The sequence below is a fragment of the Streptomyces sp. NPDC016845 genome (assembly GCF_044332585.1).
Taxonomy (GTDB): domain Bacteria; phylum Actinomycetota; class Actinomycetes; order Streptomycetales; family Streptomycetaceae; genus Streptomyces.
In genome coordinates, this window is sequence record NZ_JBIRPI010000001.1 from 1,125,289 (window position 1) to 1,181,972 (window position 56,684).

Here is a 56,684-nt window from a genome sequence, read left to right on the forward strand (position 1 = left end):
TCGAGGGCGAAGTGGTTGCGGGTGCCCGCCGGGATCACCAGGAACGGCAGGTCGAGGTCGGCCGCGACCTCCGCGACCAGCGCCTGGGTGCCGTCACCGCCCGCGACCCCGAGCAGATCGGCGCCTTCCCGCGCGCACGCGCGCGCCAAAACCGACACGTCCGTCTCGCCCGGCCCCTCCAGGAGCACCACCCGGGCGCCGAGCGCCTCCGCCCGCTCCGGCAGCGCGAACCGGCGGACCTTTCCGCCGCCGGAGCGCGGGTTCATGATCAGCACGGCGCGGCGGAACGCCGGTGCCGGACGCTCCGCAACCGCCACCGGGACGACGCGCCCGGCGAGCGCCGCGCGCCCCGCCCCCGCGGCCAGGAGCCAGAGCGCGCCGGAGACCAGGACGACCCAGGTGAGATGCGCCCTGGTGTACGTCACGAGGACCCAGACCGGCGCGGCGAGCGCGAGCAGCACGGCCAAATACCGGGTGACCCCGCGCCGGCTGACGACCCACCACACGGCGGCGACAGTGCCGAGGAGGCCCACGAGGCCCACGGTGAGCAGCGCGAAGGTCTTCAGGCCCGCGAACACGGCGAGCACCAGGACCGCGGCCGAGGCGGCGGCCAACGAGGCGCGCGCCAGCCATCGTTGCCCGCGCGACGCGTCGGCCGTCGTGCGCGTCTTCGGTTCCATGCCCGGGAGTCTGTGGCCGCCGCGCCGACCGGGCCTCACCCCTGGGAGGGGATCCGTGCGCGAGCTCACACCGGCGGGGTGACGCCGTCGCTCCGCGCCGGGCGCACAGTTCCCGCATGGAGAAGGAGCGCGCCATGACCGACACCACGTTTCCCGAAGGAACGCCGCCGCGCGAAGGCACCCCGCGCGAGCGGGCGGAGCGGGGCAGGGCGGCCCGAACCCGCGTACGCCGTTCGGCGCACGCCGAGTTCACGCCGTCGGCGAACCGCCCCGACCCGGTCGACGTGCTGGAGCGGCAGTCGGCGAGCAGGCTGTCCGAACTGATCCCGATCCGCTACGGCCGGATGCTGGAGTCCCCGTTCCGCTTCTATCGCGGGGCCGCGTCGGTCATGGCCGCCGATCTCGCGGCGGCCACCCCGGCGACCGGGCTGCGGGCCCAACTGTGCGGGGACGCCCACATGCTGAACTTCCGGCTGCTCGCCTCACCGGAGCGGCGCCTGATGTTCGACATCAACGACTTCGACGAGACCCTGCCCGGCCCGTGGGAGTGGGACGTCAAACGCCTCGCCACGTCCCTGGTGATCGCGGGGCGCGGCAACGGCTTCCGCGACGTGGAGCGCAGCCGCGTGGTGCGGGCGACCGTCGCCGCGTACCGCACGTCGATGCAGAGCTTCGCCGCGATGCGCACGCTCGACGTCTGGTACGCGCGGATCGAGGCCCAGGAGCTGCTCGCCACCCTGTCCGAACGGCTCGATCCGCGCACCCGCCGCAGGATGTCGCGCGCCCTCGACAAGGCCCGCACCCGCGACCACCTCCAGGCGCTGTCCAAGCTGGCGTACACGGTCGACGAGGAGCTGCGGCTGTCCCCCGACCCGCCGCTCATCACGCCCCTGGACGAGTTCCTCCCCGACGTCGAGCGCAAGCACCTGGAGGAACAACTGCGGGAACTCATCGCACGGTACGCGCGCACGCTGCCCGCCGACCGGCAGACGCTGCTCGCCCAGTACCGGGTGGTCGACATGGCCCGCAAGGTCGTCGGCGTGGGCAGTGTCGGCACCCGCTGCTGGATCGTCCTGCTGCTCGGCCGGGACAACGGCGACCCGCTGCTGCTCCAGGCGAAGGAGGCGCAGCGCTCGGTCCTGGAGCCCGCCGCGGGCCCGAGCCTCCACGACAACCAGGGCGAACGCGTCGTCGCCGGACAGCGCCTGATGCAGGCGGCCGGCGACATGTTCCTGGGCTGGGAGCGCGTCGAGGGCTTCGACGGCCGGCAACGCGACTTCTACGTACGGCAGTTGCGGGACTGGAAAGCCATTCCGCAGGCCGAACTGATGGCCCCCGACGTCATGGCGCTCTTCGGCCGCACCTGCGGCGCCACCCTCGCGCGCGCACACGCGCGCTCCGGCGACCGCATCGCGATCGCCGCCTATCTGGGCCGCTCCGACACCTTCGACAAGGCCGTCGCGCGCTTCGCGGAGTCCTACGCGGACCAGAACGAGCGGGACCACCGGACGCTGGCCGACGCGATCCGCGCCGGACGGGTGAGCGCCGCGTCAGCGTGAGGCCGCCGCCCCGGGGCCGTCCGCCTCGCCCAGCCTGCGCCGCAGGAACTCCTCCTGGGCCAGGGTGCGGCCCACGGCGATGCCGAACACCACGACGGTGAAGTACACGATGAGCCAGGACAGCAGGGTGAACACCGCGCCGAGCGTCCCGTAGCGCTCCATGCTCATGCGCAGCGCGCGCGGCAGCCAGAACTGCGAGAGCAGGGTGAAGGCGACCACGCCCACCCCCGCGAGGAGGGCGCCCGGCAGCAGCGGCGCCCAGGGCACCCGCCCGACGAGCAGCAGGTGCTGGGTCCACCAGCTCATCAGGGTCGCCGTCAGCCCTTGCAGCACGACGCCGAGGCCCGCGCCGAGGCCGAACGCCTGGTGCACCGCGCCCTGCACGAGGAGCAGCGTGATCCACGCGAGCAGCCAGACCGCCCACCGCCAGGCCGTGAGCCGCACACCCGCCCGCGGCAGGTGCCAGGCGCGCTCGCAGAGCCGTTGCAGGGCGCGCGCGAAGGACGTGGCGGACAGCAGGGCCACCAGGACGCCCAGGGCGCCCCAGCTGTGCAGGGTGCTGTCCCCGCCCTCGGTCACCCGGACGGCCTGCGCGATGACCGGCCCCTCCGCGCCCATCAGGCTACGCAGCGAATGCAGCAGCTCGCGCCGTACCGGACGCGGGCAGAACGAGGCCACGGCGATGAGCATCGGCAGCGCGGCGAGGAACGCCTGCGAGGCGAGGCGCGTCGCCATGTCGAGGATGTTGACGTGCACGAGCTGCTGGAGGACGCGCCCGACCAGCGGCGGGACGGCACGGACGAGCGCCATGACGCGGTCCTCTCGTGGCGGGACACACTCGTGCCACGTCACTTTGGCGGCCGCGGGCCCGCCGCACGTCACCCGGCGCGGGCGACGTGCGGCGGGACGGCGTCAGCGGCGCGCAAGCCGCCGCTCGCCGCGCGCGCCCGGCTCGAACGGCAGCTTGTAGTGGTCGAAGACGGCCCATTCCTGGTCGGCCATCAGCTCACCGTCGGTGTCGATCGACGGCGCGTCCTTGACCTGGTCCTTGCCGTAGTTCAGCTTGAGGTGCCCCGGTCCCACCGTCGCCCCCATGAGCGGCGCGAAGACGAGCCGCCGCCTGGTGGGCAGGCCGACGGTGACGGTGACGAAGAAGGGCGCGTCGGAGACGGTGTCGACGTAGACGGACTCGAGGGTGCCGATCTTGTGGCCCCCCTCGTCCACCACGTCGTGTCCGCGCCAGTCCCGGATGTTCTCTGCGGCGATCATGGGTGACCTTTCGGGGTGCGTGGGCCGTGTCCAACACGTCGGTCTGCGATTCTGCCTTCACCCGTACCCGCTCGCCCGGTGATCACGTGCGCCGGGCGCAGGTCGCGCGGTGCTGCGTAAGCTGGCGGGTATGCGCACCCGCCCCACGCTGACCTGGGAACCCGTCGAAGACCTGCCCCCGGCCTCGACCGATCTCGCACCGGTCGTCGACGCTCTGCGGGCGGGCGGCGTCCTCGTGCTGAGCGGCGCGGGGCTCTCCACCGAGTCGGGCATCCCGGACTACCGCGGGGAGCACGGCTCGCTGCGCCGCCACACCCCGATGACGTACCAGGAGTTCACGGCCGACGAGTGGGCGCGGCGCCGCTACTGGGCGCGCAGCCAGGTCGGGTACCGGGCCATGACGCGGGCGCGGCCGAACACCGGGCACCGGGCCGTCGCGACGCTCGCCGGGGCCGGGCTCGTGACCGGCGTGATCACGCAGAACGTGGACGGGCTCCAGCAGGCCGCGGGCCTCGCCGACGTGGTCGAGCTGCACGGCAGCCTGCGCCGGGTGATCTGCCTGGACTGCGGCGACCTCAGCGACCGCGACGCCCTCGACCGGCGGCTGCGCGCGGCCAACCCGGCGTTCGAGGAGGCGGCCGAGCGCCACGCGGCGGCGGCCCGGGTGAACCCGGACGGTGACGTGGAACTGCCCGACGAGGCGGTCCGGGAGTTCCGGCTCGTCCCCTGCCTGGTCTGCGGCGGCGTGCTCAAGCCGGACGTGGTCTTCTTCGGCGAGAACGTGCCGCAGGAGCGGGTCGCGGCCTGCCGCGCCCTCGTCTCCGGCGCCTCCTCCGTCCTGGTCCTCGGCTCCTCGCTCACGGTCATGTCGGGCCTGCGCTTCGTGCGCCAGGCGGCGCAGGCGAAGACCCCGGTCCTGATCCTCAACCAGGGCGCGGGCCGCGGCGACGCGCTCGCCTCGCACCGGGTCGCCCTGCCGCTGGGCGAGGCGCTGTCCGACGCGGTGGCACGGCTCGGTCTCTGACCTGTTCCCCTGGGGCGAAGAGGTGTGCGAAAACGCCTGCGGGAGCGCTCCCACCGCTGGGATCATGCCCGCATGACAGCCGAGCCCAGGGAACCGTTCATCCGCCCGTACCAGCCGTCCGACCGCGCCGCGCTGGCACACATCTGTGTCCGGACGGCGAACGCGGGCGCGGACGCGTCGTCCCTCCACCCGGACCCCGACCTGCTGCCGACGATCTTCGCCTACCCGTACGTGGAGTTCGCCCCGGAGTTCGCGTTCGTCCTGGACGACGGCGCCGGGCACGCGGTCGGTTACGTCCTGGGCGTGCCGGACACGGAGACGTTCGTCAAGCGGTTCCGCACCGAGTGGCTGCCGAAGACGGGCGCGCGCTACCCGGCCCCGCCCGGCGAGCCGGGGACGCCGACCGAGGAGATGGCGGTGCTTCTGCACACCCCGGAGCGCATGGTCCGCGAGGAGCTGCGGGACCATCCCGCCCATCTGCACATCGACCTGCTGCCCCCGTGGCAGGGCAGAGGACACGGCCGCGCCCTGATGCGCGCCCTCCTCGACGCCCTGCACCGGGCGGGCGTCCCCGGCGTGCACCTGTGCATGGTGCAGACGAACACCGCGGCCAGGGCCTTCTACGACCGCCTCGGCTTCGGGCTGCTGGACGTGGCGGACCGGGGCCCGGTCTGGTACTTGGGCCGCCCGACGGCGGCGCCGCTCTGAGCCGGCCGTGACCTGCACTCGTACGTACCGGTACGTACGAGTGCAGGTCAGGCGTGGGTGAACTCCCGGATCGCGCGAGCCAGTACGGCGGGCTGGTCCAACGGCACCAGCGTGTAGGAGTCCGGCACCTCCACGAGCCGCCCACTGGGCAGGGCCTCGGCCAGGCGCCGCCCGTGTTCCGGGGGCATGACGCGGTCGTCCTTCGCCCAGACGACCAGGGCGGGCCGGTCGAACGCGGGCAGCCGTGCGGCGGCCTCGGTCAGGGCCGTGCGGTGGGCGGAGATGCCGCGCAGCACCTTGACCGTGTCGCGGCGGACCGGCGGCAGCTTGAGGACGGGCCGCAGCCAGGCGGCGGTGACGGCGTCGCCGCGCTTGGTCAGCCGGCCGAAGGCGATCGGGAGGCGGCGGGCCGGCTTGAGCCGCAGCTGCTGCATGAACGCGCCGAACAGCGCGGGCGGCAGCTTGCCCATGAGGACCACGGTCCTGCCGGTCAGACCGGGCGGGAAGTTGTCGTAGGCGTCGCAGGAGACGAGGACGACCGCGCCGACCCGGTCGTCGAGCCCGCCGAGCATGAGCTGGACGAGGGCGCCGCCGGTGTCGTTGCCGACGAGCGTGACGTCTGCGAGGCCGAGGTGGTCGAGGAACTGGGCGACGAGCCGCGTGAGCCCCCGCGGCGAGAGGTCGGCGTCCTCGGGCATCGCCAGCGTGTGCGCGCCGAGCGGCAGGACGGGCACGACACAGCGGTGATCGGCGCTCAGCTCCTCGACGACGCCCGTCCACAGCGAGGCGTCCATGAGCAGCCCGTGCAGCAGGACGAGGACCGGCCCCTCACCTCCGGTGTCCTCGTACACGAGGGTCCCGGACGGCAGTTCGGCCGTGTGCGTCGCCATGTCGCTCCTCCTCGTCGGAGTTACCCTCTCGTCGCCGGGTCGGTGCGGCCGAGCGGGTCCCGCCCGCCCCATCGCCCCTCGGTCGCGTAGGGGCGCAGCCGCACGAACACGGTCTCGTAGTGGAACTCCTTCTCCTGGTGCCTCTTCATCGCGTCCGCGTGGCCGCCCGGACAGGAGCCGACGGTGTACTGGCGCATCTCGCGCGCGGTGCGCCACAGGGAGAGCGTGGCGACGCGGCCGGGCGGGCGCAACAGGGAGGTTCCGGCCAGGAACGCCGGATGGCGCCGCGCCTCACGCTCGGCGGGCCCGGCGGCCGCCGCGAACGGGCCCCAGCGGTGCAGGCGCACCCGCGCCATGGTGAGGACGGCGACCGGATCCTCGCCGGTCGGCTCCTCCCGGCGCGGCAGATCGGGCAGGCCGGGCCAGGCGCCCACGGTGCGCACGGGCTCGCAGCGGGCGTTCCACCCCTCCCGGTAGACCCGCGCGGTCGGATGGGACAGATACCGGTCCAGGGACCGGTCGTCGTCCCAGGCCGCGATCAGGGCCACGCCGGTGACGTTCGCCGAGGGCAGCGCGCCGGTGCGCAGCGGGCTCATCAGCCAGGTCTGGGCGAAGCGCAGCCCTTGGACCGCGGCCGGTACGGGCGCCGGGCGCACGGCCCTGAGCGCCCGTACGGTGCCGACCTCGGCGAGGTGCAGCGAGATCAGGGCGACCCGGTCGTACACGGGGAACTGGGGAACTGCGTCCATCGGTCGACGCCTTTCGTACAGTGCTCAGGCGCCGTCGCGCAGGACGACCTCGGCGGGCAGGGGAACGGGACGGCCGTTCTTGATCATCTCGGTGAGGAGGTAGCGCCGCGCCTTGACCGTCGCGGTGCGGCGCAGGTCCTGCGGCGACACCTCGAAGGGCGCGCCGAGCCCGGCCAGGCCGGCGGCCGCGCTCTTCCAGTCGACGGGGTCGAGCGCCTTGCCGTCGCGCATGCACACCACCGGCACCGGACGCCCCTCGCCGTCGGGCACGACGACGATCTCCTCGGCGTCGGGGATCCGCGTCATGAGCACGTCCTCCAGCCACAGGCAGCTGTCCACGCCCTCGATCCGGTCGGCGACCCGGTCCAGGATCTCCAACTGCCCCCAGCGGCCCCGGCGCCCCCAGTCCCCGGTGTCGAACCACCGGCCGTGGCGCCGCTCGGAGAACTTCTCCGGGGTGCCGACGAACGAAAGGGCCCGGGCGCGCGTACGGGCCTGGATCATCCCCGGCTGCGACTGCGAGCCGCGCCGCTCGCCGGTGGCCGGGTCGGCGATGCGGGCGCGCACGCCCGGGATCTCCCAGCCGACGCTGCGCGAGTCCCGCTCGCCGAGCCGGGCCGCCGAGCGCCGGGTGTACGGACGCACGGAGACCGCCTGCGTCTCGGTCATGCCGTAGCACTGCCACCACACCGGCATGGTGCGGGTGGAGGCGTTCAGGAAGCGGCGCACGGTACGCGGGTGGATGGCGTCGAAGGTGTTGATGAAGGTGCGGATCCCGGCGAACGGCTGCGCCGGGTCGTCGATGAGCCGCTCCCAGCCGACGTACGCGTTCGGGTGCGCCTCCAGGATCGTGGGCCGGTGCCCGCGCAGCAGCCGGAGCATCGTCTCGTCGTCGGGGCGGCCGATGCCGAGCAGCGGGGTGCCGCGCGAGAACGCGGCGAGCTGGGTGATGGCGCCGCGCACGTGCACATGCGAGATGGCGCTGGCGAACAGCTCGTTGCCGCCGTGCACGAACGGGAAGACGGACTCCAGGAACGCGGAGAACGACACCGCTCGCGCGGACGTCTCCGCCAGCTTCGACACACCCGTCGTGCTCGACGTGTGCGTGATCATCATGGGGTCCTCGTCCTTGAGCGGCGCGGGCGCGGGCACCGCCGCACCCCACAGGTCCCCGACCGGGACACCGCCGTCGATGTCGGCGATCGCCCGGATGCCGAGGGCGTCGAGGCGGGCCCGGTCCAGACGCGCGTACGCGGCCGTGGGCGCATCGGTGACCAGGTAGCGGGCGTCGAGGCGCTCCAGGAGGACGTTGAGGATGTCGGGGTCGAGCCCCGCGGAGAGCAGCGCGGGGATCGCGCCGATCCGGGCGGCGGCCCAGGCGAGCGCCTGCACGTCGTAGTTCGGGATCTTGAGGATGACGACGCGGTCCCAGCGCCGCACACCGGCCGCGGCGAGGACGGCGGAGAACTCCTCGACGAGCTGGGCGAATTCGACGTAGTCCGTCTCGGTGCGCTGCTGCGGGTCCCAGGCGAAGGGCTGGTCCAGATGGATCGGGACGGGCCCGTGCCGCTCGGCCGCCAGCTCGGCCATCAGGCCGACATTGACCGGCTTGTTCAGAGCTACCCGGCGCGGCTCGAACTGGCCGCGCAGCACCTTGCCGAAGGTGGTGCGCCGGACAGGGCGGCCCGGCTGCGCGCCGGGCCCCCCGGAATTCGGGGTCTGGGGCATGACTGTTCAGTCCTTCCTCACGTGTTCGGTGGTGCGTGCGGTGGTGCGTGCGGTGGCGCGTTCAGCGGTGCGCTCGGCGGTCATGAGCCGCTCGTACTCCTGCGGGTCCACCAGGAGGTGCCCGGAGGAGTCGTAGAAGCGTTTGTCCTGGCGGCGCCTGGCCTGCCGGACCCGGGCCCACATCCGCTCGCGCGGTGGCAGCCGGACGGCGCCGGTGAGCAGATCGCCGACCCATTCGGACTGGGCCTCGGCGAGCGGCATGAGCGCGGTCATCGAGTGCAGCAGGCCGATGAAGTACAGGCCCTCGGTCTGCGGGGGCACGACCTGGTGGTAGAGCGGGGGCGCGTCGTCGCCGTCGCCCACGTGCTCCCGGCCGAGGAACGGGACGGCGATCCGGTACCCGGTGCAGTGGATGATCGCGTCCGCCTCGGCGCTGCTCCCGTCGGCGAAGCGCAGGGTCCGGTCCCCGGCGGAGACGATCACCGGCCGCGGCGTGATCCGGCCGTGCACGATGGCCGGGAGGAGTTCGCTGCTGGCCACGAACGGGCCCTGGCCGACCTTGTACGGGGGAGCGGGCAGCCCGTAGTCCAACATGTTCCCGTGGACGAGCTTGAGCATCAGCTTCGCCAGCGGGCGGCGCTGTTCGACGGACAGCCTCCTCATCAGCGGCGAGAGCCGGTCGATGGGCCGCCCTTCGAGGATCTTGGGGACGACGTAGTGCCCCGTGCGCACGGACAGGTACGTGGTCTCGGCGACCCGCGAGATCTCGGTGGCGATGTCGGCGGCGGTCGCGCCGAGGCCGAGGACGACGACCCGTTTCCCGGCGAAGCCGCCGGGCCCCCGGTACTCCGTGGAGTGCAGCTGCTCGCCGGTGAACTTGCCCTCGAAACGGCCGTGCACGGGCTCGCCGTGGCGGCCTCCGGAGGCGACGAGGACGGCGCGGTAGTGGTGCGTGGAGCCGTCGGCGAGGGTCACGTCCCAGCCGCTGTCCGGGGCGGGCGCGGCGCGGGTCACCTCGGTGTCGAACCGGATGTGCTGGCGCAGGCCGTGATGGTCGGCGTACGCGTCCAGATAGCGGACCACCTCGGTGTGGTGCGGATAGTCGGGGCACTCGTCCGGCATCGGGAAGCTCGGATACTGCATGACCGTCTTCGAGGTGTTCGCGTGCAAGGAGGCGTAGGCGCGACTGCGGTCGTGGGCGGACGGGTCCGGAGGGTAGCGCCACAGGCCGCCGACGGCCGGGCCGCGCTCGTAGCAGTCGAAGGGGATGCCGCGCACGACCAGGGCGCGGGCCATGGCGATGCCCGCGGCGCCCGCCCCGATGACGCAGACCCGCTCGCTCACCGTTCGGCCTCCCCGCGTGCGGACCGCGCACCGGCCACGCCGATCGCGGTGGCGGCCAGCGCGGCGAGGGTGTGGACCGCGGGCCCCGACGCCTTCTTGGCGGTGCGCAGTGCGTCGAGCCCCGCGGCCGTGTCCAGCGCGTCGCAGACGGCGCCCGCCTGGAACCACAGGCGCCGCGCCCGGCCCTTGCTGAGCAGCAGGCCGCCGGCCACGGCGAGGTTGCGGGCCGCGAACAGCCGTACCAGGTAGACGCCTTCGGTGTCGTCCTTGATGCCGAAGTTCTTCGTGCCGAGCGTCGGGGCGAGGAATGCGGCGCCGCCGACGGTGCGCAGGGCGACGAGCAGGAGGGCGGCGGTCCGGCCGTCGCCCGGCTTTTTCTCCATGATGTGCGGTTCCTCTCGTGGGTGGGGTCAGGGTGCTCGGGTGAAGCCGGCCGTACGGACCTGGACGAGGGACTGGCGCAACAGGTCGAAGTCGGCCTTGGGGTGCGCGGACTGTTCCGGGAAGGAGACGCCGGGCGGCAGCCCCGCGCCGAGGACCTGTTCGGCGGCCCAGGCCGCGCCCACGGCGCTGAGATGGGCCTGGCCGCGCGGGTCGAGCAGGTCGACGCGGACGGTGCGGCCGGAGCCGCGCGCGGTGACTGTCAGCCCCGCGAAGTCCCCGGCGCCCGGCCGCTCCAGAAGGGCGGAGCGGACGGGGCGCAGGGCGGGCCGGGTGAGGGCGCGCAGCGCCCCGGACCGCTTCAGGGCGACCATGGCGCGCAGCGACGCGGGGCTCTGCAACGCCATCCGCGTCTCGACCGTGGGCACGCCGAGGGTGACGGGCAGCGTGGTCTGCTCCAGGGTGCCGACGAGCGCGGCGGGCCGTTCGGCGCCGTCCGCGCAACGCGCCCGGCGCGCCTCCGTCATGGGCTGCGCGAGAGCCCGACGGCCTTCGCGCATCGGGTGGTACGGCCAGGCGAGGCGATCGGCGAACCCCCAGGAGTCCGGGCCGACCCGGTCGTCGGAGGAGACCAGGACGACGACGTCCACCCGGTCCGCGGCGCCGAGCTCACGCACCGCCGCGGCGGCCATGAGCGCGGCGAGCCCGGCGAACCAGCTGCCCGCCAGCAGAACGGGGCTGGTGGGCCGTTCCCGGGCCGCCGCCACACTGACATCGAGGACGTCGGCGTCGGCGGCCCGGTGGATGTCCGCGACCGGGATGCCGAGCCGCATGGCGTCGGCGACGAGATGCCCCCACCGGTCGCTGACGGCCCCGAGGACGGCGGCGGGCCGCTCGTCCAGCGCGCCGAGCGGCGCGGGCCGCCCGACGTCGACGGCGAGGGCCCGCGCCCCGATCGACTCGGCGAACTTCGCCGCCCGCTCGGGGTTGCGGCCACCGATGAGCAGCCGCAACCCGGGATCGCGCTGCCGCAGCAGGCGCGCCGCCTGGGCGCCGACGACCCCGTAGCCGCCGACGACGAGAAGGGCGCCTGAGTGGTGGGTGGCGGGGTGGTCAGCCACGGCCCACCATCCCCAGGATCGCCACGCGCGGGTCCCGGTCGCCCACCGCGCGGGCGAAGACCTCGCGGGCCGCGCGGACGCCCGAGTCGACCGCGCCGCCCATCGAGCCCATCTGGTGGACGCCCGTCTCGGTGCCCGCCCAGTGGATGCGGCCGATGGGGGCGCGCAGGGCCGGGCCGTACGACGTGTAGACGCCGGGCGGGGCGAAGCCGTGGTAGCAGCCGCGGGTGAACTCCTCGTCGAGCCAGTTCTGTTCGACGAACTCGGCGGGGCGGGCGGCGCGCGGGCCGAGGGCGCGGGCGAGGGCGCCGAGGACGGCCGTGCGGCGCTCCGGTTCGGCCAGGCGCGTCAGCCTGCGCGCCGCCGAACCCGTGACGAACGCGGACAGCACGCCCGGCCTTCCGTCGGGCGGCGACGTGTCCAGGGCCACCCGGAACGGGCCGTCGCTCGTGGTCACCTGACCGCTGAACCCGTCGGCGCGCCAGAACGGCTCGTCGTAGACGGCCAGGCACTTGAGCGCGGCCCCGGCGGGCATGCGCTGGGTGAGCTGGTCGCGGTAGCCCGGCAAAGCGGGCGCGTACTCGATGCGCCCCGACAGGGTCAGCGGGACGGCGACGATCACCCAGCGGGCCCGGACCTCGAAGCCGGGGCCCGAGACCGTCACCGAGTCGGCGCGCTGCTCGATGCGGCGGACGACCGCGCCGAGCCGGATCTCGTCCGTCAGGCCCTGCGCGAGCTTCTCCGGGATGCTGTGCGCACCGCCCTCGAAGCGGTAGCGCTGGATGCCACGGCTGATCTCCAGGAGGTAGCGGAAACCGCCCGAGGCGTTGGCGTAGTACAGGACATGCAGCATCGACAGGTCGGCGGGGGAGGCGCAGTACGCCGCCTCCGTCACCATCGACAGGAACTCGCGGGCCGTCGGGGTGGCCACATTGCGGCGGCACCACGACCAGAACGTCTGGCTGTCCAGCGCCTTCGCGTCGGGCGCCAGCCACGGCGCCTCCGGCGGCACGGTGCGCGAGAGCCGTTCGATGCGCAGCACGGCCTGCCCGAAGTCGGCGAGCGTGGTCGGCGCGAGCTTCCACGGGAACAGCCCGGAGTACGCGTGGCGGCGCCCGCCCACGAAGCTGAGGCGGCGCCCCTCGTCGTACGTGCGAAAGCCGCGCACCCCCAGCGAGCGGCCGGTCTCCGCGATCAGTGTGCTCTTGTCGCCGAAGTACTCGCCGCCGAGGTCGGCCGTCTTCCCGTCGCCGAGGTCGAGGCCCTTGAGACGGCCGCCGACCCGGTCCCGGGCCTCCAGGACGCGTACGGTCCAACCCGCCGATGTCAGTTCGCGGGCGGCGGTCAGACCGGCCAGGCCCGCCCCGACCACGACGATGTCGGCCTCCGCCCGGGGCTCATCCGTTATGTGCCGCATCGGCGGCCTCCCTCCGGTTCTGCGGGGTGGTGCGTGGTGTCCGGGCGGCCGGCGGGGCCGTCAGATCGGACGTGGCGAGCGCCGGATGGCGGTTGATCCACCGGCGGCGCGGTTCGCGGGCGAGGAGCCCGACGGTCTCCTTGAGGAGCGGCCCCCGGGGCTGCGCGCCGGACAGCAGGCGGCGGGCGGTCGCTATGCCCATGTCGCGCAGCGGGAACACGTCGTAGTAGTTGGAGCGGTGGGCGTACAGGTCGAAGAAGCGGTCGAGCTGTCCGCGTTCGTCGAGCCGCCGCAGCGCCTCGGGGACGGCGCCGGGCAGCGGTCCCGCCTCGCCGAGGATGGTCGCGAGCCAGTAGTGGCCCTCGAAGTGGCGGTCGCGCCAGACGCCCCAGCGGCGCATCGCCTCGTCCGCGCCGCCCCGGGCCGTTCCGCCGAGGGCGTCGACGACAGCCGGGGCAAGCGCCTCCACCTGGAGGAACGCGTCGCCGATGCCGCGCCCGGCCGCCGGGTCCTTGAAGTGACCGGCGTCGCCGACGAGGACCCAGCCGGGCCCGGAAGCCTGGCGGAGGTAGCCGTCGAACTTGACGATGCCGGAGATCTTCTGCGCGATCCGGGCCTTGTCGAGCGCGGCCGCGGTGGGCTCGCAGGCCCGGAGGTGGGCCCAGATCCCGGCCTCGGTCTCGCGCCGGAAGTACTCCCGCTCGTGCCCCTCGGGCGAGACACCGCACAGGTACAGGCCGTTGTCGGCGGGGCCCGCCCACACCATGCGGTCGCCCCAGCGGTGGAAGACGAACAGGTCGTCGTAGGCGGGGTCGGCGTTCTCGAAGAAGGTGAAGTAGTAGGAGCGCTGGTTCGGGTTGACGTTGTACTTGTGGGAGCCGCACATGTAGGCGACGGTCGAGGCGCGGCCGTCCGCGCCGACGACCAGCGGCGCGTGCAGCCGCGTCGAGACGCCCTTGCGCTCGGCGCGCACCCCGCACACCCGCCCCCGGTGCCACAGGACCTCGACGACCCGGGTCCCCATCCGCAGCTCCGCGCCGGACGCGGCGGCCTCGTCGGCGAGGATCACGTCGAGCAGGTGGCGCTGGAGGAACGCGGCGCCGCCGAGGTCGTCGAAGGTCAGCGGGAAGCGGGTGCGGACCCGGAAGTCGCCGAGCCGGGTGTCGGTGTGCTTCATGAACCGCACCCCGGTCTCCTCGACCGGCCCGAGCACGCCGAGCCGGTCGAGGAACTTCAGCCCGTCCGCCTCCAGCAGGTGCGAGGAGAGCGTCGGCCTGGGGAAGGTCGCCTGCTCGAGCACGGCCACCTTCAGCCCGGCGCGCGCGAGCAGCGTGGCGAGCGGTGAGCCGGCGCAGCGGGCGCCCACGATGATGACGTCGAAATGCTCGACGGCCGTGGGGCCGCCCGGAATGCTCGAGCCGTTGACGGCCATGGATTCAGACCTGTGCCCTTTCTCCGGAGGCTTCTCCGGTGGCGAGGACCCGCGGGTCGAGCGGCCTCGGATCGCCGTCGCCCCACGAGATGCCTTGCAGATGGGAGGTGCGCAGACCGGCGTAGTTCAGCTCGCCGTAGGGGCCGCCGGTGCGGCCGGTGCCGCCGTGCGTGGACAGCACCGAGTTGAAGCCGATGTGCGAGTCGTTGATCTTCAGCGTGCCGCCGTTGGTGACGCTCTCGGCGAAGTGCCGGGCCAGCTCCGGATCACCGGTCCACATCGAGTTGCGCAGCCCGTACAGGTTGCTGTCGACGAAGTCGACGACGCGCTCGAAGAGCTGCTCGTCCGGCGCGGTCTCCGGCACGACCAGCGGGAGGAGCGGGAAGAACGTCTCCTCCCGGACGATCGAGAGGCCGCCCGCACGCTCCAGGCCGTCGACGCGGACCACGGTCGGCTCGCAGAACATGCCGCGCGTCGACGGTTCGCCGTCCACGTCCACCCGGTTGCCGCCGCACAGCACCGTGCCCCCGGCCTCACGGGCCTCGGCGATGAAGTCGAAGAACTTGTCGACCTTCAGTACGGGGCTGAGCAGCGTCTCCGGGTCCTCGGGATAGCCGGGCCGCAGCTTGCGCACACGGTCCAGGAAGATCGCGGTGAACTCGTCGGCGATCTCCGGGTGCAGGACCGCGTACTTGGGGACCATGCAGATCTGGCTGGAGCCGTAGAAGCACTCCTCGAGGGCGCGGGCGGCGGCGTCGAGATCGGCGTCGCGCCAGACGACGAAGCCGTCGTTGCCCGCGAGTTCCAGGATCGCCTTCTTGCCGTTGGCCAGGCACTCCTCGCCGAGCTTGAGCCCGGCCTCGCTGTCGCCGAAGAACAGGATGTCGTCGACGAGCGGGCTGGAGACCCAGGAGCGCAGGATGCCGCCCGCGTTGCCGCACACCACGTTGAGCGTGCCGGGCGGGGCGCCGTGCCGCTCCAGGATCGGGGCGAGCACGTCACGGAAGACGAACATCACGCCGAGCGGCGAGGAACGGGGCGCCTTGACGACGACCGCGTTCCCCACGAGCAGCGCGAACACGGCCATCGTCGAGTTGGAACCGGCCGCGTTCTGCGGCGGGTTGACGCACACGACACCGTCCGGCTTGCGGACGAGTTCGAGCTGCTTGCCCTCCACCTGGAAGGACTGCCGCAGCTGGCTCTCGTACCAGCGGATCGTCGCCTCGTCGGTGCCCCGCAGCATCCCGCTGACCTCCCACTGGGCGAGGCGGCGCGGATGCCCCTCGGTGATCAGCAGGTCGATCAGCTCGTCGGCGCGGGCGGTCAGCGCCTCGTTGAACTCCAGCATGATCCGGCTGCGGGTCTCCTGCGGCAGCAGCCGGTAGGCGCGGCTCGCCCGGCGGGCCGCTTCGAGGGCGCGGTCGCTGTCGGCGACGGTGCCGACGGCGCAGCGGGCCACGACGTCGTCCGTGACTTCCGTGGTACGGCCCAGTTCCAGGCCCCGCTTGAGGTTGAAGGCGCTGTCGACGTCGCGCAGCAGCGCGGAGGCGCGCAGGACATACGTCCAGCGCTGCCCCTCGACGTCCTTGCCGTCGATGTACTGGGTGTAGGAAATCATGACGCCTGTCCCTCCAGGCTCTGGGCCATGCTCGGGGCGGAGAAGTCCTCCTCCTCGACGTCGCGCAGCAGGCCCGCGTTGTGGCGCCCGTACGCCTCCAGGTCGAGCAGCCCGTGCCCGCTGTAGTTGAAGACGATGGTGGCCTCGCGGCCCGTGCGCCTGCAGTCCAGCGCCTTGTCGATGACGGCGCGGATCGCGTGCGCGCTCTCGGGTGCGGGCAGGTAGCCCTGGAGCCGGGCGAAGGTCCTCGCGGCGTCGAACACCTGCGTCTGCGGATAGGCGGCGGCCTCGAGGAGGCCCTCGTGGCGGATGAGTCCGACCAGCGGGGCGCAGCCGTGGTAGCGCAGGCCGCCCGCGTGGATGGGCGGCGGCACGAAGTCGTGGCCGAGGGTGTACGTGTGGACGCCCGGCCCGCGTCCGCCGGCGTCGGCCCAGTCGAGGCGGTACTCGCCGTACGTGAGCGGGGCGCATGCCTCGGGCTCGGCGGCGAGGATCTCGATGTCCGCGCCGTTGAGCTTGTCCTCCAGGAACGGCAGCGCGAAGCCGCCCAGGTTGGAGCCGCAGCCGACGGAGGCGATGAGGTAGTCGGGGCTGCGGCCGATCAGGGCGAGCTGTTCGCGCAGCTCCTGACCGATCACGGTGTGGTGCAGCAGGCAGTGGTTGGAGAAGGCGCCGACGGCGAGCCGGGTGCCCGGGTCCGCGTCGACGAGCTCCAGCGCCTCGCTGACGGCGGTGGCCTCGCTGCCCGGGTGGTTGGGGTTGTCGGCGAGCAGCTTGCGGCCGAAGGCGGTGCTGTCGCCGGGGCTCGGCAGGACGGTGGCGCCGTAGGTCTCCATCAGGTGGCGGCGGTAGGGCTTCTGGTGGAAGCTGGCCCGCACCATGAAGACGGTCAGGTCGATGCCCATCAGCTGGCAGGCGAGCGCGAGGGCGCTGCCCCACTGCCCGGCGCCGGTGTCGGTGACCAGGCGGGTGTGGCCGTCGCGCTTGGCGTAATAGGCCTGGGCGATGGCCGAGTTGAGCTTGTGGCTGCCGGTCGGCGAGGTCGCCTCGTACTTGAACCAGATCTGCGCCGGGGTGTCCAGCTCCCGCTCAAGGGCGACGGCGCGTACCAGCGGGGTGGGCCGCCACAGCTTGTACGCGTCGCGCACCGGCTCGGGGATCTTGATCCAGCGTTCGAGGGAGCTCTCCTGCGCGGCGAGGGCCTTGACGAAGAGCCGCTCCAGATACTCCTGCGTGACCGGCTTCCCGGTGGCGTTGTCGATGTAGCGCTCGGGAATCCGGGGCAGATCCGGAATCACGTTGTACCAGCGGGTCGGGATGCGCTCGATCGGAAGGTCGACGCGCTCGGATATGCCCTGGTGCTTCATGCGGTGTTCCCCCAGAGAACGTGGTGCACGTGGATGGACGGACGATGGCTGTCGGTTCGTCAGGAAGGTCTGTGGGTGCCGGAGTCGCTGCGCTCCGCCGCTGCGTCGTCCTCGGCGGGCAGCTCCGGCGGGACGCCGGTGAGGGCGCTCTCGTGCAGGTCCTTGTTGCGCAGGAACGCGAACGCGATGACCGCGGCGGTGAACGCCATCGCCGCGCACAAGGTCATGGCTTGGTGGAACCCCTCGGTGAACGCGTGGCGCCCGTCCGCCAGGACCTGATCGCGCAGGGCCGGGCCCGCCGACCGGGCGGCGGGCTCGATGGCGCCCGCGCTGATCGCCGACGCGACCTCGTGGCTCTTGTCGCCGATGCTCGCGGCGGCGTCGGAACGGGCGAAGGAGTCGGCGACCCGGTTCTCGAAGAACGCCCCGGCGACCGCGATCCCGAGCGCGACGCCCACCTGCTGGAACGTCTCGTTGATCCCGGAGGCCACGCCCGCCTTGGCCGGTTCGGCGACGCCGATGGCGAGCGCCGCACGGGTCGGCTGGAACAGCCCGAAGGCCGCGCCCATCACGACCAGGCTGGGCAGCAGCGCCGTCCAGGCGTCGCCGGGACCGCCGCGGTGGGTGAGCAGCAGAGCGACGGCGAGGGCGAGCTGCGAGACGCCCATGATGATCCGGAAGGGCACCTTGTTCGTCATGGCGCCGGTCAGCGCGCCGAAGACGAACATGCCGAGCGACAGCGGCAGGAACCGCAGGCCCGCCTCCCAGGCCGAGTTGGAGAGGACGCTCTGCAGGTACGAGGTCTCGATGAAGATCGCCGGGAAACCGGCGGCGTTGGCGAGGAAGGTGACCGCGCACAGCGCGACGAAGGTCCGGTTGCGGAACATCCGCAGGTCCATCATCGCGTTCTCGCCCCGGGCCCGCGACAGGGCCAGGAAGACGACCAGGCCGACGCCCGCGACGGCGTAGAGCGCGATGTTGCTCCCCGAGAACCAGCCGTCGGTGTTGCCCCGCACGATCGCCAGGACGAGCGCGCCGAGCGCGACGGTGAAAGCCGCCATCCCGGCGAAGTCCGGGGCGGCGCTGTGCGCGAGCCGCGACTCGCGAAGGCGCCGCAGCGCGACCAGCAGCGTGGCGAGGCCGACCGGAACGTTCAGGAAGAAGATCCAGCGCCAGCCGGGGCCGCTGGTCAGAGCCCCGCCGATGAGCGGCCCGGTGGCGGCGGCGATACCGACGGCGGCGCCGAAGACGCTGAACGCGGCGGCGCGTTCCTTGCCGTGGAACTCGTGGCCGAGGAGCGCGGGACCGACCGCGAACATGATCGCCGCTCCGACACCCTGCACGCCCCGGCTGATGTTGAGCACCTCGATGGAGTCCGCGAGGCCGCAGGCCAGGGAGGCGACGGTGAAGACGACGAGCCCGACGACGAAGACCGCCCGGCGGCCCCGCCGGTCGGCGATCGAGCCGGAGATGACGAGGAAGGCGGCGAGGGTGAGCGCGTAGGCGTCGAACACCCACTGCATCTCGCTGAAGCTCGCGTGCAGGTCACCGCGGATGCCGGGGAGCGCCACGGCGACGACGCTCAGGTCGAGCATGAGCATGAACGTGCCGACGGACACGACTGCGAGGGTCCACCAGCGCAGTGCGCCCGGTGGGCGGAGCATGGTCATGCTTCCTCCAGAAAGAGGGTTCACGGATAGAGAGCGGGAAGGGGGCCGGCATACTCCTCGCGATCACGCCCCTTCTCGTTTTCCGGGCCGGACGCGTCCGGCCGAGCGGTGGCGGGCGAGAACCAGATCGACCAACTGACCGGCCGCGCCGGTGTAGTCGGCCGGATCGCACCAGGCCCGCAACTGCCGGGCGTCGTGGCGGCCGACGAGTTCGGGGGCCTCGGCGAGGACGTCCGCGAGGTGGCGCCCTTCCCCGGCCGCCCGCGCGGACGCCCGGGAGACCAGACCCTTCGCGGTGCTTCGCCCCAGCGCGGGCGACAGGAGCGCGGCGAGCCGCTCGGAGACCACGAGACCGCGGGTGAGGCCCAGGTTGGCGCGCATCCGCTCCGGGTGGACGAGAAGCCCTTCGGCGAGTTCGGCGGCCGTGTGCGAGGCGCCGCCCACGAGGCGCAGACACCCGCGCGCCGGCTCCCACTCGGCGTGCCAGGCGCCCGCGGGCCGCTCGTCGTCGACGACCGCCGCCTGGGCGAGCCCCGCGACGAGCCCCGGCACCTGATAGGCCGCGGAACGGATCAGGGCGGCGAGCGCCGGGTTCCGTTTGTGCGGCATGGCCGACGAGGCGCCCCGCCCCTCCGCGCCCGGCTCGGAGACCTCCGCGCACTCGGTACGGGACAGCAGGTGGACGTCGGCCGCGAAGGTGCCGAGCCCGGCGGCGGTGAGGGAGAGCGCGGCCGCGAGGTCGGCGAGAGGGGTGCGGACGGTGTGCCAGGGGGTGCCGGGGTCGCTGAGGCCCACCTCCTCGGCGAGGACGGCGGGAAGACCACGGGCGTAGTGGTCGTTGCCCCGGGTTCCGTACAGATCGGCGTAGGCGAGGTAGCCGGCCAGTGTGCCCGCCGCGCCGCCGGCCTGGACCGGCAGCCCGGTGGCGCGGACCCGGCCGAGCCGCTCCCGGGCGTCCAGGACGGCTTGCAGCCAGCCCGCCGCCTTGAGCCCGAAAGTGGTGGGCACCGCGTGCTGCCCGAGCGTCCGGGCGGCCATCGGGGTGTCGCGGTGCGCCCCGGCCAGCCGGGCGAGGGCGGCCGCCACCCGGTCCAGGTCGGCCAGGACCAGGTCGAGGGTCCGCGCGGCGACCAGCATCAGAGCGGTGTCGAGCACGTCCTGACTGGTCGAGCCCTGATGCACGTAATGCGCGGCGTCGGGGTCGCCGCGCCCGACGGCCTCGGTGACCATGCCCACCAGGGCGACGACGGGGTTGGCCGCGGCGCGGGCGCGCAGCGCCACCTCCCGGAGGTCGAAGCGCTCCGCCCGCGCGGTGGCGGTGATGAGGGCTGCCGCCGACGGCGGCACGGTGCCGAGCCGGGCCTGCGCCCGCGCCAGGCCCGCCTCCGCGTCGAGCATGGCCTGGAGGAAGGCGGCGTCGGAGGTCGCGGCCTCGGCAGGGGCACCGGCCCGGACGGGGGAGAGGAGACCCGCGTCCGTCAGGGAGGCGGCGCCGACGAGGTCAGCCCGCGGCTCGGGAACGGTCATGGGGACTTCCTCTCGGGAGCCGAGGCCGCGACGCGCGTCATGGGCGCGGTGGGGGCCCGGTCGGCGGCGTTCGAGGCCGCCAGAGCGAGGACGGCGAGCGCGATCGCGTCGGCGTCGCCGAGGGTCACCGAGTTCACGCCGGGCCGGATACCGGCGGCCGTCACCCAGTGGACCGACTCGGTGGGGACGCCGTAGGCGAAGCGGCGCGGGTGCGGTGCGCCGTCGGCCGTGATCACGCGGTAGGGGCGGCCGGTCACCGCGAGGCCGCCGGTCTCGTAGTCCCCGTGCTCGGCGTCGCGGATCACGTACGGCCTGCACTGACCGGTCGCGAGGAGGTGGCGAAGGAGCGGGTCGGCGGTGCGCCGCAGGTCGGGCTCGGGAAGGCGGGCCTCCACGAGGGCGGTCGCGGCGACCCGGTGCCCCGGCACGTCGGCGGACTCCGCGACGAAGACCCCGTCGCGCTCGTCGGTCCGCACCGTCATGCCCGGGCCCATGAGGTGCAGCACCCCCGCCTCGACGAGCGCGATCATCTCCTCGACGCGCTGCGGCGGCGGGCCGATGGACAGGAACGCGTTGAGAGGGGTGTACCAGCGCCTGAGGTCGTCGCGGTGAGAGCGCCCGGCGAGTCCGCCGTGGTCGACGACGAGCCGGATCTCGTTGCGCAGGTCGCGCAGCACGTCGAGGGCCGCCTTCAGCGGGCTGTCCACATTGCCCGCCGCGGCTTCGGCGAGGTCGCGGCGGAGCGTGCGAAGGAGCCAGGCCCGGTGGGCGACCGCGGTCGGGAAACCCCCCTCGCCGTACGGGCGTTGGACGCGCTGCCAGTCCCACCGCTCGCCCTGGGAGATGCCGAACTCGGCGAGCAGCGCCGCCTCTTGCGGTGAGCGCCAGGGCGCGGCGAGGGTGCGTGCGGTGAACCGGCGGGCGGCCCGCGCACGGCCCCCGCGCGTGAGCAGGGCCGCGTAGTAGACCGTCTCGACCTCCTTGGCGATCAACGGCCACAGGTCGCGCGCGAAGTCCAGGCCGCGCCGGTCCGCCGCGCGCCGCAGCTCGGCCAGTTTCCCGGGGGTCAGCAGGAGGGGGCGGTGACGGCCGTGCGCGCCCTTCTGGTTGTGGCCCCGTGCGTGGTACGGGACGCCGCGCCGGGAACCCGCGTACAGGACGGGTTCCCGGCCCGAGGGGCGGTAGCGGAGGCGGCCGGTGGCGGCGTCGCGCTCGAAGGCGCCGCCGCGGCCGACGGTGAACAGCGCGACGTGGTCGAAGAAGTTGAGGCCCAACCCCCGCAGCAGCACCGGGGATTGCGGGAGTACCGCCCGCAGGTCCAGGTCGGCCGGGTTGGCGGGCGGCAGGTGGACGAGGGAGTGCCGGGCGGCGAAGTCCGCGAGCCGCCTCTGCGCCGGGTCGGCGCGCAGCGGCAGATGCCCCTGGGCGAGGACGACCGCGTCGAGGCCGCCGATCCGGGTACCGTCGGCCAGGCTGACGCTCTGCAGCCCGCCGGGGCAGTCCTGGAGGCGGACGGCGCGCAGCCGATGGACGACGACCCGCACGCCGGGCGGCGCGCCCCGCACCACGCGCCGGAACACCCACTCCAGGTAATGGCCGTAGAAGGCGCGGGTCGGATAGGAGTCCGGGGTCAGCGCCCGCGCCTGCGCCCGTACGTCCTCGTCGACGGGGCCCGCGTACTCGCTGGACGCCATGTGGCGGGCCCACTCGTACAGGCTCGGTCCGGGCGCGATCTCCCCGGCCATCTCCACGGTCGGATCCGTGAAGAGCGTGACCTGCGAGGCGACCGTGTTCATCAGCAGATGGCGCGACTGGCCGGTGCGCCAGACGCGGCCGGGCCCCGGCCGGTCCGGGTCCACGACGTGCACCGTCACCGCGACCCCGGCGGCGTGCGTACGGGCGTCGGCGCACAGCCGCTCAAGGACGCTGAGACCGCGCGGCCCGGCCCCCACGAGGCAGAGCCGGAGCTGCCGTTCGCCCGCGCTCCGGCCCGGGGCGTCCTCGGACGGGACCGGCGGCGCCTGGGCCCTGTCGGTGCGCCCCGGCCTTGTGGACCGGGACGCACCGACCGGAGCGGCCGCGCGGGGTACGCCGAACGCTCCGTCCGGGGTGGGCGCGGCGGGCGGGCGCCCGGCGACGGTGGGGCGGAACTCGCCGACGCCCATCAGCTCGGCAGCGGCGCGCTGGTCGTCGCCGCGGCCGGTCCTGTCGAGCCGTCCTCGGCCTCGGTGACCGCTGCGGCCGTCTCGACGGCACGCAGGCCGAGATGCTGTGCGAGCCGGGCGCGGATCGCCTCGCCGAGAGCGGCGGCGGCATCCGCGTCGGGCTTCGTCTCCCAGATCACGACCATGCACTCCTTTCCGGAAAAGCCGATGGCCGACGGGGCCGGCACAAAGGCCGACACGGAACAAGAGTCGTGGGGTCGCGCGCACACTCCACCGGATCCGGCGGAACTTTCGGAATTCAGATCGGCACGGAGTGAATGCGCGTGAAGCATGGGGCGGCAGCGCTCGGATCAACCGGAAGTTTTTTGCTCGGGCTTGACCGCTCATAATGAGGGTGCGAATCTCTTGCACATGACACAGAGGGGGACGGAACCATGACGGGTGCCGCGCGTGACGGCTGGCCGACAGCCGATCTCGACCCGCTGCGAAGGCTGCGTGTCCTCGCCTCGGCCGCCGAGCACCCCACCTATGCCGAGCGCCACTTCGACGTCCCCTTCGACGCGCTGTGGTCGGTCGTCTCCGACCTGGAGCGCGAACTCCCGTACCTGATGCCGGAGTTGCGCTCCTTCGCGGTGACCACCCCGGCCGCTGATTCCGCAGGCGGGCGCCTGGAGGGGGAGGCGGTCGGCGTCTTCGGCCGCCGCGAGCGCTTCGAGGTGGTGCTGCGCCCCGGGTGGTGCCTGCTGCAGAGCGGGGCGCTGGTGAGCGGGATGGCCGCGGTTCCGAACGGGACCGGCTGCACGTTCGCCTTCTTCACCAGCTCTCGCGTCCTTGGTGCGGAGCCGGCCGGGCACTCGCGTGAACCCGGGCACTCGCGTGAGCCCGGGCACCTGCGTGAACCAGGGCACGAGCGCTGCGCGACCCGGCTCCTCGACCGGCTCGCGCGGCGCCTCGCGGCCAGGTCAGTCCCAGGCGGTCCGGAAGGACTGCCGTGCCCGGAACAGCCGTGACCGCACGGTCCCGACCGGTATCCCGAGCACCTCGGCGACCTCCTGCTCGCTGAGCCCCTCGACATGACGCAGCGTCAGCACGATCCGGTGCTCCGGCGCGAGCCGCCCCATGGCATCGGCGATGTCGGAGGCCAGCAGCTCGTCCTCGGGCAGCGCCCGGTCCTCCCACTCCACCGGCACGGCCGGCCGCCCCTGACGGCGCTTGGCGAACTTCACCGCCTCCCGCGCCGCGATCACCCGCACCCAGCCGAACAGCGCGGCCGGGGACTTGAGCTGCCGGATGCTGCAGAAGACGGCGATGAGCGCCTCCTGCGCCGCGTCGGGACCGTCCTGCAGCGCGACGGGCCCGCAGATGCGCCCCACGTACGGTTCGAGCACCCCGAGCAGCTCGTCCATCGCCAGGAGGTCCCCGCGCTGCGCGCCCTCCACCAGACCGGCCAGGACCTCCGGGTCCCGGTCCGTCGCGTACACCTTCTCCGCTTCCGTCACAGCGCCTCCGTGGCCCTCAGGTGGGGATGCACGAATGGGCTGCGCGCAACTAAAGATGGATCTGTTTCCGCGGAATCCGATTCCGCATGATCCGCTTGTGCAAGATCTGCGTTTGTGTCGAATTCGCAGGTCCTGTCATCGTGAGGAGACCTTCGCTCCACGATATCGACCCCCGTCGATGCCCCCCGTTGGCGACGAATACCTTTCGATACGCGTCGTTCCAAACCCTATCAGCGGGCGAAGATTCCTTGAGGATTTTCGGTCCTTTCACGGCAGCCGAGGAGTACGGCCCGACCGTCACCCCTCTATCCAGCTGAGACTCCGCCTCGGCCGGGACGCCGACGACACCTTCCGAAGGGCGTGAGCACGATGACCGACTGGCCCGTCACCGCACTCGACCCCGTACGCCGCCTGCGCGTCCTGGCCGTGGCGCTGAACGCCGCCCTGTACGCCGACGCCCACGTGGACCTGCCGTTCGCCGACGTGTGGGCTGCGGCGAGCGACCTGCTGCCCGGACCGTTCGGCCACCGCGAGGGGTTCGACATCGTGTTGCGCCCCGGCTGGTGCCTGCTGCAGAGCGGCCACGTCCTGGGCGGCATGGCCGCCGTCCCCGAGGGCACCGGCACCCGCTTCGCGGTCCTGGGCGGCCTGCGACGCCACTCGGCGGGGGTCCAGGTCCATGCCCCGGGAAACGCGTGATCTGAGTGAGCCAAGGAACAGTTCCCGGCGACGCGCCTCGTTGTAAGCTGTCGGGACCGCCCTTGACCTGCAAAAACGCAGGCAGGGAGCCGTCTTTGGGGAGTCCGACATGCTTCGAACCATGTTCAAGTCCAAGATTCACCGCGCCACCGTCACCCAGGCCGACCTCCACTACGTCGGCTCGGTCACCATCGACGCGGATCTGCTGGACGCCGCCGACCTGCTGCCCGGCGAGCTCGTGCACATCGTCGACATCGACAACGGCGCGCGGCTGGAGACCTATGTCATCGAGGGTGAGCGCGGCTCCGGTGTCATCGGGATCAACGGGGCCGCCGCCCACCTCGTGCACCCCGGCGACCTCGTGATCATCATCAGTTACGCTCAGGTCGACGACGCCGAGGCGCGGTCGCTGCGGCCCAGGGTCGTGCACGTGGACCGGGACAACAGGATCGTGGCGCTCGGCGCCGACCCGTCGGAACCGGCCCCGGGCGGCGACACCGAGCGGAGCCCGCACTCCGTACCCGCCTGATCAGCACACATCGGCCCAGCCAGGAGCGCCCCATGAGCGACATCGACATCCGCGACGAACGCGAACGGGGCCTCCTGTCGGCCCGGCAGGACGGCGAGACCGTCGGCCGTGTCCAGTACTTCGTGTTGGATCGGGAGTCACAGGGCGCCCTCGTCGCCGTGCACACCGTCGTCGAGCCCGCCCACGAGGGCAAGGGCATCGCCGGGTCCCTCGCCCGCGAGCTGTACGCGCTGGCCGCCCGCGAGGGCCTGGCCGTCGTGCCCCTGTGCTCGTTCGTCGCGCGGTGGGCCGAGCGGCACCCGGGCGAGGCCCCGCCCGCGCCGCGGGAGCTTGTGAACGCCGCGGAGGAGGCGCTCGCCGCCGACCCGGAGAAGTGGTGAGCCCCGGGCCGGCCCGTCGGTAGGGTGCCGGCATGATCCTCGCCCTCCTGCACACCTCACCCGCGCACATCCCCGTCTTCGACGCCCTGCGCGACGCAGCTCACCCCGGTCTCGTCCTGCGCCACGTCGTACGCGAGGACCTGCTGGTGCGGGCGGGGGAGAGCGGGCCCGAGTCCGTCGCCGACGACGTGCTCAGCCTGCTGCGGGGGGCGGCTCGGGACGGCGCGCACGCCGTGCTGTGCACCTGCTCCAGCATCGGCGCCGTCGCCGAGGAATCGGCGCCCGCGCTCGGCGGCGTACCGGTGCTGCGCGTGGACCGGCCGATGGCCGCGCGGGCCGTCGCGACGGGGGACCGGATCACCGTCGTCGCCACGGTGCGGAGCACCTTCGGGCCGACCGTCGCCCTCGTCGAGGAGGAGGCCGTGCGCGCCGGGCGCGCCGTCGACATGCGCACCCTGTACGTCGATGGGGCCTGGGAGCGGTTCCTCGCAGGGGACCGGGACGGCTATCTGGAGCGGGTCGCGGCCGCCATCGACACCGTCACGGACACGGACGTCGTGGTGCTCGCCCAGGCCTCCATGGCCGACGCCGCCGACCGCGCCCGCGTCACCGGCCTCCCCGTCCTCTCCAGCCCCCGTCTCGGGCTCGACGCCGCCGTCCTGGAACGCGTGGCCCCCGAAAGGGCTTAGCTTGAGCACCGTTGGCACGCAGCACCGAGTGCATCGAGCGAGAGGAGCCGGCATGACCGACCAGGACCACGAGGTCACCATCAGCCCCACCGGCTGGGTCGCGGACCAGGCCCGTACGTACGAGGAGTCCGGCGGTACGAAGGGCACCACCATCCAGGGCGTCCCCTGCCTGCTGCTCGACTACAAGGGGCGCAGGTCCGGGCAGTGGCGGCGCACCGTCCTCATCTACGGGCGCGACGGCGACGACTACCTGATCGTCGCCTCGTACGGCGGGTCCGACAAGCACCCGCAGTGGTACCTGAACCTCCAGGACGAGCCGGACGTCCGGCTGCGGGTGGGGACCGAGCGTTTCTCCGCGCGCGCGGAGACGCTGTCGCCCGAGGAGAAGGCGCGGGTCTGGGGCTCCCTCGTCGAGCTGTTCCCGAACTACGCGGACTACCAGAAGAAGACCGACCGGGACATCCCGGTCGTACGACTCACCCGCACGGACAGTTGACACAATCCCTGCGCGGACGGCTTGCGGGATTCCGCACGGACGGCCGCCATCCTGCGCGGGCCGCCGGCGGGATCCCGTGCGGGCGGGCGACGGGATCCGTGCGGGCGGTTGATTGGCTACCGTGCGGATGCCCGACGTGATCGGCGCGGCCGTCCGCCCATGATCCTGCGCGGACGGCCGAGGAGATCCCGTGCGGGCGGCCGCCCACGATCCCGCGCGGACGGCCGGCAAGTCCTCGTGGATGGTCGGCTGGATCTCGTGTGGGCGGCTGACAGGATCCAGGGCGGGCGGACGGCGGGATTCCGTGCGGGCGGCCGACACCGTGCCGCCGGACGCGTGAGCTCGGCGGGCGTGGGCAGTCGTGGCGGGAGACAGTGGACAACGACCCCCTCCGAACCGATGGAGGCAGTGCGATGACCCAGCCGTTCCCCGACCCCGTCCCGCCGGGCCCCAGCCCGGTCCCCGGCCCCGATCCGGTGCCGCCGAACCCGACGCCGGTGCCGGGTCCGGGGCCGGACGTACCGGATCCGACCCCGCCGGCCCCGTCCCCGTCGCCCGGCCCGTTCCCGACGCCGCAGCCCCCGCCGGCACCGCCGGCGCCGGGCCCGGGTCCTGAGCCCGACCCGACGCCGCCGGAGCCGGAACCGTCACCCGTGTGAGCCCCGGCCACCGCTGAGGATCAGGCGTCGACCTCGGAGCGGTCCCCGCCCCACAGCGTGTGGAACGAGCCCTCCCGGTCGGCCCTGCGGTACGTGTGCGCGCCGAAGTAGTCGCGCTGGCCCTGCGTGAGCGCGGCCGGCAGGCGCTCGGCGCGCAGAGCGTCGTAGTACGCGAGCGCGGCGGCGAAGCCGGGCGTGGGCACGCCCTGCGTGGTCGCGGCGACCAGGACGGCGCGCCAGTCGTCCTGGGCCGCCGCGATCTCGTCCGCGAAGCTCTTGTCGGAGAGCAGCGAGACGAGGCCGGGCTCGGCCTCGTAGGCGGCGGTGATCCGGTCGAGGAAGGCGGCGCGGATGATGCAGCCCCCGCGCCAGATGCGGGCCACCGCACCGGAGTCGATGTCCCAGTCGTACTGCTCGCTGCCCGCGGCGATCTCGTGGAAGCCCTGCGTGTACGAGACGATCTTCGAGGCGTACAGGGCTTGTTCCACCTTGTCCGCGAAGGCGCCTGCCTCCGACTCGCTCAGTGTCCGCGCCTTCGGGCCCGCCAGGCCCCGCGACGCGGCGCGCAACTCCGCGTGTCCGGACAACGAGCGGGCGAACACCGCCTCCGCGATACCGGACACCGGCACGCCCAGGTCGAGCGCGATCTGCACCGTCCAGCGGCCCGTGCCCTTCTGCTCGGCCTGGTCCTGGACGATGTCCACGAACGGCTTCCCCGTCGCGGCGTCCACATGGGACAGGACCTCGGCCGTGATCTCGATCAGGTAGGAGTCGAGGCGCCCCGTGTTCCACGTACGGAAGATGTCGGCGATCTGCGCGGGGGAGTACCCGGCGACGTCACGCAGCAACTGGTACGCCTCGCCGATGAGCTGCATGTCGGCGTACTCGATGCCGTTGTGCACCATCTTCACGAAGTGACCCGCGCCGTCCGGGCCGACGTGCGTCACGCACGGGGCGCCGTCCTTCGCCTTCGCGGAGATCTTCTCCAGCATCGGGCCGAGCGAGTCGTACGACTCGACGCTGCCGCCGGGCATGATGCTCGGCCCGTGCAGCGCGCCCTCCTCACCGCCGGAGACGCCGGTGCCGACGAAGTGGATGCCCTGTTCGCGCAGCTCCTTCTCGCGGCGCCGGGTGTCGGCGAAGTGCGCGTTGCCGCCGTCGACGATCATGTCACCGGGTTCGAGCAGCGGCGCGAACTCCTTGATCACCGCGTCCGTCGGCTCGCCCGCCTTCACCATGACGACGAGGCGCCGCGGGCGCTCCAGCGCGGCCACGAAGTCCTCCGCCGACTCGGTCGGCACGAAGATGCCCTCCTCGCCGAACTCCTCCACCAGCTGGTGCGTACGGGAGGCGGTGCGGTTGTGCAGCGCGACCGTGTATCCGTTCCGCGCGAAGTTGCGGGCGAGGTTGCGTCCCATGACAGCGAGCCCGGTGACACCGATCTGGGCTGTAGTGCTCATGCCTGTCGCTCCTGGAGTCGTAAATTGAAAGATTCTGTTCAGTTGTCGAACGCTACGGCGTAGCCTTGCCTTCCGCCTTGCCTTCCGCACTCTCTACGATGTTGGAGCCGCGCGTGCCTCATTTCGACCTGCCGCTCGACGAACTGCGTGCCTACAAGCCCGCGTTGACGGCCCTCGACGACTTCGACGCCTTCTGGGAGAAGACCCTGGCCGAGGCCGCGGAGCACGACCTCGACGCGCGGTTCGAGCCGGTCGACACCCCGCTCACGGCGGTCGACACCTTCGACGTTACGTACGCGGGCTTCGGCGGGCATCCCGTGAAGGGCTGGCTGATCCTGCCCGCCGACACCACGGAGCCGCTCCCGGTCGTCGTGGAGTACATCGGCTACGGCGGCGGCCGGGGCCTGCCCCACACCCACCTCAGGTGGGCCGCCGCCGGGTTCGCGCACTTCGTGATGGACACCCGCGGCCAGGGCAGCGGCCACAGCGTCGGCGACACCCCGGACCCGGTCGGCAGCGGCCCCGCCGCCTCCGGACACATGACGCGCGGAATCCAGGACCCGTACACGTACTACTACCGGCGGGTCTACACCGACGCCGTGCGCGCCGTCGAGGCGGCCCGCTCGCATCCGCTGGTCGACGCCTCCCGCACCGCCGTGACCGGCGGCAGCCAGGGCGGCGGCATTGCCATCGCGGTCGCGGGGCTCGTACCGGACCTGCGGGCGGCCGCGCCCGACGTGCCGTTCCTGTGCCACTTCGGGCGGGCGGCCACGCTCACGGAGCGTCACCCGTACCGCGAGATCGCCCTCTACCTCAAGGCGCACATCGGCGAGGACGAGCGCGTGTTCCGGACGCTCTCGTACTTCGACGGCATCAACTTCGCGGCGCGCGCCACCGCGCCCGGACTGTTCTCCGCGGCCCTGGAGGACCTGACCTGCCCGCCGTCGACGGTGTTCGCGGCGTACAACCACTGGGCAGGCACGGAGCGCTCCATGGAGGTGTACGCGTTCAACGACCACGAGGGCGGCGGACCCTTCCAGCAAGCCGTGCAACTGCAGTGGCTTCCCGGCCACTTGAAGGGCTGAAAGCAGCCACGGCCCTTCCTGGCGCTCTTGTCACCCCGGAGTGGGAGCGGCTAATTTGCGGCTCCTACCTATGCCTGTGCGGCAGGTGACAGAGGGGGCTTCCATGGCGTTACGCGGCCGGCACCGCCGGTACCAGCCGAGCCGGGTCAACCGGGCGTCGCTCACCGTCACCGTCGGCGGCGCCGGAATGGCGATCCCGCTCATCGGCGCCGGCACCGCGCAGGCCGCGGACGCGGACACCTGGAACAAGGTCGCCGCGTGCGAGTCCAGCGGCAACTGGAGCATCAACACCGGGAACGGCTACTACGGCGGCCTCCAGTTCACCGGCTCCACCTGGGCGGCGTACGGCGGCACGGCCTACGCGGCCCGCGCCGACCTCGCCACCAGGGACCAGCAGGTCGCGATCGCCGAGAAGGTGCTCAAGGGGCAGGGGCCCGGCGCCTGGCCGGCGTGCGGGCAGCGTGCGGGCCTGTCCCGTACGACGGTGACGGAGACGGAGACGGTACGGCCGCAGAGCGGGCCCCCCGCGCGCACGGTCAAGGACGTGAAGCCCGAGGTGACCCCGCAGTCCGCCGCGGGCCGCGCCGAGATGTACACCGTGATCAGCGGCGACACGCTCTCCGGGATCGCGGACACCCGCCGGGTCTCCGGTGGCTGGTCGCGGTTGTACTCGGCCAACCGCACGACGATCGGCGCCGACCCGGACCTCATCCTGCCCGGTCAGCGGCTCTCGGTGCCGGGTGCGTCCGCGAAGACGGCGCCGAGAACCGAGCGGCCCGAGGCCGGACCCGAGAAGGCCCCGCAACCAGGGAAGAAGGCCGAGCGGCAGCACCAGAAGACCACGCCGAAGCCGACTCAGCCGAAGCAGACGCAGCCGAAGCCGACGCAGTCGAGGAAGGCTCAGCCGCACAAGGCCGAACCCAAGCAGACCGCGCCGAAGAAGACCGAGGCCAAGAAGGCCGCGCCCAAGCAGGCCCAGCCGAAGAAGACCGAGGCCGCCAGGCCCGCCACGCACGGCGTCGTCGCCCCGGTCAGCGCGGGCATCGGCACCCCGTACCACGCGGCCGGTTCCTCCTGGTCGAAGGGCTATCACACGGGCGTGGACTTCGCCGTGCCCACCGGCACCTCCGTCAAGGCCGTCGCGGCGGGCCGCGTCGTCGCGGCGGGCTGGGGCGGCTCGTACGGCTACCAGGTGGTGATCCGGCACGCCGACGGCCGCTACAGCCAGTACGCGCACCTGTCGGCGCTCTCCGTGAAGGCCGGGCAGGGCGTGGTCGAGGGCCAGCGCATCGCCCGCTCCGGGTCCACCGGCAACAGCACGGGCCCGCATCTGCACTTCGAGGTGCGGACGGGGCCCGGCTTCGGCAGTGACATCGACCCGCTGGCGTACCTGCGGGCGCACGGGGTCAGGATCTGACGTTCCGGTTCGTCGAGCCGCCACCGGGCGGCTTCGGCCGCCCCGGCATGTTCTCGAGGCCCGCCGGACTGTCCGGCACCGAGGGCGCGGGTGTGTGCTGCGCGACGACGTGGGCCGTGCCGTTCTCCCGGCCGATCCGCTCGGTCGTCAGCAGGATCAGACCGCCTGCGGCGACGACACCGCAGCCCAGCGCGAGGATCGTGCCGGTCGTGCCGTGCCGGAACGTCTCTCCGAACAGGGTGAGGCCGACGGCCGCCGCCACCACCGGGTTCACGACCGTCGCGGTCGCCAGCGGTGCGGCCAGACCCGCGCCCCGGTAGGACGCCTGCGACAGCAGCATGCCGGCCGTGGCCAAGGCCGCGATCGCGAGGAGCGTGGTGAGCTGCGCGAACGGTTCGCCCGACCAGTCCAGCGCCACCGACTTCGTGAACACCGAGGCCATGCCGAACGCGCTGCCCGCCGCGACCGCGAGCAGCACCGCGCGCACCACAGGGTGCCGGTGCGCGGCCCGCGCCGACATCATCAGGACCAGGACGCCGCCGGCCGTCGCGAGGCCCACGAGCAGCCGCTCGGCCCCGTCGAGGGAGTCCTCGGAGGCCGAACCGGTCAGCGTGAGCAGGCCCGCGAGCCCGACCGTCGCCATGATCGCCCCGCGCCACGCGGTGGCCCCGGCCCGGCGTCGTACGAACCACGCGGCCATCGGCAGCGCGAGCACGATCGTCAGGGCGCCGAGGGGCTGCACCAGGCTCAGCGGGCCGTAGGCGAGGGCGATGACGTGCAGCAGCGCGCCCGTGCCGTTCAGGGCGCCCGCGCCCCACCAGGCGGGCCTGCGCAGCGGCGCGTACGCCGACTCGGGTGACGTCTGGGCGACCCGCTCCTGCACGATCGCGCCGCCCGCGTAGGCGACCGCGGAGACCAGGGAGAGCAGCACGGACAGCGCCAGGGCACTCATCTGGTGCCCCCTGCGGTGCGGTGCGGCGCACGGTCGGTTCTCATAACCTCCACGATCTCTCGCTCCCGTCTTTCTGTCGTCCGACCTGAGCACGCATTGAGTCCTACTGCCGATGGAGTACGCCGCCTCCTGAGTCATCCCCAGGACGGGTGCCACCGGGGCGGCGGAGGGCCCCGGCCCGTCCGCACTCTTCCGCGCGGGGCGTCCATGGGTGACCATGAGGTCGACAGCGAGCGAGACCGACCTGAGCCTGTGCAAGTGCCTGTGAAGGACGACCGGAGACGGGGGCCCGCGCGTGCGAGTGGGACTGCTCAGCAGGGAGTATCCGCCGGACGTCTATGGCGGCGCTGGAGTCCACGTCGAGTTCCTCGCGAGGGAACTGCGACCGCTCGTCGACCTCGACGTGCACACGTGGGGCGAGGGCTCGGGCGACGGTGTGCGCCGCCATCGTGCCTGGCCCGCGCTCGACGGCGCCAACGACGCGCTGCGCACCCTCTCCGTGGACCTCTCCATGGCCGCCGCCCTCGAAGGCCGCGAGCTGGTCCACTCGCACACCTGGTACACCAACCTCGCGGGCCATCTGGCCGCCCTGCACCTGGGCATTCCGCACGTGATGACCGCGCACTCCCTGGAGCCGCTGCGCCCCTGGAAGGCCGAGCAGCTCGGCGGCGGCTACGCGCTGTCGGCCTGGGCCGAACGCACTGCGATCGAGGCGGCGGACGGCGTCATCGCGGTGTCCCGGGCGATGCGGGACGACATCCTCGCCTGCTACCCGGCGCTGGAGCCGAAGCGCGTCCGCGTCGTGCACAACGGCATCGACGTGTCGCTGTACCACGCCGACCCCGGCACCGACGTGCTGACCCGCTACGGCATCGATCCGAGCCGCCCGTACGTCATTTTCGTCGGCCGCATCACCCGTCAGAAGGGCGTGCCTCATCTGCTGCGCGCGGCGCGGGAGTTCGCGCCCGACGCGCAGCTCGTCCTGTGCGCGGGGGCCCCGGACACGCCGGAGATCGGGCGGGAGTTCCGCGAGCTGGTCGACGAGTTGAAGCGGACCCGCGACGGCGTGCACTGGATCCCGTCGATGCTGCCGCGCGCCGAGGTCGTCCAACTCCTCACGCACGCGGCCGTGTTCGTCTGCCCGTCCGTGTACGAGCCGCTGGGCATCGTCAACCTGGAGGCGATGGCCTGCGGCACCGCGGTCGTCGCCTCCCACGTGGGCGGCATCCCGGAGGTCGTCGCGGACGGCGAGAACGGGCTGCTCGTGCCGTACGCGGAGGCCGACCCCGGCGCGTTCGAGGCGGGCCTCGCGCGCGCTGTGAACGAGGTGGTCGGCGACCCCGGCGCGGCGCGCCGCATGGGGGAGGCGGGTCACGAGCGGGCGGCGGCCGAGTTCGGCTGGGCCGCGATCGCCCGCCGCACGGTCGAGGTGTACGGGGAGATCCTCAACGGCGCCTGAGACGCCACAACATGGAGGGGGCGGTCATGCGCGGTGGTCCTTCGGTGCTCGGCATCGTACTGGCGGGAGGGGAGGGGAAGCGGCTGATGCCGCTGACCGCGGACCGGGCGAAGCCCGCGGTCGTCTTCGGCGGCACGTACCGGCTCGTCGACTTCGCCCTGTCGAACCTGGTCAACGGCGACATCCTGCGGATCTGCGTCCTGACGCAGTACAAGTCGCACTCGCTCGACCGGCACGTCACCACGACCTGGCGGATGTCGAGCCTGCTCGGCAACTACGTGACCCCGGTCCCGGCCCAGCAGCGGCTCGGGCCGCGCTGGTACTCGGGCAGCGCCGACGCGATCCTGCAGTCGCTCAACCTCGTCCACGACGAACAGCCCGACTTCATCGCGGTGTTCGGCGCCGACCACGTGTACCGGATGGACCCGCGCCAGATGCTCGCGCAGCACATCGAGTCCGGGGCGGGTGTCACGGTGGCGGGTATCCGGGTGCCGCGCGCGCAGGCGCCGTCGTTCGGCATCATCACACCTGCCCGCGACAGCACACGTGTCGAAGCGTTCCTGGAGAAGCCGACGAACCCGCCGGCGCTGCCGGGCAGCGCGAACGAGGTGTTCGCCTCCATGGGCAACTACCTCTTCACCACCAAGACGCTCGTCGACGCGCTGTTACAGGACGCCGAGGACGACAACTCGGCGCACGACATGGGGGGTTCGCTCCTGCCGATGCTCACCGAGCGCGGCGTCGCGCAGGTCTACGACTTCGACGCGAACCACGTCCCCGGCGAGACCGAGCGCGATCACGGCTACTGGCGCGACGTCGGTACCCTCGACACGTATTACGAGGCCCACATGGACCTCATCTCGGACGAGCCGATGTTCAACCTCGACAACCGGCGCTGGCCGATCTACACCCACCCGGGCCAGCTGCCGCCCGCGAAGTTCTGTGCGGCGGGCATCGCGAGCGAGTCGATCGTCAGCCCGGGATGTGTCATCCGCGGCCAGGTCACCGGCTCCGTTCTCTCACCCGGTGTGACGATCGAGGACGGCGCGGTCGTCCAGAGCTCGGTCCTGCACGACAACGTGCGCATAGGCCGCGGCGCCGTCGTGCGCGGCGCCGTCCTCGACAAGAACGTGGAGGTCCCGGCGGGCGCGACGATCGGCGTCAACCCGCAGCGGGACACGGAGCTGTACACCGTCTCGAAGAACGGCGTGATCGCCCTGGGCAAGGGCCAGGCGGTGCACTAGCCCGTGCCCTAGGCAGGGGCCGGGCCGTGCACCGGCCCGCGGACATGACTACTGCTGGGCCGGCGGCTCGCCCTCGAAGCCGTTGGCCCAGTACCGGCCGCGCAGGGACAGATCGAGCAGCATCCGCGTGGCCTCCTCCGCCTCCATCGGGCGCGGCTTTGACTCCAGCCACCAGCTCAGCACGGCGAGTTGCTCGCCGACCCAGGCGCGGGCCAGCACGTCCACACTGATGCGGGGCGTGACGTCCTCGTACGCCACCGTGCGCGGCAAAGGCGGCCGCGGTTCGACGCCCGTTCCTGGGCCGCGCCCTGATGGGCCCGCTCGCCGCGCTCCTTCCCCTGGAGATCGGCCTCGTACGGGACCGGCTCACCGTCGACGGCGGGCGCCGGGCCGTCGGCCTCCTGGTCGGCTCCCTCACCCTCGGCACCGTCCTCGGCCACGCCCTCGTCGGCCCCCTGCTCTCGCTCCTGGGCGATCTGCGGGCCACCCTGTTCGTGCTCGCGGCGCTCGCCGTGGCCTGCGTCGCCGTGTCGTTCACCGCGATCCCCGAGTCCCGGACCCGCGCGAGCGGCCGCATGGACTGGTCCGGCGCGGCGCTGCTCGCGCTCGCCCTGGTCGTCCTGCTCGGCACCGTGTCCCGCGGCTCCGCCTGGGGCTGGCTCTCCGCGCCCACACTCGGCGGCCTGCTGCTCGCTGCCGTGCTCCTCCGCATATGGACCCGGCTGCAACTGTCCCGCCCGCACGCGCTGGTGGACGTCCGCGCGCTCGCCCGACCGCAGAGCGCCCCGTACTACGTGGGCGGGTTCGTGCTCGGCGCCGTGGTGCTCGGCGGGCAGAGCGTCGGCGTCAGCTTCATGGCCGCGTCCCCGGGCGACGAGGGGTACGGGTTCGACCTCGCCGCATGGCAGATCAGCCTCTACGGGGTCGCGCCGAACATCACGGCGTTCGCCGGGTCCGCGCTGTGCGCCGCGCTCGCCGCCCGCATGGGGTACCGGCGCCTTCTCCTGACGGCGTTCACCGTGGTCACGGTCGGATACGCCGGACTGCTCGTGCTGCACACGGAGTTCGTGCCGTTCGCCGCCACCAACGACCTGATCGGCTTCGGCTGCGGGCTCGCGCTCGGCGGACTGCCCACCGTGATCGTGGAGAGCAGCCCCGCCGACCGCACGGCCAGCGCGACCGCCGTCTACAACAACTTCAAGACGCTCGGCGGCAGCGTCGGCGGCGCCGTCTTCGCGGCCGTCCTCGGCGCCCTGGTCATCGATGCGACCCAGACCCCGACCCTGTCCGCGTACCTGACGATCTGGACCGTCGCCGCAGTGGTCTGCGCGCTCGCCGTGGCGCTCCAACTGCTCGCGCGCAGACCGGAACCGTCTCCTAGAGGACCCGGCGCCGCCGTCCCAGCCACGTCTGCGCGATCACCACGACCGCCAGGAACGCCCCGCTGACCACCTGCTGATAGGCGGAGTCGAGTGAACCGATCTGGTTGATCACGTTCTGGATGACCTTCAGCAGGAGGACACCCACGAGTGAGCCGCTGATGAACCCGAACCCGCCCGTCAGCAGGGTGCCGCCGATGACGACCGCCGAGATCGCCTCCAGCTCCATGCCGGAGCCGAGGATCGTCACGCCCGACACCAGCCAGGCCGCGTTCAGCGCGCCGGCCAGGCCCGCGCAGAGACCGGACAGCGTGTAGACGCCGATCTTCGTGCGGGCCACCGGCGCGCCCATCAGGGCCGCCGCGTCCTCGTTGCCGCCGACGGCGTACACGTACTGTCCGAAGCGGCTCCGGCGCAGCGCCACCGCGCCCAGCACGAAGAGCACGAGCGTGATCCAGACCGGCAGGCCGATCCCGAACAGCTTCTCCTGGCCGAGCGAGGCGAAGACCGTCGACTTGTCGACGAGGTACGTCTGCGAACCCTCGTCGGTGACGGCGAGGAGAATGCCGCGCGCGCCGAGCATCGCCGCGAGGGTGACGATGAAGGGGGCGAGGCGCGAGCGGGCGATGAGCAGGCCGTTGACAAGACCGATCAGGCCGCACACCGCCAGCGGAAGCAGCAGTGCCACCACCGTCCCGTACTGCGACCCCCACGCGGCGAGCACACCGCCGAGGGCGAACAGCGAGCCGACCGACAGGTCGATGCCGCCTGTGATGATCACGAAGGTCATGCCGAGCGCCACGATCGCGAGGAACGCGGACGACAGCGCCATGTTCTCCATGTTGTCGGCGGTCAGGAACGTGTCGAAGGAGAGCGACGCGGCGATCACCGCGATCACCAACGTGACGAGGGCGCCGTGCTGTTGGGCGAGCGCGCTCAGCCGTTCCGCGCGGGTCGCGCCGAGCTCCTCCTCCTGCGCGGCCCCGGCCGGTTGTGCCGCTTCGACCTTGGTCATCGTCATCGCTTCCCCCGTTCCCTGGCCGCGTAGACGGCGAGCACGATCACCACGGCCTGGGCGATCTGCGTCCACGACGGCGGCAGGTCGTGCTTGATGAGCGTGGCCGTCAGGAGCTGGATGAGGACCGCGCCGGCGACCGTGCCGCCGATGCGCACCCGGCCGCCGGTCAGCGGGGTGCCGCCGACCACGACCGCGGTGATCGCGGAGAGTTCCATCAGGTTGCCGAGCGAGGTCGGGTCGCTCGCGGTGAGGCGGGCGGTGGCCAGCACACCGGCCGTCGCGGCGAGCACGCCCGACACGACGTAGACGAGGATCAGGACCCGGCGCACCGGCAGCCCCGCGAGCTTCGCCGCCGGGCGGCTGTCGCCGATCGCGAGCAGTTGGCGGCCGAACGTCGTACGGCGCACGACGAAGGCGACAAGGAGTGCGAGCGCCGCCGCGATCAGTACGAGGTACGGGACACCGAGTACGTCCCCGGTGCCGAGCGAGCGCAGGCCCGGGTCGCGGACGTCCTTGAGCTGCGGCAGCAGGACGAGCGCGAGACCGCGGCCCGCGACCATCAACGCCAGCGTGGCGACGATGGGCTGGACGCCGATGAACGCGATCAGCGCGCCGTTCGCGACGCCGACCACGGCGCCGCCGATGAGCGCGGCGATCAGCGCGATCCACACCCCGTACCCGAGGTAGAGGGAGATGAGTGAGGTGGCGAGCGCCATCACCGAGCCGACCGACAGGTCGACGCCCTCGGTGCCGATCGCGAGGGCCATGCCCAGCGCCACGATGAGGATCGGGGCGACCTGCACGGCCTGGGTGCGGAAGTTCTCCGCCGACAGGAAGTGCGGGGTGAAGGCGATGTTGGCCAGGAGCAGGACGGCGACGCCGACGTAGACGCCGTACTCCTGGAGCAGGCGGAGCAGCCGGGCGCGGTCGACGCCCGCCCTGCCGAGGGACAGGTCAGTCAAGGCTCGGCCCTCCAGCGGGTGTCGCGGCGATGGCGCGCATCAGTCGGTCCTCCGTGACGGCGTCACCGGTCAGCTCGGCGACCACGGCGCCGTCCTTGAGGACGACGACCCGGTCCGAGCCCTCGATCAGCTCCTCCGTGTCGGAGGAGATCAGCAGGACGGCGAGGCCGTCGTCGGCCAGCTCGTCGATGAGTTTCTGCACCTCGGCCTTGGCGCCGACATCGATGCCACGGGTCGGCTCGTCGAGGAGCAGCACCTTCGGGTTCATCGCGAGCCAGCGCGCGAGCAGCACCTTCTGCTGGTTGCCGCCGGACAGCTCGCCGACCTTCTGGTGCGGGCCCGCCGACTTGATGCGCAGCCGCTTCACGAACGTGTCCACGATGCGGTCGATGCGGCCCTCGTCGACGAGGCCGAAGCGGGACAGCGTCGGCAGCGCGGCGAGCGCGATGTTCTCGCGCACCGACAGGCCAGGGACGATCCCCTCGGCCTTGCGGTCCTCGGGCAGCAGGCTGATGCCGGCGCGGATCGCGGCGGGTGTGGAGCCGGTACGCACCTGGGTGCCCGCCACCGAGACCCGGCCGCTGTCCGTGGGCAGCGCGCCCGCGATCGCCTTCGCGGTCTCGCTGCGACCGGAGCCGAGGAGCCCGCCGAGGCCGACGACCTCCCCGGGCCGGATGTCGAGGGAGACCCCGTGCAGCTGGTGCCGGACCGACAACTCCTGTGCGCGCAGGACGGGTTCGGCCGCCGTGTCGTGTTCACCGGAGAACTTCGTCAGGCCCTCGTCCTGTACGTCGCCGATGTCGCGGCCCAGCATGAGCGAGACGAGGCGGAGCCGGTCCAGGTCGGCGAGTTCGCCGGTGTGCACGAGCTTGCCGTCGCGGAGCACGGTGACGGCGTCGCAGACCGCGTACAGCTCGTCGAGGCGGTGGCTGACGTAGACGACGGCGATGCCGCGCTCGCGCAGCATGCGGATCACGCCGAAGAGCGTCTGCACCTCACGCGGTTCGAGCGACGACGTCGGCTCGTCCATGATGACGACCTTCGCGTCGACCGAGACCGCACGGGCCAGCGCCACCATCTGCTGGGCCCCGATGCCGAGTTCACGCAGCGGGCGCTGCACGTCGACACGGACGCCGAGTTCGCGCAGGGCCTCGTCGGCCTCCCGGTGCATGCGCCGGAAGTCGATCAGGCCGATCCTGTTGCGCGGCTCGCGACCCATGAACAGGTTGCGGGCCACGCTCATCAGGGGGACGAGGTTGACCTCCTGGTAGATGGTGGAGATCCCCGCGTGCTGTGCTTCGAGCGGCGTCGAGAAACTGACCTCGCGGCCGTCGTAGGTGAGGGTGGAACCGTCGGAGTCGGCGGCCGGGTCGGGCTGGTACACGCCGGTGAGGACCTTGATGAGCGTGGACTTGCCCGCCCCGTTCTCCCCGATGAGGGCGTGCACCTCCCCGGCGCGCGCGGTGAAGTCGACACCGTCGAGCGCGCGCACGCCGGGGAACGTCTTGCTGAGGTTCTTCGCCGACAGCATCTCAGAACGCCTTGTCGAGGTCCGTCTTGGCGTTGGCCTCGGTGTACGCGCTGTCCTTGATGACGATGTCCTGGCCGACCTTGTCGCCCTTGGTGAAGGAGTCCAGGGTCTGGAAGGCGAGCGGGCCGAAGCGCGGGTTGGACTCGATGACACCGGAGATCCAGCCGTCGACGATGCCCTGCACGGCGTTGCGCGTGCCGTCGACCGTGACGATCTTGACGGCGCCCGCCTTCTTGCCGGCGCTCTTGAGCGCGTTGACGGCGCCCAGGCCCATCTCGTCGTTCTCGGCGTAGATGCCGCTGATGTCGGGCTTGGACTGGATGAGCTGCTCGGTGACCTGCTGGCCCTTCTCACGGGCGAACTCACCGGTCTGCTTGAAGACGATCTTCAGATCCGGGGCCTTCGCCTTGATCTGGTCCTCGAAGCCCTTGGTGCGCTCGGTCGTCACGTTGTTCCCGGCCGCGCCGAGCAGGATCGCCACCGTGCCCTTGCCGCCGGTCGCCTCGATCATCTGGTCCGCGGCGCGCTTGCCCTGCTCCACGAAGTCCGAGCCGATGAAGGACACGTAGTCCTTGCAGGCGGTGGCGTTGATCTTGCGGTCGACGGTGACGATCGGGATGTGCTTGGCGCCCGCCGCGCGCAGCACGGGCTCCCAGCCGTCGGAGTTGAGGGGCGCGATGACCAGCAGGTCGGCGCCTTTCGCTATGAGGTCCTGGACGTCGCTGATCTGCTTGGAGAACTGCGACTGGGCGTTGGCCGTGAGCAGCTTGATGCCGCGCTTCTCGGCCTCGGCCTTGATCGAGGCGGTCTCCGCGATACGGAACGGGTTGGCCTCCTTCTCCGACTGCGAGAAGCCGACCGTGGCGCCCTTGAGGTCGAGCTTCTTGCCGCCGTACGCCGAGACGTCGCAGGTCTTTCCGTCTCCGGAGGAGGCGACCTCCTGCCCGGCGTTCTCGTTCTGCGCGCTCGAACTGCTCGTGTCCGAACCCTCGTTGTCGTCCTCGGACTTGGCGCATCCGGTGGCGAGCGCGAGGCTCGCGACGAGGCCGGCGGCGAGCAGGGCCCGGGAGGAGTTTCGGCGAAATCGTGCGGTCTGCGTCATGTGGTGGTCCCCAAAACGGCACGGCCCGGCGCGTCAACGCGCTGACGGGGTAGGAGTGTTCGACCGGTTGAACGGCGGTACAGGGGAGGTTTTTACATCGTTGGAAGGACGCTGTCTAGGTCTCGCGCAAGGACCCGTGCCCCGGCCTTCGAGGACACGCGCCGCCCGGACCCGAGGAAGGATCAGCGGCGCCCGAGAGTGCTTTCCCGCTCTATCAGCCGGTATGCGGCGGCGAGTTCACGCCCCGGACCTTCCTCCGGATGCTCCAGGCGGTTCAGCAGCGACTGCACCGCGAGACGCGCGATGGCCTGCTTGTCCGGTGAGATCGTGGTCAGCGTGACCGCCCCGAACCGGCCCTCCGCGATGTCGTCGAAACCGACCACCGCCACGTCCCACGGAACCCTGAGGCCCCGCTCGTGCAGCACCCGCATCGCGCCGATCGCGACCAGGTCGTTGTAGGCGAAGACGGCATCCGGCCGCACCCCGGAGTCCAGCATCCGCGCCATCGCCTCCGCCCCGTCGCCCCGGTCCCAGCCGCCCGTCGCCCCCACCTGCGCGTCCGGCGCCGGAAGCCCCGCCTCGGTCAACTCCGCGCGCCAGCCCGCCAGTCGCAGATGGGCCGGCTGATTGGCCGAATCGATGCGCTCGCCCAGATACGCGATGCGGGTGCGGCCCCGGCCGATCAGATGCCGTACGGCGGTCCGGGCCGCCGCGACGTTGTCGATGGCGATGTGGTCGTAGGGCAGGTCGTACTCGCGCTCGCCGAGCAGCACGAGCGGCACGTCGTCGTCCCGGCCGCGCAGGTCCTCGGCCTCCAGTTCGAGCGGGCTCAGGATCAGCCCGTCGATCACCCGCGCCCGGAACCCCTGGCTGACGAGAACCTCCTGCTCACGGTCGCCCCGGGTGTGGTCGAGCAGCACCGTGACGTCGTGCTCGGCGGCCGCGTCGATCACGGCGCCCGCGAGCTCCGCGAAGTACGGGTTGCCCAGCTCGGGCACGGCGAGCGCGATGATCCCCGTACGGCCTTTGCGCAGGTTGCGGGCGGTGAGATTGGGCCGGTAGCCGAGCTCGTCGATGGCGGCCTTGACGCGGGCCCGCATCGCCGGTGTGACGTGCTGGTAGTTGTTCACCACGTTCGAGACGGTCTTGATCGAGACGCCCGCGCGCTCCGCGACATCCTTGAGGCTCACCCGCACGGAATCTCCTTCGGCTCGGCGCACCCGCTCACCGGGCGCGCGTGTCATGCCCCTGGACAGCACACCGGAAGGCGTGCTGTCATGCCAACTGCCGTTCCTTCCAACGTTGTACAGACGAGTTGTACCGACTGGAACGGCGAGCCGCCACCCTTCCTCGACGTGTTCCACCGGACGCGTCCCGCACTGGAGGAACGTTGCGCACCAGAACCCTCAGACGTCAGGGCCGCCTGCTCGCCCCGCTGCTCACCGCGGCGCTCGGTCTCACCGCACTCACCGTGGCACCGTCCGCCACGGCCGCGGACGAGCCGGTCGTGCCGCACGGGCTCAAAGGCGAGTACTACACCCAATCCGCCCCCGGAGCCTTCGACTTCCACGAGTTGAAGGCGACCGGTTTCGATCCGCAGCTCGACTTCGGCAGCCTGGAGTCCCGGCTCCAGTCGGCGACGGGCCGGGGTGACGACGTGAACGCCCGCTGGACCGGAAAGCTGGTGCCGGAGAAGACCGGCCTGACAACGTTTTCCATCACCGGCGACAACGGCTTCCGCCTCTGGGTCGACGACAAGCTCGTCATCGACCACTGGGTCGACGACTGGGACAAGGAACAGACCTCCCAGGCCGTCCAGTTGACCGCCGGGCAGGCGGTGAACTTCAAGGTCGAGTACTTCGAGCACTACGGCGGGTCCAACCTGCACGTGCGCTGGACCGAGCCGGGCGAGCAGAAGGAAGCGATTCCCTCGTCCGCCTTCCGCATCCCGGACGACTGGGCGTACGACGGCGCCATCGGCACCACCGTGCTCGGCGACGGCCGCACCCTGAAGCTCGACTTCGCGCAGAAGCTCGGGACCGTACCGGCCGCCGTGAACGACCACCTCACCGCGGTGATCGGCGGCGCGAAATGGCCGCTCAAGAGCGTCGAGGCGGACAAGAAGAACCCGCGCACGCTGCTCGTGAACCTCACCGAGCCCGTCGTCGGCAACAAGGACGGGGACGCGCCCGGCCTCGCCGACGTCACGTATGACGGCACGGGCGGTCTGACCGGCAGCGACGGCAAGGCCGTCGGCTCGTTCTGGTCCAGCGGCCCGAACCACTCCACGTACCAGCTCTCCACGAAGTGGGGCGACGACGTCACCCCGAAGAACGCCCACCGTGAGTACCCGCGGCCCCAGCTCACCCGCTCGGACTGGCAGAACCTGAACGGGACGTGGGAGTTCGCCGGCGCCGAGGACGGCGATCCCGTCCCGACCGGCAAGAAGCTCGGCGAGAAGATCCTCGTGCCCTACCCGGTCGAGTCGCAGCTCTCCGGGATCGAGCGCCACGAGGACCGCATGTGGTACCGCCGCACCTTCACGGTTCCCAAGAACTGGAAGGTCGGCAAGGACCAGCGGCTCCAGCTGAACTTCGGCGCCGTGGACTGGAAGTCCGAGGTCTACGTCAACGGCAAGAAGGTCGCGGACCACAAGGGCGGCTACGACAAGTTCAGCGCCGACATCACCGACGCGCTGAAGCCGGGCCGCACCCAGGAGCTGATCGTCGGCGTCTACGACCCGACCGACGCCGCGAACGGCGAGAACCCGCCGATCGGCAAGCAGCGCCTCGACCCGAGCGGCATCTGGTACACCCCGTCGTCCGGCATCTGGCAGACGGTGTGGATGGAGCCGGTCGCCAAGGACAGCGTGGCTGACCTCAAGCTGACGCCGGACGTCAGGACCAGCAGCCTCGCCGTCGAGACCACCGGCGTGAAGGCCGGTCTCCCGGTCAAGGCCACCGCGTACGAGGGCAAGCGCAAGGTCGCCGCCGTCACCGGTGTCTCGGGCAAGAAGCTCACCCTCAAGCTGAGCAAGCCGCACCTGTGGACACCGGACGACCCGTTCCTCTACGACCTCAAGGTGAGCGTCGGCAAGGACCGCGTCGGCAGCTACTTCGGGATGCGCTCCATCGCCGTCGAGAACGTCAACGGCACCCCGCGCACCGTCCTCAACGGCAAGCCGACCTTCATGATGGCCACCCTCGACCAGGGCTTCTGGCCGGACGGCCTGCACACCGCGCCCAGTGACGAGGCCCTGGCCTACGACCTGAAGATGCACAAGCAGATGGGCTTCAACTCCGTCCGCAAGCACATCAAGGTCGAGCCCGACCGCTGGTTCTACTGGGCCGACAAGCTCGGCCTGCTCGTGTGGCAGGACATGCCGGCGATGACGGCCGGGGTGAACCCCTCGACCGCCGCCCGCGCCGAGTTCGAGCGCGAGATGAAGATCATGATCGACCAGCACGCCAACCACCCGTCGGTCATCATGTGGGTCACCCTCAACGAGGGCTGGGGCCAGTACGACGAGGCGCGCCTCGCCGACCAGGCCAAGGCCTGGGACCCGACCCGCCTCATCAACTCGATGTCCGGCATCAACCTGGGCCGGGACGGCGGTACCGGCGACATCCTCGACGAGCACGGCTACCCGAGTCCCGCGCTGCCTCCGAACCCGGACGGCAAGCGGGCCCTGGTCGCGGGCGAGTACGGCGGCCTCGGCCTCGCCGTACCCGGACACGCCTGGTCCGTCCAGCAGTCCTACGTCGACGTGGACCCGGCGACGTACACGGACGACTACCTCACCAAGCTCGACGAGGTGCACGCCCTGGCCTGCAAGGGCGGCAACGGCGCCGTCTACACGCAGATCTCCGACGTGGAGGGTGAGCTGAACGGGCTCGTCACCTACGACCGCAGGGTCGTGAAGCCGGACGTGAAGCGCGTGCACGACGCGCAGGTGAAGCTCATCGAGGACGCCTCGCAGGCGACCGTGCAGAACTGCGCCTGATCACTACGTCCCTGGGGCGGGCCCGGCAGCCGCCGGGCCCGCCCCGTCCCCTTGGCTCCAACCACCCCCGTGAGGAGCAAGCAGATGACCGTGACACGACGTGGCGTACTGCAAGGCGGCACCGTGGCCGCGGCGGCGACGGTGCTCGGCGTCCCCGCCGCCAAGACCGCGACCGCGAGCCCGGCCGCCCGTACGGCCGTCGCCCCCGACGCCTTCACCCGCCTCCCCGCCGGCAGCATCACCGCCCGCGGCTGGCTCGCCGGACAGCTCGGACTCCAGCTCGCCGGAGTCTGCGGCCGCTACGAGGGCAAGTCCCACTTCCTGGACATGGACACCAGCGGCTGGGTCCACCCCGAACTCGGCGGCTGGGAGGAACTCCCCTACTGGCTGCGCGGGTTCGTGCCGCTCGCCGTCGCGACCCGGGACACCGACGCCCTGGCGACCAGCAAGCGCTGGATCGACGCCATCCTCGCCACCCAGGAGGCGGACGGCTTCTTCGGTCCGCGCGCCCTGCGCACCTCGCTCGACGGTGGCCCCGACTTCTGGCCGTTCCTCCCGCTGCTCATGGCGCTGCGCACGTACGAGGAGTACACGCACGACACCCGGATCGTGCCGTTCCTGACCCGCTTCCTGCGCTACATGGAGGCGCAGGGCAAGGGCGCCTACGACTCCAGCTGGGTCTCGGTGCGCTGGGGCGACGGTATCGACACCGCGCGCTGGCTGTACGACCGCACGGGTGAGGCGTTCCTCGCGAGCCTCGTCGAGAAGATGCACCGCTACGGCGCCGACTGGACGGGCCCGCTGCCCAGCCCGCACAACGTGAACATCGCCCAGGGCTTCCGCGAACCGGCCCAGTACGCGCAGTGGGCGGCCGGCGGCGCCGACGACCTGGTGCGGGCCACGTACCGCACGTACGACCAAGTGATCGCCGAACACGGTCAGTTCGCGGGCGGCGGCATCGCCGGTGACGAGAACTGCCGGCCCGGCTTCGGCGACCCGCGCCAGGGGTTCGAGACCTGCGGCATCGTCGAGTTCATGGCCAGCCACGAGCTGCTGACCCGGCTCACCGGCGACCCCGTGTGGGCCGACCGCTGCGAAGACCTGGCCTTCAACATGCTGCCCGCGTCGCTCGACCCGCAGGGCAAGGGCATCCACTACGTCACCAGCGCCAACAGCGTCGACCTCGACAACGCCCGCAAGACGGACGGGCAGTTCCAGAACGGCTTCGCCATGCAGTCGTTCCAGCCGGGCGTCGACCAGTACCGCTGCTGCCCGCACAACTACGGCATGGGCTGGCCCTACTTCAACGAGGAGCTGTGGCTGGCCACCCCGGACGGCGGGCTCGCCGCCGCCCTGTACTCCGCGTGCGAGGTGCGGGCAGAGGTGGGCGCGGACGCCGTCCCGGTCACCCTCACCCAGGAGACGGACTATCCGTTCGACGAGACGATCACGCTGACGGTGCGCGCGGACCGGCCCGTCGACTTCCCGCTGCGGCTGCGCGTGCCCGGCTGGTGCGAGAAGCCGCGGCTCGCCGTCAACGGCCGAACGCTTCCAGCGGGAGCGGGCCCGTCCTTCGCCGAGATCCGCCGCACCTGGCGCACCGGCGACCGCGTCACCCTGCGCCTGCCGCAGCGCACCACCCTGCGCACCTGGTCCCGCAACCACGACAGCGTCAGCGTCGACCACGGCCCGCTCACCTACTCCCTGAAGATCACCGAGAAGTACGTGCGGACCGGCGGCGACGACACCTTCCCCGAGTACGACGTGCACGCTGCCTCGGCCTGGAACTACGGGCTCGTGCCCGGCAGCACGCCCACCCTGCGCCGCAGGCCGGGGCCGCTTCCCGGCAACCCGTTCACGCTCGACTCCGCGCCCGTCACGCTCGCCGCGCGGGCCCGTCGGCTGCCCGAGTGGATCGCGGACGACGAGCACGTGGTGGCGCCGCTGCAGCCGAGCCCGGCCCGCAGCCGGGCGGCCGTGGAGACGGTGACGCTGGTGCCGATGGGCGCGGCGCGGCTGCGCGTCACGTCCTTCCCGACGGCGGCCCCGGACGGCCGGCCCTGGACGCCGGAGGCCCCGTACCGGCGCATCCGGAACAAGCACAGCGGCAAGGTTCTCGCCGTCGACTCGATGTCCACGGACAATGACGCGCGCGTCGTCCAGTTCGACGACTCGGGGACGGGCGATCACGCCTGGCAGCTGCTCGACGCGGGCGGCGGCAGACTCCGTATCCGCAACGGCCAGAGCGGTAAGTGCCTGTCCATCAAGGGCGGTTCGGCGGCCGACAGCGCCTGGGCCGTCCAGTACGAGGACGACGGGCGCCCCGACCTGCTGTGGACCCGTGTCGACCAGGGCGACGGCTGGTTCCTTCTCCGCAACGAGCACAGCGGCAAGGTGCTCGGCGTCGACGGGATGTCCACGGCCAACAGCGCCCAAGTGGTGCAGTTCGCCGACAACGGGACGGAGGACCACCTGTGGCGGCTGACGTCTTGACGGACCCCCGGGACGGACGAAGAATGAGCGCGCCCGCTGACAACGTTGTCGAAAGGCCCACGATGACAACCCGCACGACAGTCCGCAGAACCGGCCGCAGGGCCGCCCGCCTCGCGGTGGGCGCGCTCGGAGCCGCCGTCCTGCTCGGCACCGGGCTCGGCGCGCCGGTGGCGCAGGCCGCGGCCCATGACACCGGCCGGCTCACGGACCTGGTCAACCCGTTCATCGGCACCGAGAACGAGGGAAACACCTACCCCGGCGCCGCCGTCCCGTTCGGCATGGTCCAGTTCTCGCCGGACACCGGACACAACACCGGCTACGACTACTCCGAGAACCACATCCGCGGCTTCTCCACGGTCCACATCTCGGGCGTCGGCTGCGGGCTCGGCGGCGACCTCCCCGTCCTGCCCACGACCGGTGACATCACCAGCACGGACTACGCCAAGTACGCCGCCGAGTTCAGCCACGACGACGAGACGGCCAAGCCGGGTTACTACAAGGTCGGCCTGAAGACCGGCATCGACGCCGAGCTGAGCGCCACCGAGCGCACCGGCGTCCAGCGCTACACCTTCCCGGCCACCGACAAGGCCAACGTCCTCATCAACGCGGGCCAGTCCCTGCACAAGTCGGTGCACACCAAGGTCGAGATCCTCGACAGCCGCACCGTGCGCACCGCCATCACGGGCAGCGGCTTCTGCCAGGACACCAAGCCGTACACGGTCTACACGATCACCAAGTTCGACCGTCCCTTCACCACGTCCGGCACCTGGAAGGGCGACACCGTCACCGCGGGCTCCGAGTCGTCCGACGCGGACGCCGAGCGCAACGGCGCCTATGTGCGGTTCGACACGAGCAAGGACCGCACCGTCGAGGCGACCACCGCCATCTCCTACGTCGACGCCAAGGGCGCGGCCCTCAACCTCCGCGCCGAGGGCGGCCGCTCCTTCGACAAGGTGCACCGCGCCGCGACCGCCGCGTGGGAGGACCGCCTCGGCGACGTGCGGGCGAAGGGCGGCAGCGAGACCCTGCGCCGCACCTTCTACTCCTCGCTGTACCGCTCGTTCCTCGCCCCGAACGTCGGCAGCGACGTCGACGGCCGCTACACCGGCTGGGACCAGAAGACCCACCGCGCCAAGGGCTACACGTACTACCAGAACTGGTCGCTCTGGGACACCTACCGCACCCAGGCGCAGCTCCTGTCGCTGCTCGCCCCGCGCGAGTCACGCGACATGGCGCTGTCGGTCATCCAGATCGACAAGGACAGCGGCTGGCTGCCCAAGTGGGGCTACGGCACGGTCGAGACCAACATCATGACCGGCGACCCGGTCACCCCGTTCCTCACCAACGCCTACCAGCAGGGCCTGTTGAAGGGAACCGGCGAGGCTGAGGACGCGTACCGGGCGCTGAAGAAGAACGCCGACGGCGTGCCGCCGGCCGACTCCGCGCCCGTGGGCCGCGAGGCCAACAAGGAGTACCTGGCCGACGGGTTCGCCCCGTACATCAAGGACCGCGCGCACGTGAAGCCCGGCGACTCCGACTACGACCACGGGGCCTCGGCCACCCTGGAGTACGCCCTGTCCGACGCCATGCTCGGCCAGATGGCGAAGGAGCTCGGCCACAAGGCCGACGCGAAGCGGTACGCCGAGCGGGCGCAGAACTACCGGAAGATCTTCGACACCTCGACCGGGTTCTTCCGGGCCCGCGACGCCTCCGGCGCCTTCACCGGTCCCGCCGACCCCGCGCAGAGCGAGGGCTTCCACGAGGGCACGTCCTGGCAGTACCAGTGGCTCGTGCCGCAGGACCTGCCCGGCATGGTCGGCCTCATCGGCGGCACGGACGCCGCGAACAAGCGCCTCGACTCCTTCTTCGCCTACGACCAGCTGGTCGCCGACCCCGCGAAGACCGCCCGCGAGGTGTGGGTCAACGGGCCGTACGACTACTACAACGCCGACAAGTACAACCCGCAGAACGAGCCCGACCTCATCGCCCCGTACACCTACCTCTCCACCGGGCAGCCGTGGAAGACCACCGACGTGGTGCACGCCGCGCTGACCCTGTTCACCGACGGCCCGACCGGCATGACCGGCAACGACGACCTGGGCACCATGTCCGCCTGGAACGTCCTGTCGTCCATCGGCATCTTCCCGGTGCAGCCCGGCACCGACACCTGGGGCCTGTCGACGCCGGTCTTCGAGCGCGTCGACCTGACCCTCGACCGCCGGTACTACCCGAAGGGGAAGCTGACGGTACGGGCGCAGGGCACCTCCGGCACCGACCGGTACATCCAGTCGGCGCGGGCCGACGGTGCCGCGTACGGCAGGACGTACCTGACCACCGAGGACCTGCGCGGCCTGCGCGATCTGTCGTTCACGGTGGGCAGCGCGCCCTCGACGTGGGGGACCGGTGCGGATGCCGCGCCGCCCGCGCTGAAGTGACGTACCGGACCGGTCGAGTGACGTACTAGACACGTCACAGGAGTCACATGAGACCCGCCTTTCACAGAGAGGCGGGTCTTAACCTGTTGTTAACTGTGCGTGCCTAGATCGTACTTGACCGTAATCGACGGCGAAGGGTTGACTGCGGGTTCCCCGTCGTCGACGCGAGAGCACTCCATGACTGTCACAGGACCGGACCTGCTCGCCCCTCTCGACCTTGCCTTCTGGAACATCGAGACGTCCGAACACCCCATGCACCTGGGCGCGTTGGGCGTCTTCGCGGCCGACGGCCCCGGCGCCGCCCAGCACGCGTACGAACTGCTCGCCGCGCGCGCCGCCGGAGTGCCGGGCCTGCGCATGCGCATAGCCGGAGTGCTCCTGCCCGTGGGCGGCGCGGCGCGCGTAACCGTCGCGGAGTTCGACCCGCTGGACCATGTGCGCGTCGCGGAGCCGGTCGCGGACTTCCACGCCGCCGCGGGCGCGCTGATGGAGCGGCCCTTGGACCGGGCGCGGCCCCCGTGGGAGGCGCACGTGCTGCCGTCGGCGGACGGAAGAACGTTCGCCGTGCTCTTCAAGTTCCACCACGCCCTCGCCGACGGGCTCCGCGCCCTGACGCTCGCCGCCGCCGTCATGGACCCCATGGACCTGCCCGCCGCACGGGCGCCGAAGGAGCCGCCCGCGCCCCGGCGCGGCCTGCGCCTCCCCGTCCCGGGGCTGCGGGAGATCACCCTGGGCGACCTCGACCCGCGCCGCTACCCCGGTCACGTCCGCTCGCTGGTGACAAGCGCCACACAGGCCGTCTCGATCGGCGCCTCCGTGGCGCGCGCCACCTGGGGCGTGCGCACCTCGCCCGCGCTGACCTCCGGGGCCAGCGGCGAGCGCCGCACCGCGGGCGTCGTCCTCGACCTCGACGACGTGCACCGCATCCGCAAGAGCGCGGGCGGCACCGTCAACGACGTCCTCATCGCGATCGTCGCCGGGGCCGTACGGCGCTGGCTCGACGAGCGCGGCGACGGCAGCGAGGGCGTCGAACCACGCGCCCTGATCCCCGTCTCCCGGCGCCGCCCGCGCACCGCCCACCCGCAGGGCAACCGGCTCTCCGGCTACCTCGTACGCCTGCCGGTCACCGAACCCGACCCCGGGGAGCGGCTGCGCGTCGTACGGGCCGCCATGGACCGGAGCAAGGACTCCGGGCCGAACCGGGGCGCGGGGGCCGTCGCCCTCCTCGCCGACCACGTACCGCCCCTCGGGCACCGGCTCGGCGGCTCCTTCGTCGGGCAGAACGCGCGCCTCCTCTTCGATCTCCTCGTCACCAGCGTGCCGCTGCCCAGCCTCGGCCTGCGGCTCGGCGGCTGCCCGCTCACCGAGGTCTTCCCGCTGGCCCCGCTCGCCCAGGGCCAGTCCCTCGCCGTCGCCGTCTCGACGTACCGGGGGCGCGTGCACTACGGGCTCGTGGCCGACGCGAAGGCCGTCCCCGACCTCGATGTGCTGGCCCGCGCCGTGACGGAGGAACTGCGCTCGCTGACCGCCGCCTGCACGCCCTGACGCGCATCGGGTTTGGAGACTGGACCGGGCCGTTTGTAAAATTTCGCTTTCATAGCTCTCGACAGCGCACGCGAACGGGCGTGACGCGCGAGAGTTCCTCCCAGGAACGGCAGCGGCGATGACGGTGACAGACGACAACCAGGCCCCGGGGGCCTCTGACCTCTCCGGGGCGCTCCCCGGTCCGGGCATCGACCCCGAGCGGCTCGCCGTCTGCCTCAGCGTGCTCGACGAGCTCGACCGCCTCGACGTGGACCACCCCGACGCGATCGCCGTGCGGCGCGCCACCGCCGGGATCTACCGGACCGTGAAGCAGCGCCGCCGCCAGGAGCGCCGCGCCGCCAAGACGGCCCACGACAAGGCCGTCACCGAGGCGACCGCGACGGGGTCCGCGCAGCGCATCGACGACGAGACCGAGGGCCTGCTGCCCCAGTCCCGCACCGAGGAGGGTGTCCTCGCGGGGATACTCCAGCGCCCGCGCTCCTGCTACACCTGCAAGACGCGGTACGTCGAGGTCGACTACTTCTACCACCAGCTCTGTCCGGACTGCGCCCGCCTGAACCGGTCCAAGCGCGACGCCCGCGCCGACCTCACCGGCAAGCGCGCCCTGCTCACCGGCGGCCGCGCCAAGATCGGCATGTACATCGCGCTGCGCCTGCTGCGTGACGGTGCGCACACGACGATCACGACGCGTTTCCCCAAGGACGCCATCCGCCGCTTCAAGGCGATGGAGGACTCGGCGGAGTGGATCCACCGCCTGGAGGTCGTCGGCATCGACCTGCGCGACCCGGCGCAGTCCGTCGAGCTTGCCGAGCGTCTCGCCGCGCAGGGTCCGCTCGACATCCTCATCAACAACGCCACGCAGACCGTGCGCCGCCTGCCCTCCGCCTACGCCGCCCTCGTCGACGGCGAGAGCGCGCCGCTGCCCGCCGGTGAGCTGCCCGCCCACTCCGTCATCGGCGCCTTCAATTCCGGCGCGGTCGACGGCATCGCCGCGCTGCCCATCGGCACCAGCGGCCTCGACGCGCAGAAGGTCGCCGACCTCGCGCTCGTCGCGGGCAACGCGAGCGTCGCCCGGCACCTGGACGGCACCGCCATCGACGCGGGCGGCCTCGTCCCCGACGTCGTCGACTCCAACACCTGGGTGCAGACCATCGACCAGATCTCCCCGGTCGAGCTGCTCGAGACCCAGCTGTGCAACTACACGTCGCCGTTCATCCTGATCAGCGCCCTGCGGCCGGCCATGGCCGACGCCGCGAAGAAGGCGGCCAGCGGTCGCGCGTACGTCGTCAACGTCTCGGCGATGGAGGGCGTCTTCGGCCGCGGCTACAAGGGCGCGGGCCACCCGAACACCAACGCCGCCAAGGCCGCGATGAACATGGTGACGCGCACCAGCGCCCAGGAGATGTTCCAGTCCGACGGCATCCTCATGACCTCCGTCGACACCGGCTGGATCACCGACGAGCGCCCCCACTACGACAAGCTGCGCCTGGCCGAGGAGGGCTTCCACGCCCCGCTCGACCTGATCGACGGCGCCGCCCGCGTCTACGACCCGGTCGTGCGCGGAGAGTCGGGCGACGACGTGTACGGCGTCTTCCTGAAGGACTACGAGCCCGGCAAGTGGTGACGGAGCCGGTCCTGTACGGCGCCCGGGTCGCCGGTGGGTGAGGCGGCCCGCACCCGCGTGCCGCCGTCCACCACCAGATCCGCACCGGTGATCCACGACGCCTCGTCCGACACCAGCCACCGCACCGCCCGCGCCACGTCCCCGGGTTCGCCGATGCGCCCGCACGGCAGCCCGGCCGCCACGCTCTCCTGCGCCCCCTCCCACACGAACCGCGCCATCTCGGTGCGGACCAGGCCGGGGGAGACGGAGTTGACCCGCACCGACGGGCCCAGCTCGCCCGCCAGCTGAGCCGTCAGGTGCAGCAGCGCCGCCTTGCTCGTCCCGTACGCCCCGACGTGCGGGCCGACATGGGCGGCGCCCTCCGTGCACACATTGACGACGGCGCCGCCGTGCTCGGCCATCCACGCCCGCCACGCGCACTGCACGAGCCGCAGCGCCGCCTCGACGTTCACCGTGAACGCCGTGCGCCACGCGTCCGGGTCCACGTCCATCAGCGGCCCGTACGGCTGGTTCGTCGCCGCGTTGTTCACCACGATGTCCACCCGCCCGAACGCGGCCATCGCCCGCTCGGTCGCCTCCCGCAGATGCGCGGGGTCGGCGACGGACCCCGCCACGCCCACCGCGTCCGCGCCGCGCGCCCGCAGCGCCGCGACCGCCTTCCGTACGCCGTCGGGGTCGCGCGCCGTCACGCACAGCGCGGCTCCGGCGCCGGCGAGTTCATCGGCGACGGCCCGCCCGATGCCGCGCGAGGCACCGGTCACCAGGGCCGCTCTGCCGTCGAGGACACGGGACGAGACCATGGGCGTACGGTCTCACACCCTGCTCGATTCACCAGCTGTGCACGGGAGTTGACCTCTGAGCCGCCGCGACCAGTTCGAGCACGGGCCGCCAGTCCTCCACGACGCCCGCGTCCAGACCCACCACCTTGCCCGCGTCGTCCGCCTGGCGCAGGGTGACCGCGTCGTCGGAGAAGGGGTCCGCCTCGAACGCCGCGACCTCGCGGGCCGACATCGGGCCGCCCTGCACGCCAAGGGTCAGCGCGCTCTGCGCCGACAGGCCGCGGCCCGGCTCGAGCGCGCTCAGATAGCGTTTCGCGGGGACGTGCAGCCGGACCAGGCGCGCCACCCGTGCACCGAGCAGCCCGCGCACGGCGTGCGCGGCGTGGTCCGCGTGCCCGGCGTCGTCGCCCGGGTGCAGCAGATGGCCCAGATCGTGCACCAACCCGGCGACCTGCAACTCCTTGTCGCTGGGCCGGCCGCGCCTGAGCAGCGCCGCGGTCTGCAGCGCGTGGTCGTGCAGGTCGACCGGGTCGCCGCTGCGGTCCGGGGTGTCCCACGCGCCCCGGCAGGCGTGCAGCGCCGCCATCAGCTCCCCGACGGTACGCAGCTCGACGCGTTCCCCGCGTTCCATGGACGACTCCTCCCGAAGCTCATGCGCTGGCCGTGCGTCTGTCCAGAAGGAGACCAGGGGGAGGCCATGCGCAGCGGACCGGCAGTCGACGGAACGGGCAACGGGGCGTTAACGGTGCCGGGGCAGCCCTGGTCCCGGTCGGGGTCTGAACATTCCGGTCGCCCCGCCCGTATCTTTCCGTACCACCAAGTGGCCCGCCGTACGGGCGGGTTGACGTCGGTCATCAGGAGGACCGCTTGCGTCGCGTGAACGGCACCACTCTCATCCTCGCCGCCCTGGTCGCCACCCTCGGCGCCCTGGCGTTCCCGATCTGGTCGTACGCCGACCGGTCGGGAACCGGCCAGGCCAACCTGGACGCGGGCACGGTGTCCACCCAGTGGGGCCCGCTGTCGGCGACGGACCGGGACTTCCTCGTCAAGGTCAGGCTCGCCGGGCTGTGGGAGATCCCGGCCGGCCAGCAGGCGATGGAGCGCGCCCCGACGCAGGCGATCAGGGACGCGGGCGACCACCTCGTCATCGGCCACACCGACCTCGACCAGCGGGTGCGCTCGGTGTCCGCGCGGCTCGGCGTCGAACTGCCCAACCAGCCGTCCGCGCAGCAGCAGGGCTGGCTCCGCGAGATGTCCGCGGCGAGCGGCGAGGACTACGAGCGCAAGTTCGCCAATCTGCTCCGCGACTCGCACGGCAAGGTGTTCGCGCTCATCGCGCAGGTCCGGCACACCACCCGCAACAGTCTCGTACGGGAGCTGGCCACCGACGCGAACCAGACGGTCCTGGACCACATCACCATGCTGGAGGGCACCGGCGACGTGGATTTCGACGGCATCGCGAACGAGGCCGCGGGCGCCGCGACGGCCAGCCCGTCGGGCCCGCCCCCGCCCGACGGCCAGCTGCCGCCCGCCCCCTCTCCCGCCCGGCCCACGGGTTCGCCGGACGCCACCTCCCGCCCGTCGGCGCAGCCCACCGACGGGCCGGGCCGCACCATCAACACGGACCGGCCCGCGCCCGACTACTGAGAGAACACCTACAGGGCCCGAAATTGACTCGCGCGGTCCGCCCCCGCATGGCTGAATGAACACCCGGCGACCCCCGCGGGACGTACGGGTTTCAGCCCCATCGAGCGGACCCTCGCTCATTTGGTTACTCTGTAGCCGGACGGTTACTGCAAGTGGGTCCCACCCGTACCCATGGAACCGCCCGGGGAGAGGCCGGTCACCACGGCCGATCCCACCAGCGACAACCGGCGCCACCGCGCCCGAACTGGCCCTCTACTCAAGCCCGATCGGGCGTCCGGTGCCCGGCGCGACGCTGGGCCGGTCACGCCGGAGCGGGTTACCCGACACATTAGGAGTGCGCGGTGACACCAGAGAAGACGAACCACGAGCAGCGCCCGAAGGAACGTACGGAGCGGGTCGGCCGCCGCAGGCAGGAGAAGCTCGGCAGCCTCGACGTCTGGGCCCGGTCGGCCCCGATCCGCCTCGCCGGATACGAGGACGACCTCGCGGAGCCGCACATCCTGCCCAGCGTCGACTGAACCCCGGCGACCCCGGTCCGGCCGTCCGCCCGCACCCCGCGCCCAGCCGCGGGGTGCGGGCACACGTATGCCCTAAGCCGCGCCTCCTCGGCGCCGCGCTCGCCCTGTTCCTGACCGCCGCCCCGGTCTCCGCCGCACACGCGGCCCCGGCGGACACCGCCGCGCCCCGCACCGTCCCCGCCCTCACCCGCGTACCGCTCGCCGACGGCTACGCCACCCTCACCAACGCGGACGGCGCCTGCCTGGAGACGCGCAGTGGCAAGCTCACGCTCAACGTGCCGCTCCTCACCCGCGCCTGAACTCCGTGCGCGAACCCCGTAGTGCGCGAACCCCGTATGAGCGAAGGGACCCCTCACCCATGCCCCTGACTCGACGCACCTTGCCGGCCGCCCCCGCCGAGCCGTACTTCCGTATCCCCGTCAGCCCCGACG

51 protein-coding genes (2 of these 51 only partly in view) are annotated in these 56,684 nt (G+C 72.3%); 23 read left to right on the top strand and 28 right to left on the bottom strand.

Annotated features, from left to right (window positions below):
- Window positions 1-680: the 5' portion of a diacylglycerol/lipid kinase family protein gene (locus tag ACH4RC_RS04680; protein WP_398195049.1), read on the bottom strand. 646 nt of this gene lie to the left of the window's left edge; only the first 680 of its 1,326 coding nucleotides appear in the window; the start codon lies at window positions 678-680; its stop codon lies beyond the left edge, outside the window.
- Window positions 681-814: 134 nt separating this feature from the next.
- Here ACH4RC_RS04680 and ACH4RC_RS04685 point away from each other — a divergent pair, with 134 nt between their 5' ends.
- A complete protein-coding gene (locus ACH4RC_RS04685; protein ID WP_398195051.1) occupies window positions 815-2,239 on the top strand; it encodes a DUF2252 domain-containing protein in 1,425 nt (474 codons plus the stop codon).
- Here ACH4RC_RS04685 and ACH4RC_RS04690 read toward each other — a convergent pair.
- Window positions 2,231-3,049, bottom strand: a complete 819-nt coding sequence (locus ACH4RC_RS04690; protein WP_398195053.1) for a YhjD/YihY/BrkB family envelope integrity protein — start codon at window positions 3,047-3,049, stop codon at window positions 2,231-2,233. The two genes, ACH4RC_RS04685 and ACH4RC_RS04690, sit on opposite strands and share 9 nt — an antisense overlap.
- Window positions 3,050-3,151: 102 nt before the next feature.
- Window positions 3,152-3,508: a PRC-barrel domain-containing protein gene (locus ACH4RC_RS04695; RefSeq protein ID WP_398195056.1), complete on the bottom strand. Its 357-nt coding sequence runs from the start codon at window positions 3,506-3,508 to the stop codon at window positions 3,152-3,154.
- 130 nt (window positions 3,509-3,638) lie between these two features.
- Between ACH4RC_RS04695 and ACH4RC_RS04700 the strand changes: the two genes are divergently transcribed.
- Window positions 3,639-4,532 carry an NAD-dependent protein deacetylase gene (locus ACH4RC_RS04700; RefSeq protein WP_398195059.1) on the top strand — a complete coding sequence of 298 codons (894 nt, stop codon included), beginning with the start codon at window positions 3,639-3,641 and terminating at the stop codon, window positions 4,530-4,532.
- 72 nt (window positions 4,533-4,604) lie between these two features.
- Window positions 4,605-5,240: a GNAT family N-acetyltransferase gene (locus ACH4RC_RS04705; RefSeq protein WP_398195061.1), complete on the top strand. Its 636-nt coding sequence runs from the start codon at window positions 4,605-4,607 to the stop codon at window positions 5,238-5,240.
- 47 nt (window positions 5,241-5,287) lie between these two features.
- Here ACH4RC_RS04705 and ACH4RC_RS04710 read toward each other — a convergent pair whose 3' ends face one another.
- From ACH4RC_RS04710 to ACH4RC_RS04775, 14 genes are all read right to left on the bottom strand, one after another.
- A complete protein-coding gene (locus ACH4RC_RS04710) occupies window positions 5,288-6,130 on the bottom strand; it encodes an alpha/beta fold hydrolase (protein ID WP_398195064.1) in 843 nt (280 codons plus the stop codon).
- Between the two features lie 20 nt (window positions 6,131-6,150).
- Window positions 6,151-6,879: a spheroidene monooxygenase gene (locus ACH4RC_RS04715; RefSeq protein WP_398195067.1), complete on the bottom strand. Its 729-nt coding sequence runs from the start codon at window positions 6,877-6,879 to the stop codon at window positions 6,151-6,153.
- A gap of 24 nt (window positions 6,880-6,903) precedes the next feature.
- Window positions 6,904-8,607, bottom strand: coding sequence for an AMP-binding protein (locus ACH4RC_RS04720; protein ID WP_398195069.1), 1,704 nt, complete (start codon window positions 8,605-8,607; stop codon window positions 6,904-6,906).
- Between the two features lie 6 nt (window positions 8,608-8,613).
- Window positions 8,614-9,951, bottom strand: coding sequence for a flavin-containing monooxygenase (locus ACH4RC_RS04725; RefSeq protein WP_398195072.1), 1,338 nt, complete (start codon window positions 9,949-9,951; stop codon window positions 8,614-8,616).
- Complete coding sequence (locus ACH4RC_RS04730; protein WP_398195074.1) at window positions 9,948-10,334, bottom strand: hypothetical protein; 387 nt, start codon at window positions 10,332-10,334, stop codon at window positions 9,948-9,950. The genes ACH4RC_RS04725 and ACH4RC_RS04730 overlap by 4 nt, the downstream gene beginning before the upstream one ends.
- Before the next feature lie 27 nt (window positions 10,335-10,361).
- Window positions 10,362-11,453, bottom strand: a complete 1,092-nt coding sequence (locus ACH4RC_RS04735) for a saccharopine dehydrogenase (RefSeq protein ID WP_398195076.1) — start codon at window positions 11,451-11,453, stop codon at window positions 10,362-10,364.
- Window positions 11,446-12,870: a flavin monoamine oxidase family protein gene (locus ACH4RC_RS04740; protein WP_398195078.1), complete on the bottom strand. Its 1,425-nt coding sequence runs from the start codon at window positions 12,868-12,870 to the stop codon at window positions 11,446-11,448. Before ACH4RC_RS04740 ends, ACH4RC_RS04735 begins: the two co-directional genes overlap by 8 nt.
- Complete coding sequence (locus tag ACH4RC_RS04745; RefSeq protein WP_398195081.1) at window positions 12,851-14,302, bottom strand: NAD(P)/FAD-dependent oxidoreductase; 1,452 nt, start codon at window positions 14,300-14,302, stop codon at window positions 12,851-12,853. The genes ACH4RC_RS04740 and ACH4RC_RS04745 overlap by 20 nt, the downstream gene beginning before the upstream one ends.
- A gap of 4 nt (window positions 14,303-14,306) precedes the next feature.
- A complete protein-coding gene (locus ACH4RC_RS04750; protein WP_398195083.1) occupies window positions 14,307-15,920 on the bottom strand; it encodes an aldehyde dehydrogenase family protein in 1,614 nt (537 codons plus the stop codon).
- Window positions 15,917-17,287 carry a TrpB-like pyridoxal phosphate-dependent enzyme gene (locus ACH4RC_RS04755; protein ID WP_398195085.1) on the bottom strand — a complete coding sequence of 457 codons (1,371 nt, stop codon included), beginning with the start codon at window positions 17,285-17,287 and terminating at the stop codon, window positions 15,917-15,919. The genes ACH4RC_RS04750 and ACH4RC_RS04755 overlap by 4 nt, the downstream gene beginning before the upstream one ends.
- A 59-nt stretch (window positions 17,288-17,346) precedes the next feature.
- A complete protein-coding gene (locus ACH4RC_RS04760) occupies window positions 17,347-18,957 on the bottom strand; it encodes an MFS transporter (RefSeq protein WP_398195088.1) in 1,611 nt (536 codons plus the stop codon).
- A gap of 63 nt (window positions 18,958-19,020) precedes the next feature.
- Complete coding sequence (pcaB, locus tag ACH4RC_RS04765; protein WP_398195091.1) at window positions 19,021-20,484, bottom strand: 3-carboxy-cis,cis-muconate cycloisomerase; 1,464 nt, start codon at window positions 20,482-20,484, stop codon at window positions 19,021-19,023.
- Window positions 20,481-22,649 carry an FAD/NAD(P)-binding protein gene (locus ACH4RC_RS04770; protein ID WP_398195093.1) on the bottom strand — a complete coding sequence of 723 codons (2,169 nt, stop codon included), beginning with the start codon at window positions 22,647-22,649 and terminating at the stop codon, window positions 20,481-20,483. Before ACH4RC_RS04770 ends, pcaB begins: the two co-directional genes overlap by 4 nt.
- Window positions 22,649-22,828, bottom strand: a complete 180-nt coding sequence (locus tag ACH4RC_RS04775; protein ID WP_398195096.1) for a hypothetical protein — start codon at window positions 22,826-22,828, stop codon at window positions 22,649-22,651. Before ACH4RC_RS04775 ends, ACH4RC_RS04770 begins: the two co-directional genes overlap by 1 nt.
- Before the next feature lie 255 nt (window positions 22,829-23,083).
- On the opposite strand from ACH4RC_RS04775, the gene ACH4RC_RS04780 reads away from it, so the two are divergent.
- Window positions 23,084-23,659 carry a hypothetical protein gene (locus ACH4RC_RS04780; protein WP_398195099.1) on the top strand — a complete coding sequence of 192 codons (576 nt, stop codon included), beginning with the start codon at window positions 23,084-23,086 and terminating at the stop codon, window positions 23,657-23,659.
- On the opposite strand, the gene ACH4RC_RS04785 is transcribed toward ACH4RC_RS04780, so the two are convergent.
- Window positions 23,612-24,148, bottom strand: coding sequence for an RNA polymerase sigma factor (locus ACH4RC_RS04785; protein ID WP_398195101.1), 537 nt, complete (start codon window positions 24,146-24,148; stop codon window positions 23,612-23,614). The genes ACH4RC_RS04780 and ACH4RC_RS04785 overlap by 48 nt on opposite strands.
- A gap of 360 nt (window positions 24,149-24,508) precedes the next feature.
- Between ACH4RC_RS04785 and ACH4RC_RS04790 the strand changes: the two genes are divergently transcribed.
- The 5 genes from ACH4RC_RS04790 (at window position 24,509) to ACH4RC_RS04810 (ending at window position 26,941) form a co-directional block, all read left to right on the top strand.
- Window positions 24,509-24,847, top strand: a complete 339-nt coding sequence (locus ACH4RC_RS04790) for a hypothetical protein (RefSeq protein ID WP_398195103.1) — start codon at window positions 24,509-24,511, stop codon at window positions 24,845-24,847.
- A gap of 109 nt (window positions 24,848-24,956) precedes the next feature.
- Entirely contained in the window at window positions 24,957-25,376 is a 420-nt protein-coding gene (panD, locus tag ACH4RC_RS04795) for an aspartate 1-decarboxylase (protein ID WP_398195106.1), read from the top strand.
- A complete protein-coding gene (locus tag ACH4RC_RS04800) occupies window positions 25,376-25,756 on the top strand; it encodes a GNAT family N-acetyltransferase (RefSeq protein WP_398195720.1) in 381 nt (126 codons plus the stop codon). The genes panD and ACH4RC_RS04800 overlap by 1 nt, the downstream gene beginning before the upstream one ends.
- Window positions 25,757-25,788: 32 nt before the next feature.
- On the top strand, window positions 25,789-26,445 hold the full coding sequence (locus tag ACH4RC_RS04805; RefSeq protein WP_398195108.1) for an aspartate/glutamate racemase family protein: 657 nt from the start codon (window positions 25,789-25,791) through the stop codon (window positions 26,443-26,445).
- A gap of 52 nt (window positions 26,446-26,497) precedes the next feature.
- On the top strand, window positions 26,498-26,941 hold the full coding sequence (locus tag ACH4RC_RS04810) for a nitroreductase family deazaflavin-dependent oxidoreductase (RefSeq protein ID WP_398195111.1): 444 nt from the start codon (window positions 26,498-26,500) through the stop codon (window positions 26,939-26,941).
- 679 nt (window positions 26,942-27,620) lie between these two features.
- Here the strand turns inward: ACH4RC_RS04810 and gndA are convergent.
- Window positions 27,621-29,060 carry an NADP-dependent phosphogluconate dehydrogenase gene (gene gndA, locus ACH4RC_RS04815; RefSeq protein ID WP_398195114.1) on the bottom strand — a complete coding sequence of 480 codons (1,440 nt, stop codon included), beginning with the start codon at window positions 29,058-29,060 and terminating at the stop codon, window positions 27,621-27,623.
- A gap of 113 nt (window positions 29,061-29,173) precedes the next feature.
- Between gndA and ACH4RC_RS04820 the strand changes: the two genes are divergently transcribed.
- Complete coding sequence (locus ACH4RC_RS04820; RefSeq protein WP_398195117.1) at window positions 29,174-30,145, top strand: acetylxylan esterase; 972 nt, start codon at window positions 29,174-29,176, stop codon at window positions 30,143-30,145.
- A 103-nt stretch (window positions 30,146-30,248) separates the two neighbouring features.
- Window positions 30,249-31,562 (top strand): peptidoglycan DD-metalloendopeptidase family protein, encoded by a 1,314-nt coding sequence (locus ACH4RC_RS04825; protein ID WP_398195118.1) that lies wholly within the window; start codon window positions 30,249-30,251, stop codon window positions 31,560-31,562.
- Here ACH4RC_RS04825 and ACH4RC_RS04830 read toward each other — a convergent pair.
- Window positions 31,552-32,514 carry a DMT family transporter gene (locus ACH4RC_RS04830; protein ID WP_398195120.1) on the bottom strand — a complete coding sequence of 321 codons (963 nt, stop codon included), beginning with the start codon at window positions 32,512-32,514 and terminating at the stop codon, window positions 31,552-31,554. The genes ACH4RC_RS04825 and ACH4RC_RS04830 overlap by 11 nt on opposite strands.
- A gap of 301 nt (window positions 32,515-32,815) precedes the next feature.
- On the opposite strand from ACH4RC_RS04830, the gene glgA reads away from it, so the two are divergent.
- Entirely contained in the window at window positions 32,816-33,973 is a 1,158-nt protein-coding gene (gene glgA / locus ACH4RC_RS04835; protein ID WP_398195722.1) for a glycogen synthase, read from the top strand.
- A 26-nt stretch (window positions 33,974-33,999) separates the two neighbouring features.
- Entirely contained in the window at window positions 34,000-35,217 is a 1,218-nt protein-coding gene (gene glgC, locus ACH4RC_RS04840) for a glucose-1-phosphate adenylyltransferase (RefSeq protein WP_398195122.1), read from the top strand.
- Window positions 35,218-35,265: 48 nt separating this feature from the next.
- Here glgC and ACH4RC_RS04845 read toward each other — a convergent pair whose 3' ends face one another.
- A complete protein-coding gene (locus ACH4RC_RS04845; RefSeq protein ID WP_398195123.1) occupies window positions 35,266-35,475 on the bottom strand; it encodes a hypothetical protein in 210 nt (69 codons plus the stop codon).
- A 50-nt stretch (window positions 35,476-35,525) separates the two neighbouring features.
- Here ACH4RC_RS04845 and ACH4RC_RS04850 point away from each other — a divergent pair, with 50 nt between their 5' ends.
- On the top strand, window positions 35,526-36,665 hold the full coding sequence (locus tag ACH4RC_RS04850; RefSeq protein ID WP_398195725.1) for an MFS transporter: 1,140 nt from the start codon (window positions 35,526-35,528) through the stop codon (window positions 36,663-36,665).
- On the opposite strand, the gene ACH4RC_RS04855 is transcribed toward ACH4RC_RS04850, so the two are convergent.
- The 5 genes from ACH4RC_RS04855 to ACH4RC_RS04875 all read right to left on the bottom strand — a co-directional run bounded on the left by ACH4RC_RS04855 (window position 36,595) and on the right by ACH4RC_RS04875 (window position 42,405).
- Complete coding sequence (locus tag ACH4RC_RS04855; protein ID WP_398195125.1) at window positions 36,595-37,617, bottom strand: ABC transporter permease; 1,023 nt, start codon at window positions 37,615-37,617, stop codon at window positions 36,595-36,597. The genes ACH4RC_RS04850 and ACH4RC_RS04855 overlap by 71 nt on opposite strands.
- Window positions 37,614-38,576, bottom strand: a complete 963-nt coding sequence (locus tag ACH4RC_RS04860) for an ABC transporter permease (RefSeq protein WP_398195129.1) — start codon at window positions 38,574-38,576, stop codon at window positions 37,614-37,616. Before ACH4RC_RS04860 ends, ACH4RC_RS04855 begins: the two co-directional genes overlap by 4 nt.
- Entirely contained in the window at window positions 38,569-40,107 is a 1,539-nt protein-coding gene (locus ACH4RC_RS04865) for a sugar ABC transporter ATP-binding protein (protein ID WP_398195132.1), read from the bottom strand. Before ACH4RC_RS04865 ends, ACH4RC_RS04860 begins: the two co-directional genes overlap by 8 nt.
- 1 nt (window position 40,108) lies before the next feature.
- A complete protein-coding gene (locus tag ACH4RC_RS04870; RefSeq protein WP_398195135.1) occupies window positions 40,109-41,209 on the bottom strand; it encodes an ABC transporter substrate-binding protein in 1,101 nt (366 codons plus the stop codon).
- Window positions 41,210-41,391: 182 nt separating this feature from the next.
- On the bottom strand, window positions 41,392-42,405 hold the full coding sequence (locus ACH4RC_RS04875; RefSeq protein WP_398195137.1) for a LacI family DNA-binding transcriptional regulator: 1,014 nt from the start codon (window positions 42,403-42,405) through the stop codon (window positions 41,392-41,394).
- 194 nt (window positions 42,406-42,599) lie between these two features.
- Between ACH4RC_RS04875 and ACH4RC_RS04880 the strand changes: the two genes are divergently transcribed.
- The 5 genes from ACH4RC_RS04880 (at window position 42,600) to ACH4RC_RS04900 (ending at window position 53,309) form a co-directional block, all read left to right on the top strand.
- Complete coding sequence (locus tag ACH4RC_RS04880) at window positions 42,600-45,212, top strand: PA14 domain-containing protein (protein WP_398195139.1); 2,613 nt, start codon at window positions 42,600-42,602, stop codon at window positions 45,210-45,212.
- An 84-nt stretch (window positions 45,213-45,296) separates the two neighbouring features.
- Entirely contained in the window at window positions 45,297-47,705 is a 2,409-nt protein-coding gene (locus tag ACH4RC_RS04885) for a beta-L-arabinofuranosidase domain-containing protein (RefSeq protein ID WP_398195141.1), read from the top strand.
- A gap of 62 nt (window positions 47,706-47,767) precedes the next feature.
- Window positions 47,768-50,140: a GH92 family glycosyl hydrolase gene (locus tag ACH4RC_RS04890; RefSeq protein ID WP_398195144.1), complete on the top strand. Its 2,373-nt coding sequence runs from the start codon at window positions 47,768-47,770 to the stop codon at window positions 50,138-50,140.
- 177 nt (window positions 50,141-50,317) lie between these two features.
- Window positions 50,318-51,685 carry a wax ester/triacylglycerol synthase family O-acyltransferase gene (locus ACH4RC_RS04895; RefSeq protein WP_398195146.1) on the top strand — a complete coding sequence of 456 codons (1,368 nt, stop codon included), beginning with the start codon at window positions 50,318-50,320 and terminating at the stop codon, window positions 51,683-51,685.
- Window positions 51,686-51,803: 118 nt separating this feature from the next.
- Complete coding sequence (locus ACH4RC_RS04900; RefSeq protein ID WP_398195149.1) at window positions 51,804-53,309, top strand: SDR family NAD(P)-dependent oxidoreductase; 1,506 nt, start codon at window positions 51,804-51,806, stop codon at window positions 53,307-53,309.
- On the opposite strand, the gene ACH4RC_RS04905 is transcribed toward ACH4RC_RS04900, so the two are convergent.
- Together ACH4RC_RS04905 and ACH4RC_RS04910 are read right to left on the bottom strand one after the other, a co-directional pair.
- The gene (locus tag ACH4RC_RS04905) at window positions 53,288-54,109 is read right to left on the bottom strand and encodes an SDR family oxidoreductase (RefSeq protein WP_398195152.1); all 822 of its coding nucleotides are present in this window, start codon (window positions 54,107-54,109) and stop codon (window positions 53,288-53,290) included. The two genes, ACH4RC_RS04900 and ACH4RC_RS04905, sit on opposite strands and share 22 nt — an antisense overlap.
- Before the next feature lie 28 nt (window positions 54,110-54,137).
- Entirely contained in the window at window positions 54,138-54,719 is a 582-nt protein-coding gene (locus ACH4RC_RS04910) for an HD domain-containing protein (RefSeq protein ID WP_398195154.1), read from the bottom strand.
- 236 nt (window positions 54,720-54,955) lie between these two features.
- On the opposite strand from ACH4RC_RS04910, the gene ACH4RC_RS04915 reads away from it, so the two are divergent.
- The 4 genes from ACH4RC_RS04915 to ACH4RC_RS04930 form a co-directional block, all read left to right on the top strand.
- Window positions 54,956-55,735, top strand: a complete 780-nt coding sequence (locus ACH4RC_RS04915; protein ID WP_398195157.1) for a DUF4142 domain-containing protein — start codon at window positions 54,956-54,958, stop codon at window positions 55,733-55,735.
- Window positions 55,736-56,076: 341 nt separating this feature from the next.
- Complete coding sequence (locus ACH4RC_RS04920; RefSeq protein WP_398195160.1) at window positions 56,077-56,253, top strand: hypothetical protein; 177 nt, start codon at window positions 56,077-56,079, stop codon at window positions 56,251-56,253.
- A gap of 53 nt (window positions 56,254-56,306) precedes the next feature.
- Window positions 56,307-56,552, top strand: a complete 246-nt coding sequence (locus ACH4RC_RS04925; protein ID WP_398195163.1) for a hypothetical protein — start codon at window positions 56,307-56,309, stop codon at window positions 56,550-56,552.
- A 59-nt stretch (window positions 56,553-56,611) separates the two neighbouring features.
- Window positions 56,612-56,684, top strand: partial view of an alpha-L-fucosidase gene (locus ACH4RC_RS04930; RefSeq protein WP_398195165.1) — the 5' end (the start) only. Its footprint extends 1,424 nt past the window's final position; the window shows 73 of its 1,497 coding nt (coding positions 1-73); its start codon is at window positions 56,612-56,614; its stop codon lies off the right edge, out of view.

What these genes read in the sequence shown, in the direction of transcription:
- ACH4RC_RS04685 (WP_398195051.1), top strand. Translation starts at nt 815, where the DNA reads ATGACCGACACCACGTTTCCCGAAGGAACGCCGCCGCGCGAAGGCACC.
- ACH4RC_RS04690 (WP_398195053.1), bottom strand. Translation starts at nt 3,049, where the DNA reads ATGGCGCTCGTCCGTGCCGTCCCGCCGCTGGTCGGGCGCGTCCTCCAG.
- ACH4RC_RS04695 (WP_398195056.1), bottom strand. Translation starts at nt 3,508, where the DNA reads ATGATCGCCGCAGAGAACATCCGGGACTGGCGCGGACACGACGTGGTG.
- ACH4RC_RS04700 (WP_398195059.1), top strand. Translation starts at nt 3,639, where the DNA reads ATGCGCACCCGCCCCACGCTGACCTGGGAACCCGTCGAAGACCTGCCC.
- ACH4RC_RS04705 (WP_398195061.1), top strand. Translation starts at nt 4,605, where the DNA reads ATGACAGCCGAGCCCAGGGAACCGTTCATCCGCCCGTACCAGCCGTCC.
- ACH4RC_RS04710 (WP_398195064.1), bottom strand. Translation starts at nt 6,130, where the DNA reads ATGGCGACGCACACGGCCGAACTGCCGTCCGGGACCCTCGTGTACGAG.
- ACH4RC_RS04715 (WP_398195067.1), bottom strand. Translation starts at nt 6,879, where the DNA reads ATGGACGCAGTTCCCCAGTTCCCCGTGTACGACCGGGTCGCCCTGATC.
- ACH4RC_RS04720 (WP_398195069.1), bottom strand. Translation starts at nt 8,607, where the DNA reads ATGCCCCAGACCCCGAATTCCGGGGGGCCCGGCGCGCAGCCGGGCCGC.
- ACH4RC_RS04730 (WP_398195074.1), bottom strand. Translation starts at nt 10,334, where the DNA reads ATGGAGAAAAAGCCGGGCGACGGCCGGACCGCCGCCCTCCTGCTCGTC.
- ACH4RC_RS04740 (WP_398195078.1), bottom strand. Translation starts at nt 12,870, where the DNA reads ATGCGGCACATAACGGATGAGCCCCGGGCGGAGGCCGACATCGTCGTG.
- ACH4RC_RS04745 (WP_398195081.1), bottom strand. Translation starts at nt 14,302, where the DNA reads ATGGCCGTCAACGGCTCGAGCATTCCGGGCGGCCCCACGGCCGTCGAG.
- ACH4RC_RS04750 (WP_398195083.1), bottom strand. Translation starts at nt 15,920, where the DNA reads ATGATTTCCTACACCCAGTACATCGACGGCAAGGACGTCGAGGGGCAG.
- ACH4RC_RS04755 (WP_398195085.1), bottom strand. Translation starts at nt 17,287, where the DNA reads ATGAAGCACCAGGGCATATCCGAGCGCGTCGACCTTCCGATCGAGCGC.
- ACH4RC_RS04760 (WP_398195088.1), bottom strand. Translation starts at nt 18,957, where the DNA reads ATGACCATGCTCCGCCCACCGGGCGCACTGCGCTGGTGGACCCTCGCA.
- pcaB (WP_398195091.1), bottom strand. Translation starts at nt 20,484, where the DNA reads ATGACCGTTCCCGAGCCGCGGGCTGACCTCGTCGGCGCCGCCTCCCTG.
- ACH4RC_RS04770 (WP_398195093.1), bottom strand. Translation starts at nt 22,649, where the DNA reads ATGGGCGTCGGCGAGTTCCGCCCCACCGTCGCCGGGCGCCCGCCCGCC.
- ACH4RC_RS04780 (WP_398195099.1), top strand. Translation starts at nt 23,084, where the DNA reads ATGACGGGTGCCGCGCGTGACGGCTGGCCGACAGCCGATCTCGACCCG.
- panD (WP_398195106.1), top strand. Translation starts at nt 24,957, where the DNA reads ATGCTTCGAACCATGTTCAAGTCCAAGATTCACCGCGCCACCGTCACC.
- ACH4RC_RS04805 (WP_398195108.1), top strand. Translation starts at nt 25,789, where the DNA reads ATGATCCTCGCCCTCCTGCACACCTCACCCGCGCACATCCCCGTCTTC.
- ACH4RC_RS04810 (WP_398195111.1), top strand. Translation starts at nt 26,498, where the DNA reads ATGACCGACCAGGACCACGAGGTCACCATCAGCCCCACCGGCTGGGTC.
- gndA (WP_398195114.1), bottom strand. Translation starts at nt 29,060, where the DNA reads ATGAGCACTACAGCCCAGATCGGTGTCACCGGGCTCGCTGTCATGGGA.
- ACH4RC_RS04825 (WP_398195118.1), top strand. Translation starts at nt 30,249, where the DNA reads ATGGCGTTACGCGGCCGGCACCGCCGGTACCAGCCGAGCCGGGTCAAC.
- ACH4RC_RS04830 (WP_398195120.1), bottom strand. Translation starts at nt 32,514, where the DNA reads ATGAGTGCCCTGGCGCTGTCCGTGCTGCTCTCCCTGGTCTCCGCGGTC.
- glgC (WP_398195122.1), top strand. Translation starts at nt 34,000, where the DNA reads ATGCGCGGTGGTCCTTCGGTGCTCGGCATCGTACTGGCGGGAGGGGAG.
- ACH4RC_RS04855 (WP_398195125.1), bottom strand. Translation starts at nt 37,617, where the DNA reads ATGACGATGACCAAGGTCGAAGCGGCACAACCGGCCGGGGCCGCGCAG.
- ACH4RC_RS04865 (WP_398195132.1), bottom strand. Translation starts at nt 40,107, where the DNA reads ATGCTGTCGGCGAAGAACCTCAGCAAGACGTTCCCCGGCGTGCGCGCG.
- ACH4RC_RS04870 (WP_398195135.1), bottom strand. Translation starts at nt 41,209, where the DNA reads ATGACGCAGACCGCACGATTTCGCCGAAACTCCTCCCGGGCCCTGCTC.
- ACH4RC_RS04885 (WP_398195141.1), top strand. Translation starts at nt 45,297, where the DNA reads ATGACCGTGACACGACGTGGCGTACTGCAAGGCGGCACCGTGGCCGCG.
- ACH4RC_RS04890 (WP_398195144.1), top strand. Translation starts at nt 47,768, where the DNA reads ATGACAACCCGCACGACAGTCCGCAGAACCGGCCGCAGGGCCGCCCGC.
- ACH4RC_RS04895 (WP_398195146.1), top strand. Translation starts at nt 50,318, where the DNA reads ATGACTGTCACAGGACCGGACCTGCTCGCCCCTCTCGACCTTGCCTTC.
- ACH4RC_RS04900 (WP_398195149.1), top strand. Translation starts at nt 51,804, where the DNA reads ATGACGGTGACAGACGACAACCAGGCCCCGGGGGCCTCTGACCTCTCC.
- ACH4RC_RS04905 (WP_398195152.1), bottom strand. Translation starts at nt 54,109, where the DNA reads ATGGTCTCGTCCCGTGTCCTCGACGGCAGAGCGGCCCTGGTGACCGGT.
- ACH4RC_RS04910 (WP_398195154.1), bottom strand. Translation starts at nt 54,719, where the DNA reads ATGGAACGCGGGGAACGCGTCGAGCTGCGTACCGTCGGGGAGCTGATG.